The 56,516-nt window shown below is 72.2% G+C and carries 49 protein-coding genes and 1 other annotated feature (2 of these 50 only partly in view); of the genes, 16 read left to right on the top strand and 33 right to left on the bottom strand.

The window, feature by feature from the left end:
• Positions 1 to 160: the 3' portion of a DUF2218 domain-containing protein gene (locus tag ME121_RS04490; protein ID WP_012320003.1), read on the top strand. 134 nt of this gene lie to the left of the window's left edge; the window shows 160 of its 294 coding nt (coding positions 135–294); its start codon lies beyond the left edge, outside the window; it ends in the stop codon at positions 158 to 160.
• Between the two features lie 148 nt (positions 161 to 308).
• Positions 309 to 1,901: an ABC transporter substrate-binding protein gene (locus ME121_RS04485; protein WP_059408422.1), complete on the top strand. Its 1,593-nt coding sequence runs from the start codon at positions 309 to 311 to the stop codon at positions 1,899 to 1,901.
• A gap of 16 nt (positions 1,902 to 1,917) precedes the next feature.
• Here ME121_RS04485 and putA read toward each other — a convergent pair whose 3' ends face one another.
• Positions 1,918 to 5,604, bottom strand: coding sequence for a trifunctional transcriptional regulator/proline dehydrogenase/L-glutamate gamma-semialdehyde dehydrogenase (gene putA / locus ME121_RS04480; protein WP_059408421.1), 3,687 nt, complete (start codon positions 5,602 to 5,604; stop codon positions 1,918 to 1,920).
• Between the two features lie 102 nt (positions 5,605 to 5,706).
• Positions 5,707 to 6,519: a polysaccharide deacetylase family protein gene (locus tag ME121_RS04475; RefSeq protein WP_053621106.1), complete on the bottom strand. Its 813-nt coding sequence runs from the start codon at positions 6,517 to 6,519 to the stop codon at positions 5,707 to 5,709.
• A gap of 140 nt (positions 6,520 to 6,659) precedes the next feature.
• On the opposite strand from ME121_RS04475, the gene ME121_RS04470 reads away from it, so the two are divergent.
• Positions 6,660 to 7,706 carry a saccharopine dehydrogenase family protein gene (locus tag ME121_RS04470; protein WP_059408420.1) on the top strand — a complete coding sequence of 349 codons (1,047 nt, stop codon included), beginning with the start codon at positions 6,660 to 6,662 and terminating at the stop codon, positions 7,704 to 7,706.
• A 73-nt stretch (positions 7,707 to 7,779) separates the two neighbouring features.
• Here ME121_RS04470 and ME121_RS04465 read toward each other — a convergent pair whose 3' ends face one another.
• The 5 genes from ME121_RS04465 to ME121_RS04445 all read right to left on the bottom strand — a co-directional run bounded on the left by ME121_RS04465 (position 7,780) and on the right by ME121_RS04445 (position 14,199).
• Positions 7,780 to 9,303: a UxaA family hydrolase gene (locus ME121_RS04465; RefSeq protein WP_012320008.1), complete on the bottom strand. Its 1,524-nt coding sequence runs from the start codon at positions 9,301 to 9,303 to the stop codon at positions 7,780 to 7,782.
• Between the two features lie 35 nt (positions 9,304 to 9,338).
• Positions 9,339 to 10,649 (bottom strand): MFS transporter, encoded by a 1,311-nt coding sequence (locus tag ME121_RS04460; protein WP_029357806.1) that lies wholly within the window; start codon positions 10,647 to 10,649, stop codon positions 9,339 to 9,341.
• A gap of 107 nt (positions 10,650 to 10,756) precedes the next feature.
• Positions 10,757 to 11,827: a malate/lactate/ureidoglycolate dehydrogenase gene (locus ME121_RS04455; protein ID WP_059408419.1), complete on the bottom strand. Its 1,071-nt coding sequence runs from the start codon at positions 11,825 to 11,827 to the stop codon at positions 10,757 to 10,759.
• A 120-nt stretch (positions 11,828 to 11,947) separates the two neighbouring features.
• Complete coding sequence (locus tag ME121_RS04450) at positions 11,948 to 13,450, bottom strand: M81 family metallopeptidase (protein ID WP_059408418.1); 1,503 nt, start codon at positions 13,448 to 13,450, stop codon at positions 11,948 to 11,950.
• Positions 13,451 to 13,482: 32 nt separating this feature from the next.
• Positions 13,483 to 14,199 carry a DUF1194 domain-containing protein gene (locus ME121_RS04445; RefSeq protein WP_024829554.1) on the bottom strand — a complete coding sequence of 239 codons (717 nt, stop codon included), beginning with the start codon at positions 14,197 to 14,199 and terminating at the stop codon, positions 13,483 to 13,485.
• Between the two features lie 222 nt (positions 14,200 to 14,421).
• On the opposite strand from ME121_RS04445, the gene ME121_RS04440 reads away from it, so the two are divergent.
• Positions 14,422 to 14,643, top strand: coding sequence for a hypothetical protein (locus ME121_RS04440; protein WP_024829553.1), 222 nt, complete (start codon positions 14,422 to 14,424; stop codon positions 14,641 to 14,643).
• A gap of 16 nt (positions 14,644 to 14,659) precedes the next feature.
• Here the strand turns inward: ME121_RS04440 and ME121_RS04435 are convergent, their stop codons facing one another.
• The 10 genes from ME121_RS04435 to ME121_RS04390 form a co-directional block, all read right to left on the bottom strand.
• The gene (locus tag ME121_RS04435) at positions 14,660 to 15,427 is read right to left on the bottom strand and encodes a DUF1223 domain-containing protein (RefSeq protein WP_012320014.1); all 768 of its coding nucleotides are present in this window, start codon (positions 15,425 to 15,427) and stop codon (positions 14,660 to 14,662) included.
• 7 nt (positions 15,428 to 15,434) lie between these two features.
• Positions 15,435 to 16,451, bottom strand: a complete 1,017-nt coding sequence (locus ME121_RS04430; protein ID WP_059408417.1) for a lipid A biosynthesis lauroyl acyltransferase — start codon at positions 16,449 to 16,451, stop codon at positions 15,435 to 15,437.
• A 138-nt stretch (positions 16,452 to 16,589) separates the two neighbouring features.
• A complete protein-coding gene (locus tag ME121_RS04425; RefSeq protein WP_012320016.1) occupies positions 16,590 to 17,612 on the bottom strand; it encodes a zinc-binding dehydrogenase in 1,023 nt (340 codons plus the stop codon).
• Between the two features lie 11 nt (positions 17,613 to 17,623).
• Positions 17,624 to 17,941 carry an SH3 domain-containing protein gene (locus ME121_RS04420; protein ID WP_012320017.1) on the bottom strand — a complete coding sequence of 106 codons (318 nt, stop codon included), beginning with the start codon at positions 17,939 to 17,941 and terminating at the stop codon, positions 17,624 to 17,626.
• A 2-nt stretch (positions 17,942 to 17,943) separates the two neighbouring features.
• Positions 17,944 to 18,711, bottom strand: coding sequence for an SDR family NAD(P)-dependent oxidoreductase (locus ME121_RS04415; protein ID WP_059408416.1), 768 nt, complete (start codon positions 18,709 to 18,711; stop codon positions 17,944 to 17,946).
• Positions 18,708 to 19,991: a beta-ketoacyl-ACP synthase gene (locus ME121_RS04410; RefSeq protein ID WP_059408415.1), complete on the bottom strand. Its 1,284-nt coding sequence runs from the start codon at positions 19,989 to 19,991 to the stop codon at positions 18,708 to 18,710. The genes ME121_RS04415 and ME121_RS04410 overlap by 4 nt, the downstream gene beginning before the upstream one ends.
• 87 nt (positions 19,992 to 20,078) lie before the next feature.
• Complete coding sequence (locus ME121_RS04405) at positions 20,079 to 21,344, bottom strand: Zn-dependent hydrolase (protein ID WP_012320020.1); 1,266 nt, start codon at positions 21,342 to 21,344, stop codon at positions 20,079 to 20,081.
• Between the two features lie 118 nt (positions 21,345 to 21,462).
• Positions 21,463 to 21,924 (bottom strand): tellurite resistance TerB family protein, encoded by a 462-nt coding sequence (locus tag ME121_RS04400; protein WP_024829545.1) that lies wholly within the window; start codon positions 21,922 to 21,924, stop codon positions 21,463 to 21,465.
• A 230-nt stretch (positions 21,925 to 22,154) separates the two neighbouring features.
• Positions 22,155 to 23,321, bottom strand: coding sequence for a carboxylate-amine ligase (locus ME121_RS04395; RefSeq protein ID WP_059408414.1), 1,167 nt, complete (start codon positions 23,319 to 23,321; stop codon positions 22,155 to 22,157).
• 90 nt (positions 23,322 to 23,411) lie between these two features.
• Complete coding sequence (locus ME121_RS04390) at positions 23,412 to 24,929, bottom strand: CYTH and CHAD domain-containing protein (RefSeq protein ID WP_059408413.1); 1,518 nt, start codon at positions 24,927 to 24,929, stop codon at positions 23,412 to 23,414.
• 370 nt (positions 24,930 to 25,299) lie between these two features.
• On the opposite strand from ME121_RS04390, the gene selB reads away from it, so the two are divergent.
• Complete coding sequence (gene selB, locus ME121_RS04385) at positions 25,300 to 27,273, top strand: selenocysteine-specific translation elongation factor (protein ID WP_059408431.1); 1,974 nt, start codon at positions 25,300 to 25,302, stop codon at positions 27,271 to 27,273.
• Between the two features lie 106 nt (positions 27,274 to 27,379).
• On the opposite strand, the gene ME121_RS04380 is transcribed toward selB, so the two are convergent.
• The 3 genes from ME121_RS04380 to ME121_RS04370 all read right to left on the bottom strand — a co-directional run bounded on the left by ME121_RS04380 (position 27,380) and on the right by ME121_RS04370 (position 29,271).
• Entirely contained in the window at positions 27,380 to 27,679 is a 300-nt protein-coding gene (locus ME121_RS04380) for a hypothetical protein (protein ID WP_089231285.1), read from the bottom strand.
• Between the two features lie 94 nt (positions 27,680 to 27,773).
• Positions 27,774 to 28,052 (bottom strand): MSMEG_0570 family nitrogen starvation response protein, encoded by a 279-nt coding sequence (locus tag ME121_RS04375; RefSeq protein WP_024829540.1) that lies wholly within the window; start codon positions 28,050 to 28,052, stop codon positions 27,774 to 27,776.
• Positions 28,045 to 29,271, bottom strand: a complete 1,227-nt coding sequence (locus ME121_RS04370) for an MSMEG_0565 family glycosyltransferase (RefSeq protein WP_029357796.1) — start codon at positions 29,269 to 29,271, stop codon at positions 28,045 to 28,047. Before ME121_RS04370 ends, ME121_RS04375 begins: the two co-directional genes overlap by 8 nt.
• A 332-nt stretch (positions 29,272 to 29,603) precedes the next feature.
• Here ME121_RS04370 and ME121_RS04365 point away from each other — a divergent pair, with 332 nt between their 5' ends.
• The 7 genes from ME121_RS04365 to ME121_RS04335 all read left to right on the top strand — a co-directional run bounded on the left by ME121_RS04365 (position 29,604) and on the right by ME121_RS04335 (position 39,264).
• Positions 29,604 to 30,413 carry an SGNH/GDSL hydrolase family protein gene (locus tag ME121_RS04365; RefSeq protein WP_012320028.1) on the top strand — a complete coding sequence of 270 codons (810 nt, stop codon included), beginning with the start codon at positions 29,604 to 29,606 and terminating at the stop codon, positions 30,411 to 30,413.
• 124 nt (positions 30,414 to 30,537) lie between these two features.
• Positions 30,538 to 31,065, top strand: a complete 528-nt coding sequence (hslV, locus tag ME121_RS04360) for an ATP-dependent protease subunit HslV (RefSeq protein ID WP_024829538.1) — start codon at positions 30,538 to 30,540, stop codon at positions 31,063 to 31,065.
• A gap of 479 nt (positions 31,066 to 31,544) precedes the next feature.
• A complete protein-coding gene (locus ME121_RS04355; protein WP_012320030.1) occupies positions 31,545 to 33,233 on the top strand; it encodes a methyl-accepting chemotaxis protein in 1,689 nt (562 codons plus the stop codon).
• Positions 33,234 to 33,387: 154 nt separating this feature from the next.
• Positions 33,388 to 35,058 carry a methyl-accepting chemotaxis protein gene (locus ME121_RS04350; RefSeq protein WP_024829536.1) on the top strand — a complete coding sequence of 557 codons (1,671 nt, stop codon included), beginning with the start codon at positions 33,388 to 33,390 and terminating at the stop codon, positions 35,056 to 35,058.
• Between the two features lie 132 nt (positions 35,059 to 35,190).
• Positions 35,191 to 35,246 (top strand) — a sequence feature (sul1 is cis-regulatory element that is thought to sense ions involved in sulfur or methionine metabolism; They are found in Alphaproteobacteria).
• Positions 35,247 to 35,306: 60 nt separating this feature from the next.
• On the top strand, positions 35,307 to 36,803 hold the full coding sequence (locus ME121_RS04345; protein WP_059408412.1) for a SulP family inorganic anion transporter: 1,497 nt from the start codon (positions 35,307 to 35,309) through the stop codon (positions 36,801 to 36,803).
• A 100-nt stretch (positions 36,804 to 36,903) separates the two neighbouring features.
• Positions 36,904 to 38,217 carry an ATP-dependent protease ATPase subunit HslU gene (hslU, locus tag ME121_RS04340; protein WP_012320033.1) on the top strand — a complete coding sequence of 438 codons (1,314 nt, stop codon included), beginning with the start codon at positions 36,904 to 36,906 and terminating at the stop codon, positions 38,215 to 38,217.
• A gap of 159 nt (positions 38,218 to 38,376) precedes the next feature.
• Positions 38,377 to 39,264, top strand: coding sequence for an EamA family transporter (locus ME121_RS04335; RefSeq protein ID WP_043074021.1), 888 nt, complete (start codon positions 38,377 to 38,379; stop codon positions 39,262 to 39,264).
• A 10-nt stretch (positions 39,265 to 39,274) separates the two neighbouring features.
• Here the strand turns inward: ME121_RS04335 and ME121_RS04330 are convergent, their stop codons facing one another.
• The 4 genes from ME121_RS04330 to ME121_RS04315 form a co-directional block, all read right to left on the bottom strand.
• Entirely contained in the window at positions 39,275 to 39,676 is a 402-nt protein-coding gene (locus tag ME121_RS04330; protein ID WP_010682249.1) for a PTS sugar transporter subunit IIA, read from the bottom strand.
• Positions 39,677 to 39,850: 174 nt separating this feature from the next.
• Entirely contained in the window at positions 39,851 to 40,291 is a 441-nt protein-coding gene (locus ME121_RS04325) for an HPr kinase/phosphorylase (protein ID WP_024829533.1), read from the bottom strand.
• The gene (locus ME121_RS04320; protein ID WP_085985354.1) at positions 40,291 to 42,045 is read right to left on the bottom strand and encodes a stimulus-sensing domain-containing protein; all 1,755 of its coding nucleotides are present in this window, start codon (positions 42,043 to 42,045) and stop codon (positions 40,291 to 40,293) included. Before ME121_RS04320 ends, ME121_RS04325 begins: the two co-directional genes overlap by 1 nt.
• 68 nt (positions 42,046 to 42,113) lie before the next feature.
• Complete coding sequence (locus tag ME121_RS04315; RefSeq protein WP_012320037.1) at positions 42,114 to 42,824, bottom strand: response regulator transcription factor; 711 nt, start codon at positions 42,822 to 42,824, stop codon at positions 42,114 to 42,116.
• A 316-nt stretch (positions 42,825 to 43,140) separates the two neighbouring features.
• Between ME121_RS04315 and ME121_RS04310 the strand changes: the two genes are divergently transcribed.
• The 3 genes from ME121_RS04310 (at position 43,141) to lepA (ending at position 46,300) form a co-directional block, all read left to right on the top strand.
• Positions 43,141 to 43,926, top strand: a complete 786-nt coding sequence (locus ME121_RS04310; protein ID WP_059408411.1) for a HugZ family pyridoxamine 5'-phosphate oxidase — start codon at positions 43,141 to 43,143, stop codon at positions 43,924 to 43,926.
• 61 nt (positions 43,927 to 43,987) lie between these two features.
• Positions 43,988 to 44,188: a hypothetical protein gene (locus tag ME121_RS04305; RefSeq protein ID WP_010682254.1), complete on the top strand. Its 201-nt coding sequence runs from the start codon at positions 43,988 to 43,990 to the stop codon at positions 44,186 to 44,188.
• 309 nt (positions 44,189 to 44,497) lie between these two features.
• Complete coding sequence (lepA, locus tag ME121_RS04300) at positions 44,498 to 46,300, top strand: translation elongation factor 4 (RefSeq protein WP_012320039.1); 1,803 nt, start codon at positions 44,498 to 44,500, stop codon at positions 46,298 to 46,300.
• Between the two features lie 104 nt (positions 46,301 to 46,404).
• Here lepA and ME121_RS04295 read toward each other — a convergent pair whose 3' ends face one another.
• From ME121_RS04295 to ME121_RS04285, 3 genes are all read right to left on the bottom strand, one after another.
• Entirely contained in the window at positions 46,405 to 46,722 is a 318-nt protein-coding gene (locus ME121_RS04295) for a c-type cytochrome (RefSeq protein ID WP_029357791.1), read from the bottom strand.
• A 150-nt stretch (positions 46,723 to 46,872) separates the two neighbouring features.
• Positions 46,873 to 48,156 carry a PQQ-dependent sugar dehydrogenase gene (locus tag ME121_RS04290; protein WP_012320041.1) on the bottom strand — a complete coding sequence of 428 codons (1,284 nt, stop codon included), beginning with the start codon at positions 48,154 to 48,156 and terminating at the stop codon, positions 46,873 to 46,875.
• Positions 48,157 to 48,269: 113 nt separating this feature from the next.
• Positions 48,270 to 49,772, bottom strand: coding sequence for an NAD(P)/FAD-dependent oxidoreductase (locus ME121_RS04285; protein WP_024829530.1), 1,503 nt, complete (start codon positions 49,770 to 49,772; stop codon positions 48,270 to 48,272).
• A gap of 205 nt (positions 49,773 to 49,977) precedes the next feature.
• Here ME121_RS04285 and ME121_RS04280 point away from each other — a divergent pair, with 205 nt between their 5' ends.
• Positions 49,978 to 51,762, top strand: coding sequence for a hypothetical protein (locus ME121_RS04280; protein ID WP_059408410.1), 1,785 nt, complete (start codon positions 49,978 to 49,980; stop codon positions 51,760 to 51,762).
• A 3-nt stretch (positions 51,763 to 51,765) separates the two neighbouring features.
• On the opposite strand, the gene ME121_RS04275 is transcribed toward ME121_RS04280, so the two are convergent.
• The 6 genes from ME121_RS04275 to trpE all read right to left on the bottom strand — a co-directional run.
• Positions 51,766 to 52,995 carry a molybdopterin molybdotransferase MoeA gene (locus ME121_RS04275; RefSeq protein WP_059408409.1) on the bottom strand — a complete coding sequence of 410 codons (1,230 nt, stop codon included), beginning with the start codon at positions 52,993 to 52,995 and terminating at the stop codon, positions 51,766 to 51,768.
• Positions 52,992 to 53,483: a cyclic pyranopterin monophosphate synthase MoaC gene (moaC, locus tag ME121_RS04270; RefSeq protein WP_024829527.1), complete on the bottom strand. Its 492-nt coding sequence runs from the start codon at positions 53,481 to 53,483 to the stop codon at positions 52,992 to 52,994. The genes ME121_RS04275 and moaC overlap by 4 nt, the downstream gene beginning before the upstream one ends.
• 3 nt (positions 53,484 to 53,486) lie before the next feature.
• Positions 53,487 to 54,374, bottom strand: a complete 888-nt coding sequence (gene trpC / locus ME121_RS04265; protein WP_059408408.1) for an indole-3-glycerol phosphate synthase TrpC — start codon at positions 54,372 to 54,374, stop codon at positions 53,487 to 53,489.
• On the bottom strand, positions 54,371 to 55,408 hold the full coding sequence (gene trpD / locus ME121_RS04260; RefSeq protein ID WP_059408407.1) for an anthranilate phosphoribosyltransferase: 1,038 nt from the start codon (positions 55,406 to 55,408) through the stop codon (positions 54,371 to 54,373). The genes trpC and trpD overlap by 4 nt, the downstream gene beginning before the upstream one ends.
• A gap of 34 nt (positions 55,409 to 55,442) precedes the next feature.
• Positions 55,443 to 56,057, bottom strand: coding sequence for an anthranilate synthase component II (locus tag ME121_RS04255; RefSeq protein ID WP_059408406.1), 615 nt, complete (start codon positions 56,055 to 56,057; stop codon positions 55,443 to 55,445).
• Positions 56,058 to 56,151: 94 nt separating this feature from the next.
• Positions 56,152 to 56,516: the end of an anthranilate synthase component I gene (gene trpE, locus ME121_RS04250; protein WP_029357785.1), read on the bottom strand. The gene runs 1,156 nt beyond the window's last position; only the last 365 of its 1,521 coding nucleotides appear in the window; its start codon lies beyond the right edge, outside the window; the stop codon is at positions 56,152 to 56,154.

Below are 56,516 nucleotides of genomic sequence, written 5' to 3'. Positions count from 1 at the left end.
CGTCTGCACCTTCGATGCCGAGCCCGACGCCCTGGTGATGCGCATCGACAGCTCCGACCCGGTCAACCTTACCCGGCTGGAGAACGTCGTGGCCGACCACCTCGCCCGCTTCGCCTTCCGCGAGAGCCTCGGCGACATCCGCTGGTCGCGCGCCGCCTGAGGGACCGCGCGGCGCGATCACGCCGACCCGTCCGGACGCCGGCCCGGGCGGGCTGCCCGATCCCGCCCGAAGCGCGGCAGTGGCGCACCACTTGCACGCGAACCCGGCTTGCGGCCAGATCGGGCGCCGCCGCGACCGGGATCGATTGATGAAGCGACGCACCCTGCTGACAGGCGCCGGAGCCCTGATGGCCGGCGCCCTCGCCAAGCCGGCACTGGTCCGCGCGGCCTCGGCGACGACCCTGCGGTTCGTGCCCTACGCGGACTTGGCGCTTCTCGACCCGATCATCACCACCAACTACGTCACGCGCACCCACGCGCTGATGATCTTCGACACCCTCTACAGCCTCGACACCGCCTACCGCGCCCAACCGCAGATGGTGGCGGGGCACGAGGTCGCGTCCGACGGCCTCACGTGGCGCCTGACCCTGCGGGACGGCCTGCGCTTCCACGACGGGACGCCGGTCCTCGGCCGCGACGTCGTGGCGAGCCTGAAGCGCTGGGCGCAGCGCGATGCCTACGGCGGGGCCCTGTTCGCGACCGTGGATGAACTCACGGCGCCCACCGACACGGTCGTGCAGTTCCGCCTGAAGCGGCCCTTCCCGCTCCTGCCGGACGCCCTGGCCAAACCGACTTCCTACGTCCCGGTGATCATGCCGGAGCGCCTGAGCGCGACACCCGCGACGCAGCCGGTGCCGGAGATGGTCGGCAGCGGCCCGTTCCGCTTCGCCGCCGACGAGCGGGTCCCGGGTTCGCTCAACGTCTACCGCCGGTTCGAGGCCTATCGACCGCGCGCCGACGGCACGCCGAGCTTCACGGCCGGACCGCGGATCGCGCATTTCGACCGCGTCGAGTGGCGCACGATCCCCGACGGCGCGACCGCGGCCGGCGCCCTGCGCTCGGGCGAGATCGACTGGTGGGAGCAGCCGCTCGTCGACCTCGTGCCGGACCTGAGCCGCCAGCCCGCCGTGCGCTTGGATCTGGTGGAGACCGCCGGGCTGATCGGCCAGATCCGCCTCAACCATACCCTGCCGCCCTTCGACAATCCCGCGATCAGCCGGGCGCTCCTCGCGGCCGTCGACCAGACCGAGATGATGGACGCCGTCGCCGGCAGCGACCCGGCGATCCGGCGCGGGCCCGTCGGCATCTTCACGTCCGGCGGACCGATGGCGTCGTCGGCCGGCATGGAGGCGCTGACCGGCCCCCGCGACCTCGCCGCCGCGAAACGGGCTCTGGCGGCGGCGGGCTACAAGGGCGAGCGCGTCGTGCTGCTCTCCGGGACCGACGTGCCGCGGATCAACGCGATCTGCGAGGTGATGGCCGATGCCTGCCGGAAGATCGGGATGAACCTCGACGTCGTCGCCACCGACTGGGGGACGGTCAACCAGCGTATCCTGAACGCCAAGCCCCTGGACCAGGGGGGCTGGTCGATGTTCGGCATCTTCTCCGGCGGGCTCGACCACCTCTCGCCGGCCTACCATCTGGCCGCCCGCGGGAACGGCCGGGCCGGCGTGCCGAGCTGGCTGACGGACGCGCCCCTGGAGGAGCTGCGCGGCGCGTGGTTCGACGCGCCGGACCTTGACGCCCAGAAGGCCCTGGCGGCGCGGATCCAGGCGCGGGCGCTGGAGGTCGGCGCCTACCTGCCCTGCGGCCAGTATTTCCAGCCGACCGCCTACCGGCGGGACCTCGAAGGCATGCTGACCGGGCTGCCGCTGTTCTGGAATCTGCGCCGGTCGGCCTGACCGGGCAGTTGCGGGCTCACCCGACGCTCATCAGGCTGGCATTCCCGCCGGCCGCCGCGGTGTTAATCGTGGTGGTGACCTCCTCCACCAGACCGGCCGGATCGTAGAGGTCGCCGGCCGCCAGCGCCTCCGGGCAGCGGGCCTGGATCGGTAGGATCGCGCCGTCGCGCGCCGCGACGGCCCTGTTCACGGCCCTCAGGGCAGCGGCGTCGCCCGCGAACAGAACGCCGTCGATATCGCCCGCGCGCCCGAGATCCGGGGCCCGGGCGACCCGCGCGGCGCACGTCGCCGGCAGATCGTCCAGGGCCGGCCCGCGCCCCTCCGGCCCGACGACGACCGCCGCGTTGCCGGTGCCGAGGATCGCACCGAGCTGGAGAAGGAGCGCCGTCTCGGACGCGGCGACGGCCGCGATCCGTCCCCGGGGACGCAGCGCGTACAGGTTGCGCTCCCCCACGGGACCGGCCAGAGCGGTCGCACCCCGGCCGGGATAGCGGACGGATTCGAGCCTGTCCGCGAGGTCGTGGCGGTGCCGCGACCGCAACCACGCCGTAAAGGGATGGAGCGCCCCGTCGTCGGCGGGCAACCCGTCGCGGGTGGCGGCGGGCGACCGCCGCAGCAGGCGGCCAAGGGCCAGCGGGCCGCCGGCCTTCGGGCCCGTCCCCGACAGCCCGGAGCCGCCGAAGGGCTGCACGCCGACGACCGCACCGATGATGTTGCGGTTCACGTAGCGGTTGCCGGCCCGCACGCGGCCGAGGACGTGATCGATGGTCTCGTCGATGCGGCTGTGCAGCCCGAAGGTGAGTCCGTAGCCGGTCGCGTCGATCGCCGCGAGGAGCGCGTCGAGGGCGTCGCGGCGATAGCGCAGCACGTGCAGCACCGGCCCGAACACCTCCTGCTCGACATCGGCGACGGCCCCGATCTCGATCAGGGTCGGCGGCATGAAGGTCCCGGCGTCGGCTTCGGGCGGCAGGGGGAACTGCGCCACCGGGAAGCCTCGCGCGCGCATGTGCGCCACGTGGCCGATGATCCGATCGGCGGCCTCGGCGGTGATGACCGGCCCGACGTCGACGGCGAGGCGCCGCGGATCGCCCACCCGCAACTCCCGGAGGGCGCCTTTCAGCATGTGCAGCGTCCGGTCGGCGATCTCCTCCTGCAGGCACAGGATCCGGAGCGCGGAGCAGCGCTGGCCCGCGGAATCGAAGGCCGAGGCGATCACGTCGGCCACCACCTGCTCGGCGAGCGCCGAGGAATCGACCACGAGGGCGTTCTGGCCGCCGGTCTCGGCCAGGAACGGCACCGGCTCGTCGAAGCGGTTCAGTCGCTCCGCCAGAGCGCGCTGGATGCCCTTGGCCACGGCCGTCGATCCGGTGAACATCACGCCCTGCACGCGCGGATCCTCGACCAGGGCGGCGCCGACCCTGCCGTCGCCCGGCAGGAGGTGCAGCGCCTCCGCGGGGATCCCGGCCGCGTGCAGCGCGCGGACGGCAGCCGCCGCGATCAGGGGCGTCTCCTCGGCGGGTTTCGCCAGGACCGTGTTGCCCGCCGCCAGGGCGGCCGCGACCTGACCGACGAAGATCGCCAGCGGGAAATTCCACGGCGCGATGCAGGCGACCGGGCCGAGCGGCGCGTGCGCGTTCCCGAGAGTCCGCTCGGCCTCGGCGGCGTCGTAGCGGAGGAAGTCGACCGCCTCGCGGATCTCCGCGACGGCGCTCGCGCAGGTCTTGCCTGCCTCACGCACGACGAGCCCGATCAGCGTCGGCATCTGCGCCTCGAGGGCGTCGGCGGCCCGCCGCAGGCAGGCGGCGCGCTCTGTGGCTGGCGTCGCCGCCCAGCCGGCCGCGCCCGCCTCCGCCCGCGCCACGGCGATCGCCACGGTCCCGGCCGTCGCCGGCCGGTCGTATCCCACGATGTCCCGGCGGTCGGCGGGATTGCGCACGGGTTCGTCGGCCGCCGCGGCATCCGCGCCCGACGGCACCGCCCGCCACGCGGTGCGGCCGCTCGCCGCCAACCCGTCCCACAGGCTGGCGAGGGCCGCCTCGTCGGCGAGGTCGAGCCCGGCCGCGTTCGCGCGGCCCGGGCCGTAGAGGTCCCGGGGCGCCGCGATTCGCGGATGGGGCGCGCCAAGATCCGGCTCGGCCTCGACGACGGCGACGGGGTCGGCGATCAGGTCCGCCACCGGCACGGCCTCGTCGGCGACCCGGTTGACGAAGGACGTGTTGGCCCCGTTCTCCAGGAGGCGCCGCACCAGGTAGGCGAGCAGGGTCTCGTGCGTGCCCACCGGTGCGTAGATGCGGCAGGGCCGCTGCAGATCGGCGTCGGCCATCACGGCCTCGTAGAGCGGTTCGCCCATACCGTGCAGGCACTGGAACTCGTACTGGCCGAGCCGGAAATCCGGGCCGGCCATCGCGACGATGCTCGCCAGTGTCTGGGCGTTGTGGGTGGCGAATTGCGGGAAGACCGCGTCGGGCGCGGCGAGCAGCCGCCGCGCGCAGGCGAGGTACGAGACGTCGGTGTGGACTTTCCGGGTGAAGACCGGGAAGTCCGAAAGACCGTCGACCTGCGCCCGCTTGATCTCGCTGTCCCAGTAGGCGCCCTTCACGAGCCGCACCATCAGCCGGCGCCGGCACCGCCGGGCGAGGTCGATCAGCACGTCGATGACGAAGGGGCAGCGCTTGCCGTAGGCCTGGACCACGAAGCCGAGCCCGTCCCAGCCGGCGAGTTCGGGGTCGGCGGCGAGCCGCTCAAGGATGTCGAGCGACAGGTCGAGGCGGTCGGCCTCCTCGGCGTCGATGTTGAGGCCGATGCCGTGGCCCATGGCGCGGCGGGCCAAGTCCAGCACGCGGGGATAGAGCTCGGCCAGGACCCGGTCGCGCTGCGCGCGGACGTAGCGGGGGTGGAGCGCCGACAGCTTGATCGAGATGCCGGGGCCGAGGAGCACGCCGCGGCCGGCCGATGCCGCGCCGATCGCCGCGATGGCCTCCGCGTAGGCGCGGCGGAAGCGCTCGGCGTCCTCGGCGGTCACGGCGGCCTCGCCGAGCATGTCGTACGAGTAGGTGAAGCCCTTCGCCTCGAGCGGCGCCGCGTGCCGCAGGGCCTCGGCGATGGTCCGCCCCGCCACGAACTGCTCGCCCATCATCCGCATGGCGAGGTCGACGCCTTTGCGGATCACCGGCTCGCCGCCGCGGGCGATCAGCCGGGTGAGCGCGGCGGAGAGGCCGGCCTCGTCCCGGGTCGCCGTCAGCTTGCCGGTCACGAGCAGGCCCCAGGTCGCCGCGTTGACGAAGGGCGACGGACTGTGCCCGAGATGGGCCGCCCAGTCGCCGCCCGCGATCTTGTCGCGGATCAGCGCGTCCCGCGTCGCCGCGTCGGGGATGCGCAGCAGCGCCTCGGCGAGGCACATCAGCGCCACGCCTTCCTGGCTGGACAGCGCGTATTCGTGGATCAGACCCTCGACGCCGCCGCGTCGGCCCTGCCGCCGCAGGCTCTCGACGAGGCGCCGCGCGTGCTCGGCGACGCGCCGAGCGGCATCGGGCGGCAGGCGCGCCTCGGCGAGGAGCGCCGCCACGCAATCCGCTTCGGGCCGCCGGCAGGCCGCGATCACCGCCTGCCGCAGGGGCGAGCGGTCCGCCAGGGCGGGCGCGAACAGGCCGAACGGCTCGCTGGCCCCGACGGCTGCGTCGTCGAGAACGCCGGATCCGGACATGGGCCGCCCCTCGGACACGGCCCGGTGACACCGCGCCGTCGCGGCCTCACGCTACACCGTTCAGGACACGCGTCGAGGCCTGAGACGCGCGGGGCGATCCCGTCACTTGGGGGCTCGCGCGTGCGCAGCCTCCAGCGCGACGGCCAGGAGCGGCTGGGCGCCCTCCCGGCGCAGGGCTGCTACGGGAATCACCACCGGATCGGCGCAGGCCTGGACGACGTGCGCGAGGTCGAATTGCACCGCCAGGCCGCCGGCCTTGGCATCGAGCCACGCCATCATGGCCGGCGGCTGCCCGTCGTAGGTCTCGGCGACGGCCTCGCGGCACTCCTTGTCCGCGTCGTCCGCCTTCGGATCGCCCGTCTTCAGGCGATAGCCCGCGAGATAGAGGGCGTGCAGTTTCCCGGACGCGAGCGTCACCATCTTGGTCCCGCCCGGGCCCTCCGCCAGGGCGAGCTTCCCGGTCAGGGAAGCGGGCAGCAGGGTTGTCCAATCCACCGGGGCGCCGGTGGTGAGGTCGTAGACGATCGACATCGTGTTGCTGCTCGGGTGCGCGCCGCCGCAGAACCAGCTGTCGGAGATGACGTAGCTCAGGAAGCGCGGTCCGCGCATCGGTGCCTGGACGGAGCGCTCCCAGGAGCTGTTCTTCCCGCCCTGGGCCCTGCACGCCTGCTCGGCCTTGAGCGCCCGCGCATCGAGACGCTTCAACGCCGCGTTGATCCGCCGCTCGGCCTCGTCCGCCGGCGCGGCGATCTGCGGCATGGCGGCGATGCCGGGGCGCGCGTCGGACGACGCCACCAGGGTCACGGGCCCGTCGGCGGCCCAGGCGGGCGCGGTCAGGCTCAGGAGCACGGCGCCCCAGCCGCCGACCCTGCGGCGGGCTCGGCGCCCGCGCAGCGGGAAATCACGCTGGTACATCGGGCCTCGGCTCCTGTTGGGGCGGGACGGCGAGTTTCCGGTCCCCACCGCGGGACAATCGGATCGACGCAGCCCTAGCATCCGGCGCGGCGACGCGGCGCGCGCTTTGACACAGGCCGAAGCGGTGTCAGAACCCCGGGATGACCGCGATCCTGATCTACGGCGCCACCGGCTATACCGGGCAGCTCCTGGCCGCGCACGCCGTCGCGCAGGGGCTGCGCCCGATCCTGGCGGGGCGCGATCCGGACAAGTTGCGGCCGCTGGCGGCCCGGCTGGGCCTGGAGATGCGGTCCGCGCGCCTCGACGACCGCGCAGGTCTGCGCGCGGCGCTCGCGGGCGTGGCGGCGGTGATCCACGCGGCCGGCCCGTTCTCGCGGACGGCGCGGCCGATGGTCGAGGCCTGCCTCGCGGCCGGCGCGCACTACGTCGACATCACCGGCGAGATCGCGGTACTGGAGGCTCTCGCGGCCAAGGATGCAGAGGCGAAGGCCGCCGGCATCGTCTTCCTGCCGGCGGCGGGCTTCGACGTGGTGCCGAGCGACTGCCTCGCGGCCCACGTGGCCGGGCGACTGCCCGGGGCGACGCACCTGCGCATCTCCATCGGTGGATTCGGCGGCTTCAGCCGCGGCACGGCCCGCACCATGGTGGAGGGCATCGCCTGGGGCACGCGGGTGCGCCGGGACGGGCGCATCGTCGAACTGCCGAGCCCGCCGCGGTCCACCGCCGATTTCGGCGCCGGACCGCGCCGGACCGTCGGGCTCGGCTGGGGCGACGTGTCGAGCGCCTGGTACTCGACCGGCGTCCCGAACATCGATGTCTACTTCGAGGCCTTCCCCGCCATGGCGGCGGCGGCCGGCCTGCCCGCCGGCATCCGGCGCATCATCGCGGGCGGCACCGCGCAGCGCCTGATCAACCGCGGCATCGACCGGCTGCCCGCCGGTCCCTCCGCAACGGCGCGCGAGAAGGCCCGCAGCACGTTCCTGGCGGAGGCCTGGGACGGCGCAGGGCGGGAGGCGGCGAGCCGGATGGAGACGCCCGAAGGCTACACGCTCACGGCCGCGACGGCCCTGGAGGTCGCCCGCCGCCTCGCCTCGGGCGCGGTGCCGGCGGGCTTCCACACGCCGGTGACGGCCTTCGGGCCGGACTTCATCCTGAATTTCCCGGGCGTGGTGCGAACGGACCTTTGAGATGCGGCCTGCTCGGTGATCGCCCTGACCGTCGCTGCGCTCGCAACGACGGCGGAGCGCACGCCCGGGCCCCTCACACGGTCGCGCCGATCTGCCAGGGCGCGAATTCCGACGAGCCGAAATCGAACTGCTCGCTCTTCGTCCGCTCGCCGCCGGCGACCCGCAGGATCAGGTCGAAGATCCGGCGCCCAGCCTGCTCCACGCTCTCTTCACCGTCGAGGATCGTGCCGCAATTGACGTCCATGTCCTCCTCGAGCCGCCGGTACATGGCGGAGTTGGTGGCGATTTTGATCGAGGGCGACGGCTTGCAGCCGAACACGGAGCCGCGTCCCGTGGTGAAGCAGACGAGGTTCGCCCCGCCCGCGACCTGCCCGGTCGCCGAGACCGGGTCGTAGCCGGGCGTGTCCATAAACACGAAGCCCTTGGCGGTGACGGGATCAGCGTAGCGCAGCACGTCCACGAGGTTGGTGCTGCCGGCCTTCGCCATGGCGCCGAGCGACTTCTCCAGGATCGTCGTCAGGCCGCCGGCCTTGTTGCCCGGCGACGGGTTGGCGTCGATCTCCGAGCCCTCCTTGCGGGTGTACTCCTCCCACCAGTGCATCAGGTCGACGAGCTTCTGGCCGACTTCCGGACTGACGGCGCGGCGGGTGAACAGGTGCTCGGCGCCGTAGGTCTCGGTGGTCTCCGACAGGATCACCGTGCCGCCGTTCCGCACCACGAGGTCGCTGGCGATTCCCAGAGCCGGGTTGGCCGAGACTCCGGAATAGCCGTCCGAGCCGCCGCATTGCAGGGCGACGATCAGCTCGCTCGCCGGCACCGGCTCGCGGCGGACCACGTTCGCCTCGGCCAGGATGTCCTTCACGAACGCGATGCCGGCCTCGACGGTCTTCCGTGTGCCGCCGAGGCTCTGGATGTTCATGCTGCGGATCCGGTCGCCGAGCCCCTGCTCCTCCAAGAAGGCGCCGATCTGGTTCACCTCGCAGCCGAGCCCGATCATCACGATGTGGGAGAAGTTGACGTGCCGCGCGTAGCCCGCGAGCGTCCGGCGCAGGAGCCGCAGCGGCTCGCCCATCGCCATGCCGCAGCCGGTCTTGTGGGTCAGCGCCACGACACCGTCGACGTTGGGATAGGGAGCGAGCGGGTCGAGGCCGAGGATCGGGTGCCGCCGGAACGCGTCGGCGATCAGGTCGGCGACGTGCGCGCTGCAATTCACCGAGGTGAGGATGCCCACGTAGTTGCGCGTCGCCACGCGCCCGTCGGGGCGGCGGATGCCCTGGAAGGTCGCGGGCGGCGTCACCAGATGGGTCGGCCTCGCGTCGACCCCGAACGCGTAGTCCCGGGCGAACTCGCCCATCCCGAGATTGTGGACGTGGACGTGGCGGCCGGCCGCGATGTCGTCCTTGGCGAAGCCGATGATCTGTCCGTACTTGGTCACCGGCTCGCCAGCGCGATGGGCCCGGACCGCGACCTTGTGGCCGGCCGGGATCCGCTCCGCCGCCGCGACGCCGTCGGCGACCGGCATTCCCGGCTCGATGGCGCCGCGGGCCACGGCGACACCATCGGCCGGCCGAAGGGTGATCACGGGGTAGGTCGACATCGGTCTCTCCTCGGATTCGATCGGGCCGCTCGCCGTCACCGCGCCGCCTCGGGGCGCAGAGCCGGGGCGCGGGCGTCGCGGACCGGCAGCGGCGCAATCTCGCCGACCACGAACAGGTAGATGAAGGCGCCCAGCAGGCAGAACCCGCCGGCCACGATCAGGGGGATCACGAACGAGCCCTGGGTGACGGTCAGCATGACGCCCGTGAAGGTCGTCGTCACGATCCCGGCGACGTTCGACGCGAAGTTCTGGATGCCGCCGATCGAGGCCACGTGGGCCGGGGTCGGCGCCACGTCGCCGGGCAGTGCCCAGATCGACGCGGCCGTGAAGGCGAGGCTGCCGTAGGCGACCGCGAAGCACAGCAGCGCCACGTAGACGTTCGGCGCGATGATCGACAGGGTGATCACCGACGACATCAGCATGCCGCCGACGAGGCAGGTCTTGCGGGCCGCCGTGAGGCTCCAGCCGCGGCGGTAGAGGGCGTCCGACGCGAAGCCGCCGAGCCAGCCCGCGGGGATCGACGCCAGGGCCGGCAGGCTGCCGAGCGTGCCGAGCTCCGCCAGCGAGAAGCCCCGCGCTTTGACCAGGTAGGTCGGGAACCACGTGATGAAGAAGTAGATCACGAAGTTCAGGCAGAAGAATCCCGCCATCATGCCCCAGACCGTGCGGTAGCGGAACAGCGACAGCCACGGCACCTGGTTCTGGGCGTCGGCGGCGTCGACGGTCTTCGGCCGCTCCTGCGCGGCCCGGAGCCGGGCGAGCTCCTCCGGCGAGACCTTCGGGTGGTTCTCGGGCTCGCGGTAGAGCCACATCCAGAACACAGCCCAGGCGAAGCCCAGCACACCGGTGACGACGAAGGATTCCCGCCAGCCCAGCGTCGCGATGACCCAGGACACCAGCGGGATCGCCAGCGCCGAGCCCACCCGCGAGCCGCTGTCGAAGATACTGCTGGCGAAGCTCCGCTCGCTGCGCGGGAACCACGAGGCCGCGACCTTGGCGAAGGACGGGTAGGCCCCGGCCTCGCCGATGCCGAGCAGCATGCGCAGGCCGAGCAGCGACAGGAAGCCCCGTCCGACCGCGGTCAGCGCCGTGCAGGCCGACCACCAGACCACCGCGACCACGAGCGAGAGCCGCGCGCCGACCCGGTCGGCCACGTAGCCGAAAGGCAGCTGCATGATCGCGTAGGTCCAGAAGAAGCCCGACAGGATCAGTCCCATGTCGGTGGCGTCGAGCCCCAGCTCCTTGGACATGGAGGGCGCGGCGACCGCCAGATTGGCGCGGTCGATGTAGTTGATGGCGTTGGCGGCCATGCAGAGGCCGATCATGAGCCAGCGCAGGCGAGGCATCGTGGGCTCCTCCCGTCTTCCGGGGATGGCGTCCCCGGTCCGTGCGGCGCCCCCGTTGGGGCCGAGGGTCGCCGCCGAGCGTGGTGTCGTGCCGGCCCTCGTCCGGCTCAGGTGCGGTAGGCGTTGCCGTCGAGGCCGTGCGGCCGGCCGGCGGCGAGCAGGGTCTCCCAGACGGGCTCCGGCAGCGGCACGCCCTCGGCGAGGCGCTCGGCGCGCATGCGCCGCTCCGGCTCGCCGGGCAGCAGGACCTCGGCGCCCGGCATCGGCTTGGCGCTCTTGAAGAAGTCGAGATAGGCCCGCGTCTCGACCGCGAGGGCATCCTCGGTGCCGAGGGCGGTCGGCGTGACGTAGATCGACAGCATGCCGTTGCAGATCCGCCGCTGCCCGGGGCCGGCCGTGCCGGAGCCGGTGAGCGCGCCGGCGAGGAGCTCGCACATCAGCGCGAGGCCGGAGCCCTTGTGCTCGCCGAAGGCCCGGATCGCCCCGGCGCCGCGCTGGTTGTCGCGCTCGACGCCCTCCAGCGGGCCGAACAGGGTCGCAGGGTCGGCGCTGAGGCGGCCGTCCGGCTCGATCAGCGCGCCCTCGGGCAGCGGCTTGCCGCCCCGGGAGGCGACGAGCACCTTGCCCTCGGCGACCAGCGACGTGGCGAAATCGAGGATGATCGGGTCGCCTTCCGGGACCGGGAAGCCGGCCGCGAAGGGGGCCGTCGAGAATCGGCGCTCCACGGATCCGAAGGGTGCCACGAGGAGGCTCCCCGCCACGTTGACGAAGTGCACCGAGACGAGCCCCGCCGCCGCCGCCCGCTCGGCCCACTCGCCGATCCGGCCGATATGCCCGGCGTGCCGCAGGGCGATGATCGCGACGCCGTTCTCCCGCGCCTTGGCGATCCCGAGATCGGTGGCGAAGGGGCCGGCCGTCTGCCCGAACCCGTAATGCGCGTCCACGAGGGCGAAGTTCGGCGCGTCGGTGACGATCTCGGGCGTGCGGCCGGCCTCGACCTCGCCCGCGCGCAGCCACTCGACGTAGCGGGTGACACGGACGACGCCGTGACTGTCGTGGCCGGTGAGGTTCGCCGCCACCAGGAAGCGGCCGATCCGCTCGGCCTCCGGCTCGGCGCAGCCCTCGCGCACGAAAATGTCCCGCACGTAGGCGGTCAGCCTGTCGGCCGGAATCCGCATCCCGTCTCTCCCTCGCCGCGCTTCACCGAGCGCGTGCGGGATGAACCTAGCGTCCTCGCACGTGCAGGGCGAGCACCGGCGGGTGACGGCGGCCGCCACCTGTCGTCCCCACGGAACCGGTCACGGCCCGGACGGGGCGGGCCCGGGCGGATCGCCGTAGGGGAAGAAGTCGGCGGCCCGCATGTGCGCGTAGGCGAGGTGATCGAGCCGCACCGTGCCGAGGAACGGTTCCGGCGGCTCCACCAGCAGGATCGTGCGGGCGTAGCCGCCGTCGTCGAAGCCGCGCCGGAAATGCACCCGCGATTTGATCGCCACGATGTCGAAATCCGCCGGCTCCAGGCCGAGACGCCACAGCTCGTCGGGCTCGACGATCTGCGCGAGCTGCGGGCTCAACACAAGGACGTTGCCGGCCCCGAACGCGACGCAGATCCACGTACCGCCGCCGCCGCTGCCGGCGACGCCCGGCTCCGGCGCCTCGACCACGCGCAGCACGGTTCCGGCGATCCGCACCGGATCGCCCGCGGACGGGTCACCGCCGCCGCCGACCGGCGCGTCGAACGGGTCGCCCGCCGCGAAGGTCCCCGCCGCCGCGATGTCGGGCGACGCCACGGTGGCGACCAGGGTGCGGGTGAGGCCCTGCCGGAGGATCTCGCGCAGCAGCCAAGTCGCCCGGCCGGACCGGTCGCTGTGGTCGGCGAGGACCACAGGGGCGGCGCCCTCCGCCACCGCCGCCCGGGCGAGCCGGACGCCGTCGGCGATCGTGTGGATCCGCGTCGCCTCGAGGAGCGCGCGCCGCCGCCGCCAAGCGAACTCTGCCACGTCCCGCGCCACCCGCTCGGCGAGGGCCGGGTCGTCATTGGTGATCGCCTGCACGGTCATCCCGGCGTCCGGGGCGTCGCCCCACGGAAAGCCGAAGTAGACGTTGACGTACACGTCCGGCTCGCGCGCCTCCCAGACGAGGGCCCGCTGCACGAGATCGGACCAGGGCGCTGCGCCGGTCCACTGCACCACGGTGGGCGAGAGGATGGGCACCTTGAAGGTCCGGTGCGCGGGCCGGAATTCGCCGCGCACGGCGCGCACCAGCATCCGGGCGGCGCGCTGCCCCTGGAGGTGGCCGTCGTAGTGCGGGAAGTACTTCACCGCGAAGGCCATGTCGGCGTGGTCGAGGAAGGCCGCATCCTCGTTGCCGTGAAGGTCGAAGGTCCCGACCAGGATCGCCCCCTCGCCCACCGCGGCGCGGACTTGCCGGGCGATGTCGGCCTCCGGCCGGGGGACGCCGCGCACCGCCATGGCGCCGTGCAGGGCGAGGTAGACGCCGTCGAACGGCCCCCGCGCCCGCAGCTCCTCCGCCATCCGCCCGAGGAAGTGCGCGTAGGCGTCGGCGGTGATCCAGCCCGAGGCGGTGCCGGTGCGCGGCCAGAGCGGCGAGGTGATCCCCACCAGCTCGACGCCGTCGTATTCCCGCGCCACCTGCACGAAGCCGCCCATGTATCCTTTGGGATCGGTGGCGAGGAGCGCGGCCCCGGCGGCCGGCGAGCCGGGATAGACGAAGTCGTCACGGGTCGTGTCGTTCGGCAGGAACGTCACGGTCTCGTGGGTGAACTGGAGGACGGCAAGGCGCATCGATGGTCGGCTCTCTGGGATCCGTGTGACGGTCAGGAGATCTCGCGCACCAGCTTGGCGACGAGCGAGCGGCCGAAAGCCGCGAAACTCTCGGCGGTCATCACGAAGGCGCCCTCTCCGCCGATGACGACGCTCCGGTAATACGCCGCGAGACCGCCCGCCGGGTTGGTGTGCTCCTTCAGGAAGGCCGGCATCCCCTCCGGCTCGGTGAGGATGACGATGCCGTTCACCGTGATGCCGGCCGCCACGGCCGCGTCGCGGGCCTCCGCGATGGGGCGCCCGGCATTGCCGGTGCCGTCGCCCGAGATGTCGATCACCCGACGGTCGGCGCGGAAGGGCGCCCGGGCCAGCAGGTCCGCGGCGAAACCGATGGCCGACCCGATGGCGGTGCGTCCGTAGAACGGCCGCGGCGCGGCGCGCAGGCGCGCCGCGAAGGCGGCAGCGTCCCGCGCCGAGGAAATCACCATCCAGTCGACCGCCACCTGCTGCTCGCCGGGCCCGGCCCAGTCGAACAGCACGACGCCGATGCGCCCGGTCGGGCCGTCGCCGATGGCGCGCAGCACGCGCGGATCACCGAAAGCCTCGGCGTAACCGCGGCGCTCGAGATCGAACCGGGCCTCGCTGATGCTGAGCGACACGTCCACCGCGAGGACGAGGAGGAGGTCGACGCTCGCATCCGCCGCGCGGGCGGGACGGCCGACCACCGACAGGGCGGCGAGCATCCCGGACAGGAACGGGCGTCGCCGCATGGCCGACCCTCGAACTCGGGCGCCCGCGCGGGACGGCGGGCAGCCACACCCATGCAACGAGCCTGCCGACCCGCCGGTTCGGACCGTCCGGCCGCACCGCGCGAAGGTTCCACCCGCGCAGCGCGGATCCGCGCCGCTTTCGGCCGCATCACACGCCGGAGCGCCCGCCCTACCTGCCGCGGATCGGGGCGCCGCCGGCGCCGCCAGCCAGAGTCAGTCGACATGCAGCGTCTTCGCCGAATCGGTCGCGCCATCGAGAACGGGATCGTCGGAGCCGTGACCGGGACGGTCGCCCTCGTCAGCCGGATGATCGACGGGCTGATCGGGCTGGTGGGTCGCCTGTCCGAGCGCCTCGACGCCAAGTTGGCGTCGCTCGCCGACGAGTCCCGGGCGCGCCACCGGCGCGAGGGCCGGCGGCAGATCGACCCGATCTCGCTAGAGTAGCGGGCGCGTACAGGCGTCAGAGCCCCGGGCCTTTGGCGGCGCCGAAGATGCGGCCCGGCTTGCCGTCGGCCGCACCCTGGAGAAGCACGACCCAGCTGTCCGCATCGGCGACGCGGGCCTGGATGTCGGGCACCTCGAAGCGGGCCGGCTGGCCCGTCCAGGGACCGAGGCGCTGCATGCCGCGGACGACGTTGACGTAGGTCGCCGTCCGGCCGCCATTCTCCCCGGCCTGGATCGCGATGGCGCGGCTGCGCAGCACGGGCACCAGCCAGACGTCGCCGCGGATCTCGGTCCTGGCCTCCGGGGCCGCCCCGACCTCCACCAGGATCCGGTCGCCCTTGGTCTCCCCGCGCACCGGCACCGGCAGCCCGCCGTGCTGGCAGGCATCGCGGATCAGGCGCTCCAGGGCCGGCCGGTCGGACCCGACGGCGAAGCCGTTGCCGTCGACCACCACCTGGGGCGTGAAGACCTGTCGGGCCCCGCGGCCCCGCGCGTAGGCGCGCTGACGCTCGGTCAGCGGACGCAGCGCCAGCGTGTCCTTCCAGCCGAGGTAGTCCCAGTAGGTCACCGGCAGGGTCAGGGCGATGACGCCGGGCTTGTGGGCGAGGTCGCGCAGGACCGGGTCGGCGGACCGGCAGGCGCCGCAGCCCTGGCTGGTGAAGAGTTCCACCACGGCGCGAACGGGCTCGGCCCGCGCCGGTATCGCGGCCAGCGTCGCGCAGGCAAGCAGCGCGGCGCGGAGCGCGCGGCGGTCGCGGGTCGGGGCGCGGTGCCGGGGCGTCATCGATCCATCAGACCGTCTGCGAAGCCGAAGGTGAAATCACGTTGGCTTGAGAGGCCTCTACCTTCGGTTGAAGTGGCGCCGGCGCAACTCTCGGCTTGGGCAGCATATCGGGCCGCCAGCGACGATGCATCCACAGCCACTGGCCCGGATTCTCCCGCACCCAGCCCTCGACGACGGCCGTCATCGCCTGCATCGCGCCGGCGACGTCAACGGTCCCGTCGGCGGCCCTGGGCAGGTCGAGGGGCGGCGTCAGGTCGAGGCGGAAGCGGCCCTCCGGCAGGCGCACGACGCGCACGCCGTGCACCGGGCAGTCATAGTGGCGGGCGAGCTTGGCCAGCAGCGGGTTGGCGAGGCACGGCCGGCCGAGAAATTCCACCACGACACCGCGTGTGAAGTGCTGGTCGATCAGCTGGCCGAGGTGGCCGCCGGTCTCGACCACGTCGCGCATGGCGAACACGGCACCCGGCGTGGAGGCGGCAAGGCCGCCCATCGTCCGGCGGCGGACCTCCTGGACGAGGCGCGCGGCCGCGGGATTGTTCGGCGGCCGGAATACCGCGGTGGCATCGAGGCCGAACTTGGCCGCGCAGATCGCCGGCAATTCCCAGTTCGCCAAGTGCGCCGAGAAGATCAGTCCCGGCCGGCCGTCGTCGCGCAGGGCGTAGAAGTGCTCGATCCCCGTGACCTCGGTTCGCAACGCGCCGGTGGCGGCGGGATCGTAATCGAACAGGGTGTCGAGGTGGGCGTACTCGGCCCCCGTCCGCCCGAGATTGTCCCAGGCCTCCAGGGCGATCCGCGTCCGCTCCGCCTCCGGCATGTCGGGGAAGGCCGCCCTGAGGTTCGCCATCGCGGTGCGGTGCGCCGGCAGGAGCGGGCCGAGGGTGCGCAGCAGCGCGGCGCCGAACGCCGTGGACCGCTCCGGCCCGAGCACGCGCGCCAGCAGTACCAGGGCGCGGATCACCGGAATCATCGCGAAGCCCGCGAGACGCGGGTACGACCGTTTGAGCAGGAGGGCGAGACGCAGCACGATCGATTCCAGGGATACGGTACGGGCGGCCCCCCAGCGACCCGTACGGCGACGTTTACGCCAAGTCTGTCGCGGCGCGAAATGCAGATCGCCGCCTACGGTCCGGTGTCGCGCCGTGCCGGTGTGCCGTGGCCGGCGCTACAGGCTGACGAGGATCTTGCCGAAGACCCGGCGCGATTCGAGTCGCTCCAGCCCCTGCGCGAAGTCCGCCAGCGGGTACACGGTATCGACAACCGGTCGAATACCCGCGTCCATCTTGGCGAGGGCCTGACCGATATTCGCGAGCGAGCAGCCGAACGAGCCGGTGATGCGGTACTGCTGCTGGAACAGCTGCATCAGGTTCATCGTCGCCGAGACGCCCGAGGTCGATCCGCAGGTCACGAGGCGACCGCCGCGCTTCAGGCAGAGCAGGGAGCCGTTCCAGGTGTCGGCGCCGACGTGCTCGAACACCACGTCGACGCCCTTGCGCTTCGTCAGCCGGCGGACCTCGCCCTCGAAACGCTCGGTGCGGTAGTTGATGACGTGGTCGGCGCCGAGTTCTGCCGCCTTACGGCCCTTCTCGTCGTCGCCGACCGTCGTGTAGACCGTGCAGCCGATCGCCTTGGCCATGCGGATCGCCGCGGTGCCGATTCCCGAGCCGCCGGCATGGACCAGGACGCTCTCGCCGGGCTCCAGGCGGGCGTTGTCGAACAGCATGTGCTGGACCGTGCCGAAGGCGATGCCCGCGCAGGCGGCGTCGGTGTCGCTGACGCCGTCCGGCACCTTCACGACGAGGCGGGCCGGCATGGTCACGAGCTCCCGGGCGAAGCCGTCGAGATGGAAGCCCATCACGCCGGACACGTCCTCGCAGAGGTTGTCGCGCCCCTCGCGGCAGGCCTTGCACCGGCCGCAGGTCATGGCGCCGTAGGGCACGACCCGGTCGCCCGCGACGAGGCCGGTGACGCCCGCCCCGACCGACTCGACGGTCCCGGCCGCCTCCGCGCCGACGATCAGCGGCATCTTCCGCTTGGCGAAGGCCATGCCGCGGAAGCCCCAGACGTCGATGAAGTTGAGGCCGACCGCGCGGATGCGGATCCGGACCTCGTCGGCCCCGGGCGCGGGCGGCGGCTCGATCTCGGTGAGGCGCAGGTCGCGGTCGCCGAACAGCTGGAGGGCTCGCATCGTGTCTCTCGTCACTCCGGCGCCAGATAGCGCCGCCGCGCCCACCCCAGGGCGCGTCCGGCCTTCACCCGGCACCACGTGGTGCGGCTCGGCGTGTCGTTGGTGCAGCCGAAGACCAGGGCGCGGGTCCGGATCTCGCCGACCTGCTCGGCGGACGGGTCCGGCTCGGCGCGGACGCTGAGCGGCTCGCCCGGCGGCAGGCCGGAGACCCGGTAGACCTGCGGCTCCGCCCGGGCGTGGCCCGGGGCCAGGAGAGCCGCGCCGCAGAGGGCGGCGGTGAGGGCGAGGCTGGCGCGCATCGTCAGGGTCGTCCGGTTCGGCGGCGCCACCGTCAGGTCCGGTGGACACCCATCATGGCGGTCAGGCCGCCATCGACGGGCAGCACGGTGCCGGTGATGTAGGATGCCCCCTCGCCCATCAGGAAGGCCGCCAGCGCCGCGACATCCTCGGGCCGGCCGAAGCGGCCGATCGGAATCTGGCGCTCCATGCCGTCCCGGTAGGCGGCGTAGCGCTCCATCATGGCGGTGTCGACGAAGCCCGGGGCGATCACGTTGACGGTCACGCCGCGCTTGGCCGTCTCCATCGCCAGGGTCCGACAATACGCGATGAGCGCGCCCTTGGTCGCCGCGTAGGCGGCGTTGCCGGCATTGGCCCGCAGGGCGGCGACGGACCCGATCGCCACGATGCGGCCCGCGCGCGCGCGGGTCATCTCCCGCACCAGCGCCTTGGCGAGGCGCGTCAGCGAGAAGAAATTGACCTGCATGGCGGCCTCGGCCCGCTCCTGATCGAGCATCGCCGCGAGGGCGTCGCAGGACTGGCCGGCATTGTGGACGAGGCCGTAATAGCCCGTCGCCTCGGCGGCCTCGCAGAACAGCTCCAGCCCCGCCCGGTCGGCGAGGTCGACGGCATGGGCCGCGAACGGCCGGTCCGGGTAGGTCACCCGAAGCTCGGCCAGCAGCACCTGCGCGGTCTCGGCCGAGGCGCGGTAGGTGAAGTCGACGCCGAGACCGGCACCCGCCAGGGCGCGGACGATCGCGGCGCCGATCCCGGACGCGCCGCCGGTCACGAGGACCCGGCGCGGTGTGACGGCGACGCTCACGCGGGCTCCGCGCCGAGGACCAGGCAGGTGTTCTGGCCGCCGAAGCCGAACGAGTTCGACAGCACGGTCCGCACCGGCAGGTCGCGGGCAGTCTCCACGATGTCGAGGGCGATGGTCGGGTCCGGCACCCGGTGGTTGATGGTCGGCGGGATGCGGCCGTGGCGGATCGTCAGCAGCGAGACCGCCGCCTCGATGGCGCCAGCCGCCGTCAGGGTGTGGCCGATCATCGACTTGTTGGAGGTGACCGGCAGGGCGGCAGCGCGGTCGCCGAACACCGCCGCGAGGCCCAGGGCCTCCATCTTGTCGTTCTCCGGCGTCGACGTGCCGTGCGCGTTCACCGTGTCGACCGCCTCGGCCGCCACGCCGGCATCGTCCAGACTCGCCCGGATCGCCGCGATGATCGGGGCGCCGTCGGGGCTGGAGCGGGTGCGGTGGAAGCCGTCGCCCTTCTCGCCGCAGCCGAGGACGTAGCCGAGGATCTCGGCGCCCCGGGCGACGGCGGCCTCGGCGTCCTCGAGCACGAGGGCGGCCGCGCCCTCGCCCATGACGAACCCGTCCCGGTCCTTCGAGAACGGCTTCGAGGCGGTCGCGGGGTCGTCGTTGCGGGTCGAGAGCGCGGAGAGCAGCGAGAAGCGGATCAGCGATTCCGGGTTCACCGAGCCGTCCGTGCCGATGCAGAGCGCCGCCGCGGTCTCGCCGCGCCGGATCGCCTCGACGCCGAGCTGGATCGCCGTGGCCCCCGACGAGCAGGCGGTCGAGAGCGAGATCGGGGAGCCCTTCGTGCCGAAGCGGTCGGCGATGCGGTCGGCGACCGTGCCGAAGATGAACAGGTCGTGCCAGGGATCGAAGCGGCGCGTCGCCGCCGCCCGCAGGAGACCGGCGTAGTCGACCGGACCGTCGCCGCCCGCGGCCTCGGCCAGGGCCTGGCGCTGGGGCCACTCCATCTCGACCGGTGGGACCGCGATGAACAGGGCGCCCGGGAAATCGCCCCTGGCGCCGATCCCGGCCTGCGCCACCGCCTCCTCGGCGGCGACGGCGGCGAACCGCTCGGACAGGAGCGGCGCGACGAGGGGGTCGGTGTCGAGGAAGTCCACCGTCCCGGCGATGCGCGTGCGCAGGTTGTCGGTCGGGAACCGCGCGATGGCGTGGATACCCGACCGGCCCTCGGTCATGGCCGCCCAGGTGTCGGCCTGTCCCTGACCGAGGGAGGAGACGACGCCGAGGCCGGTGACCGCGACGAGCGGCCGGCCCCTGGCGTCGCGGTAGGATCGCGCGCTCATGGAGCGGTCCTTACGGGATTTTCCGCCGCGGTACACCTCCGCGCGGGTGGTGCCGCGCGCGGGGCACCGCCGTGACGGCAGGGCGGCTCAGGCGCCCGGCGCGTTGGCGAGGCGGAGCACGGTCTGCAGCAGCACGTCGGCGCCGGCCGCGCAGTCGCCTTGCGTGGCGGATTCCGACTCGTTGTGGCTCACCCCGTCCTTGCACGGCACGAAGATCATCGCGGCCGGAACCTTCGCGGCGAGGTTGCAGGCGTCGTGGCCGGCGCCCGAGATGATCCGGCGGCGCGGATGCCCCAGGCTCTCGGCGGACGCGTCGATTGCCGCCACGACGGCGGGGTCGAACGGCACCGGCTCCTTCCGCCAGATCCGGGTCAGCGCGATCTCCAGGTGGCGCCGCGCCGCGATCTCGGCCGCCGCCTCACCGAGCGCCGCCTCCATCGCGTCCAGGGTCTCGGAACGCGGGTCGCGCACGTCCACCGTGAAGGCGACCCGGCCCGGCACGACGTTCCGGGAGGGCGCCAGGATCGCGGCCTCGCCGATCGTCGCCACCGCGGAGGGCGCGTGGCCCAGCGCGATCCGCTCAGCGGCCAGGGCGAATTCCGAGAGCGCGAGCAGCGCGTCGCGGCGGCGCGGCATCGGCGTCGTCCCGGCGTGGCTCTCGAAGCCGGTGATCACGCCGTCGAACCACATGATACCCTGGCCGCCCTCGACCACGCCGATGGTCTTGCCCTCGGCCTCCAGGATCGGACCCTGCTCGATGTGCAGCTCGACGAAGGCGCCGATCTCCCGGGTGCCCACGGCCTCGACGCCGCGATAGCCGATGGCGTCGAGGGCCTCCGCCACGGTGGTGCCGGCGGCGTCGCGCTTGGCCAGGATCTCGTCCGTGGTGAAGTCGCCCGCGTAGGCCGCCGAGGCCATCATGGCGGGGGCGAAGCGCGAGCCCTCCTCGTTGGTCCAGTTGACCACGAGGAGCGGCGCCTCGGTCTCGATCCCGGCATCGTTCAGGCTGCGCATCACCTCCAGCCCCGCCAGGACGCCCAGGACGCCGTCGAACTTGCCGCCGGTCGGCTGGGTGTCGAGGTGCGAGCCGAAGGCGATCGGCTTCCGGCTCATGTCCCGGCCCGGCCGCAGGGCGTACTGCGTGCCCAGGGCGTCGACCGACACGGTCAGCCCGGCCGCCTCGCAGGCCTCCCGGAACCAGTCGCGGACCTGGCCGTCCTCGGCCGAGAGCGTCAGGCGGTTGATGCCGCCGGCCGGCGTGCCGCCGAATTCCGCGGTCTCCAGGATCGTCGCCCAGAGGCGCGCACCGTTGGCGCGCAGGTTGTGGGTCTTGCTGAGGCTCATCTCGGCCATGCCGGTTCCTTTCACGGCGGGTCGCCGTGCGACGCAAACGTTATGGGGCGCCAGCCCCTTGGCAGCGCTCCCACCTCACAATTCCCGCGGCGAGCAACCGCGATGCCAACCGACCCGGTCAGGCCGGCGGTCGCCGCACCGGGTTGGCGCGCAGCAGAGCGATCGCGTCGACCCGGAGGGCGACGGCGATCTCGCCGAGGGCGCCCGCCTCGATGTTGCTGATCCCGTCCTGGTCGGCGACGTCCGCGGCGATCAGGAAGACGTTCTCGCGCTGGTTCGCGGGTCGCTCGGCGACCGCCGCGACGTGGCGCAGGTTCTCGGCCCGGCCGAGCCGGGTGCGGGCCCGGGCGATGCCCTCGTAGAGCTCCGTCTCCAGCATCAGCGCGTCGTAACCCTTCATCAGGACCGGGTCGGCCTTCAGGCCGTGCAGGGCCGCGTCGAATTCCGGGCCCGCGACCTCGCCGTCGGCCACGATGACGTTGGCGGCGGCCGAGACCGCCGCGAGCATCAGCGCCTTGTCACCGGCATAGGCCGTCACGGTACGGCCGACATGGCCGAAGAGGTCGCGCAGGAGGCTCATTCCGGAGGTTCGGCCGCGGAGTCGGGGTAGCTGCTGGGACGCGAGGGATAGCAGAGGACGACACGGAGGGAACCCGTCGCCGCGCGACCGGCCATATACGCGGGCGAAACCAGCGGCCAGACATCCTTCGGCAACATGGCCATGCGACTCGTGTGGGCGACCGCGTCCTCGAGCGCGGCCGACGGACCGCGGCCTCGACGATCCCCCCTCAGCCGAGTCCGCGCCCGTCGTCACGCCGCCGGAGCGATGTTCGGGTGCCCCCCAGGCCCGGACTTCGAGCCGGCGGCGGTCTCCGCCGCGAGATGATCGACCACTGCCGACAGCGCCGCGCGCTCCCGCGCGCCCGACCGGCGCGCGGCCGCGAAGACGGCCATCTGCCGGTCGGCGCTCGTCCCCTCCGCGACGATCCGCGACGCGTGCGCGCAGGCCGCGCCGCAGCCCAGGGCATCGGCATCCTCGGCGATGTCGGCGAGCAGGGCCTCGACCGCTGCGGCGACCGGCACGGCCCGGACCCGCGCCTCGTCGATGAGCGTCGCGCGGACGCCGTCACACTCGGCTCGCCAGAGATTCTCCAGGACGAAGCCGCGAGAGGCCGCGGTCAGGCCGGCATTGAGCCGCCTGTCCCCGACGACCCGGCGAACGAGGCAGCGGAACAGCGCGGCGATGCAGAGCGCGTCGTCGAGGCGCGCGCAGCTGTCGGCGATTCGCAGCTCCAGCGTCGGGTACTTCACGGACGCGCGCACGTGCCACCAGAGATAGCTGGCATCCGCGATGGCACCCGAGCGGGTCATCACGTCGACGTAGCGGGCGTAGTCGTCGGCATCGGCGAACAGCTCGGGCACGCCGGTGCGCGGCAGCTCGGCGTAGGCGCGCATCCGGTAGCCGGCGAGACCGGTCTGCTGCCCCTGCCAGAATGGTGACCCGGTCGAGAGCGCGAGCAGCACCGGCAGGTAGGGCAGCAGCCGGTTGATCAGCCCGATCCGTGCCGCGGGATCCGGCACCTCCACGTGGACGTGGAGGCCGCAGACGAGGTTGCGCCGGCCGAGCATCCGGAGGTCGGCCATGATGCCGTGATAGCGCGCCTTGTCGGTGGGCCGCTGGTCGCGCCACCGGGCGGTCGGATGCGTGCCCGCCGCGAAGGTCAGGATGCCCCGCTCGCCGCCGATCTCCGCTAGGCTCGCGCGCAGGCCCGCGAGATGCGCCCGCGCCTCCGCGAGGTCGGCGGTCGGCGGCGAGGCCACCTCCACCTGGCACTGGAGCTGCTCGCGCTCGGCATCGTCGAGGCGGGCCCGCACGGCGGCGTGGAAGGCGCGGAGGCCGGCGCGCGGTGTGCCGCGCGTGCGGGCATCGGCCAGGAAGAACTCCTCCTCGATGCCGAACCTGTAGGCGTGGGCCATCCGCGCTCCCTGCCCCGGACGGGCCGATCGTTGTCCGGCGAACGCCGCCGCACCGGCCGGGTTCCGGCCGGACCGGCGGCGCGAAAAGCCTCAGCGCCAGAAGGGCTTGACGTCGAGGAGCTCGGACCGCGCGTCCGCGGCCGCGTCCAGCAATTTCTGTGCCCCAGGATCGTCCGGACCCGGCATCGGCGGCCCCGACAGGCTCTCGGTCATCGTCCGGGCCGTCTCCAGATCGTTGAGCGCGCCGAGATGGTCCTGCAGGTCGGAGAGCGCGGCACCGAACTTCTCCTGCCGGCGGACAGCCTTCTTCTTCCGGTAGAGACCGGCGAAGAACTCCGCGCCGTATCGGAGCTTCTTGGCGGCGATCCGCGCCCGGTGCCGCGTGTGCGGATCGAGGTGCCGGAGGCCTCGGCCGCGCTTCTTCAGGCGCGCCCGCGCCTTGTCGAGGACCTGCGCGGCGAAGTGCCGTCCGTCGACGGCCGCGTCCGGCCCGGCTGCCCACGACCCCGCCTCGACCCAGCCGGCGAAGTCGATGATGAGCGCGCGCCACTGCGGGTTCTCCAGGGTCGCCGACACCGCGTCGTACGCGGTGGCGCGCTCCGCCTCCGCGCGAGCGCGCAACGCGTCGAGGCCGGGCTCGTCGGGGCGCTGCTCCGCGATGTCCGGCAGCGTGTCGCTCAGGAACACGTCGAGGTTGCGCGCGTGGCCGAAGGGCTCGGTGACGCGCTTGATCTCGTCATTGAAGGCCGCGGCCCGGGGATCGGTCTCCAGCATGGGTCCGAAGAGCGACAGCGCCGAGCGCAGGCGGCGCAGGGCGACGCGGATCTGGTGGAGCGCCTCGGGCGGCCGTCCCCCCTCCAGGAACGCGGTCTCATTGAGGCGCATGTGGCGCAGGCAGGCGCGTGCCACCCGGCGGAAGACCTCCCCGGCGCTCGCGCCCTCGGGCAGCTCCACCGGCTCGGCCTTCACGACGCCCGGCCCTTTCCCGTCGAGAAGCGCGTAGCCGACCGCGCTCTTGGCCTTCACGCCCAGGCGCAGCGGTACGGTCTCGGCCAGCTCCCGCGCCAGCGCGAACAGGTCTGCCGGCTCGCCGGACTGGAGTTCCAGCTCGAGTTCGCAGAGCGGCGCGTCGCCGGACGCGGTCTCGACCCTGCCCTCGTCGAGGGTGACGAGCACGCGAGACTCGCCCTGGATGACCGGAATCTCCCGACGCATCACGACGGTGGCGAACAGTCGCTCCAGCGGCGCGTCGGCCGCGCGCAGGACCGGCTCGGCGGCCGTGTCGGCCCAGGCCGCTGGCTCCGGCGTCTCGCCGGCGATCTCGGTCTCCCACTCGGCCCGATCGAACAGGCCGACGCCGCCGCTCCCGGCCTTCACGGTCTGGATGTGGCGGCCCCCCTTCCCGCGGACGCGCAGGGTCAGACCGGCCTCGCGGAGGGCGCGGTCGGGCGTGTCGTAGTAGGTCGTGACCAGGAGTTCGGGCTCGGTCGCCGACGCGTCCGTCAGCCGGGGATGGGACGCGAGCGCCGTCAGGTCCGGGCCGGCGCAGTCGAGCTTCAGCTCGACCTCGCGGGGCTCCTCCCCGGCGTTGCTATCGGTATCGCTCATACGCTCCTCTTCGTCGCCTGCCACCGCTAACGAGGCAGGGATGGGCTCCGGTTGCATCGGCTCCCATATCGCGCCGCGCGACACCGGCATCGGGGCGTGACCGTCCGACGCACCTGACTCAGCAAAGGGGGCCGCGTTCCCGTCGTCAAGCTGCGACGCCGCTGCTCCGCGCTGCAGATGGATGCTGCGCTGCGTTAAAATCGCGCTTTCCCAGAACGGCACGGCGTGGCAAGACAAATTGTCCACAATCGATCTGCCACGCAGCCCCGGCCCCGACCGCCCGGCGGCACACGGCGCCACGACGCGCCGGCGCGGCGGATTTCCCATCCGAGCGAGCGGTGCGCCCCTTGTGGACGGCGGCACCGTGGAGATGATCCGGTCGGTGGCTGCTTTGAAGACACTCCTCGTCGGCGTGATCGGGCACGTCGATCACGGCAAGACGGCGCTCGTCCGCGCGCTCACCGGCGTCGAGACCGACCGGCTCAAGGAGGAACGCGCCCGCGGCGTGTCCATCGTGCCGGGCTTCGCGCTGCTGACCTCCGGACAGGGCGAGATCGACCTCGTCGACCTGCCGGGCCACGAGCGGTTCGTCCGCGCCATGATCTCCGGCGCGACCGGGATGCGGGCCGTCCTGCTGGCGGTCGACGCCCACGAGGGCATCAAGCCGCAGACGGTCGAGCATCTCGAGATCGCGTCCCTGATCGGCGTGCGCCGCGGCGTGCTGGCGCTGACCAAGGCGGACCTCGCGACGCCCGAGACCGTAGCGGCCCGCGCCGCCGAGATCGCCGCCGCGGCCGCCCGGGCCGGGATCGAGGCCGGACCGGTCATCGCGACCTCGACCGTGACGGGCGACGGCCTGCCGGAGCTCGCGGCCGCCCTCTCGGCGCTTCTGGCCGAGACGGAGCCCGGCCGCGACGACGGCTTCCCCTACCTGCCGGTGGACCGGGTCTTCTCCCGGCCGGGTTTCGGCACCGTCGTGACCGGGACGCTGCGGCGCGGGCCGCTCGCGGTCGGCGACACCGTCGAGATTGCCCCCGGCGGCCGCACCGCGACCGTGCGCGGCCTGCAGATCCACGGGCGCGCGGTGGAGCGTGCCGAGCCGGGGCGGCGCACGGCGGTCGCCCTGCGCGGGATCGACCTCGACCAGATCGCCCGCGGGCAGGCGCTGTCGCTGCCGGGCCAGCTCGCGCCGAGCCCGTGGCTCGACGTGGCGATCACCGCGGCCGCGAGCCTGTCGGACGCGCTGGCGGGCGGCACGGCCTGTCGCCTGCTGTTCGGGACCACCGAGGTCGAGGCGCGGCTGCGGCTGCTCGACCGCGACGCCCTGGAGCCCGGGGCCAGCACCCGGGCGCAGCTCCATCTCGGCGAGCCGGTGGCGGTGCCGGCGCGGGAGCCGTTCGTGCTGCGGCTCGATTCGCCCTCCGTCACGGTGGCGGGCGGTCGGATCCTCGATCCGGCGAGCCGCCGCCGGCGGCGCCACGATCCCCGGGTCATGGCCGACCTGGCCGCCCTGGCGGCGGGCGGTCCCGCCGCCGCGATCACGGTCCGCCTCGGGCAGCTCGGCGCGGCCGGAGCGCCGCTCATCGACCTCGCCCGGATCGCCGGTGTGGCGCCGGACTGGGCCCGGCAGGTGCTCTCCGAAGGCGGCGCCCGGGCGATCGGCGACCGCTTCGTCGGGGCCGCGGCCTTCGAGGCGCTGCGTACCGGCACGCTGGCCGCCCTGGCGCACCACCACCGCGACTACCCGATGGAGCACGGCATCGCCCTCGAGCGCCTGTCCCGCGCCCTGGCGCTGCCCGAGGCGGTGACCGGCGCCGTCCTGCGCGACCTCGCGGCCGCCGGCGCAGTCGCCCAGGCGGCAGCCCTGTGGCGACGGGCCGAATTCGACCCCGCCCGCAACGAGAGCGAGGCCGCCCGCCGGCTGGAGCAGGTCTTCCGCCGCGCCGGCCTCAATCCGCCCGACGAGGCCGAGGCCATCGGCCGTGACGTGCGCCGCCGCGAGGCATTGACCTACCTCGTGGGGGCCGGCACGGTGATCCGCGCCGTCGACCGGGTCCAGCGCCGCGCCGTGCTGTTCCACCGGGAGGCGGTGGACAGCGCCAAGGCCCGCCTGATCGACGCCTTCCCGACGGCGCGGACGGCCGAGACCGGCTTCCTGGCCCGGGAGGCCGGCGCGACCCTCGGGATCTCGCGCAAGTTCTCAATCCCGTTGCTCGAGCATCTCGACGCCACGGGGTTCACCCGCCGGGCCGGAGATCGCCGGGTCATCGTCGCCCTCGAGACCGGGCGCGCGGGCCCGGACGCGGGCCGACGCGGCGCCCAGGACGGCGCGTCCCATTCGTGACAGGGCCGGGAATCACCGCACCGCGGCACACTCGCACCCGAGGCGCCCTTGAGCCGGTGTCTCCTCCACAGGGGAAAGGGGCGCGCCAGCGCGCTCAGCGCCGGCTCTAGTCATCCGCGCCGAACCAATCGCCGCGACCGGGCTCGTAGCACGTGTAGCCGATCAGGCAGTTCGGGTTGTCGCGGGTCGGCCGGAAGGCCCGCCGCGCGATCTCGGTGGGCTCGCAGAACGAGCGGTCGCGGACGAACCGGTCGTAGGTCATGCCGCCGGTCCCGAGGACGAGAGCGCCCCGGGCCTGGATGAGGCGGATCGTCTGCTGGCAGGTCATCGTCGTGCTGGACGGTCGCGTCTGAGCCGCGACCGGCGACGCGGCCAGGACCAGGGCCGCCGCAATCCGGGTCATCATCGCCTTCGCCTCCGCCATCGGTCCTGCGAACAACCCGGCGCGGCCGTCGCCCGCGCTGCGTCGGCTCGCCGCAAGGCGACGCGGCGGGCCCGGGCTAGTCCTCGAAGGCCTCGACGTGGACGGTCCCGGGCTCCTGGCGGCGGGCCCCCTCCTCGATCCGGGCGAGCTGCGCCTGCGCGCGGCCGCAGGGGAAGCCGTAGCGAGCGCGGACGCGATCGCTGGCGATGCCGAGGGCCAGACGGCTCAGGGCGACGAACTCGTCGAGGGGGTAGTCCTGCCCGACCGCGAGGTGGTCCTTGATCACCAGCGACGGCGAGTAGCAGGCCTCGCGGGTCCCGTCCGGCCACCGGATATGGAAGCGCATCTCAGGCATCGCGCGGGACCCGCAGCGTGTTCCAGGCCGCAGCCCCCGTGGCCGCCGCCATCAACGGCGCGTCCCCGGGCGCGAGTTCCGCGTAGGTCGGGAGGTGGCGCGCCGCGCAGGCGTCCCAGACATGCGCCCGGGCGACCTCGCGGCCGGCGTTGCGCAGTCGCGCCCGCCGGCTCGGGTCCAGGCTCGCCCGCATGGCGGCCGCGATGGCCTCTGTGTCCTCCGGATTCACCGACAGGGCTTCCCCCGGGGCGATGTACTCGGTGAAGGGCGGTCTTCCCGACACGATCACCGGCGTGCCGCAGGCCATGGCTTCCAGCACGCACAGGCCGTAGCCCTCCAACAGCGAGGGGAAGACCAGGGTGTCGGCGAGCCGGTAGAGGGCCGGCATGTCCGCCTGCGCCACGGCGCCGGTGCGGATCACCGGCCGGCCGGGGCCGACCTCGAGCCCCTCGCGCTCGAGGGCGGCGCAGCACCGGGCCTCGTACCCGGCATGATCGAGGGACGACGCGCCGCCGGCCACGACGAGCTGCGCGCCGGGCAAGCTCCGGCGCAGGGCCGCGAAGGCCTCGATGATCGCCAGCGCGTTCTTGCGCGCCTCGAAGCCGCCGACACCGAGGAAGACCGGGCCGCCGCCGAGGCCGAGGCGGCGACGGAGCGCGTCGTCCTCCGGCCCGGGATCGGGCGTGAAGGCGGCCGCGTCCACGCCGGTCCCGACCACGTCGGCCCGCGCGCCGTACTCGGCGGCCAGCGTCGCCGCCCAGGTCCGGCTGACACAGAGCAGGCGCCCGGCATCGAGGATCGCGCGCTCCTCCCACTGCGCCAGCCGCGGATCGGTGAACGTGTCGATGCGGTGGACCGTGCGCACGAAGCCCGGGATGAGCCGGCGGCGGGTCAGGGTCGCGAGCGCGTTCCCGCTGACGCGGCATTGGGCATGGAAGACGTCGAAGTCGCAGGCGGCGGGGGTCGAGAAATGCGCGAGGTAATCGGCGATCCGGGCGCCGACCAGCGCCGCGTCGGACCCCGCGGCCGGCTTGGCCGCGACCGAGATTACCGGACACTGCGCCGCGCGGAAGAAGCCGCCGCCGGTCGGATCGGGCGCGTGGACGACCGCCTCGTGCCCCAGCCTGCCCAGGGCCTCCCCGAGCGCCAGAGCGTGGACCACGCCGCCGCGCGGGTCGGTCGAGTGCGTGAGGATCGCGATGCGCAAGCAATCGACCATGGGACGGCGCGTGGAGCCCGCGGCCGGTCGGGGGACGCGCCGCGTCGCCCGACCGCGCGCTCCGCCGCCCTCTCGGAGACGCGTTTCGAAGCGTTCGCATGGTTCATGCCGAGTCGGCCGGGAGGCGCTCGAAAGCGCGGTCGCCGCGACTGGCGGCGCCGATGGGCCGGTCGATGTTGCCGGGAAACCTCGCGCAAGCCCCCCGCTCCCAACTAACGCCTAATTTTGTGTTACGAATTCAGTGTGTTTTCAAACTCTGCCTGGAACCGCTCTTTTCAGGGCCCTGTGTCAGATTGTATCTACCGCTCACGAGAGCCGGAGCCGTCGGTCCCGTGTCCAAGTCGCTGAACACTGTCTTTCCCGCCCGCAGGATGCTGCGCCGCCTCGGCTTGTTGGGCGCCCTCTTGGTTCTGCCGACCGCGGTGCTCGCCTACGCGGACCTGCTCCCCGAATCCCTGGATATGCTGGGCTTCGACCTGGGCGACAGCCCGGACCTGCCGCACGTCGCCCGCCAGATTGCCATCGGCGCCCCGCTCAAGATCGTGGCCTTCGGATCATCCTCGACGGAGGGCGTGGGTGCCTCGAGCCCGGCCAACGCCTACCCGGCCCGCCTCCAGATCGACCTCCGCAAGAAGCTGCACGGGCTGGACGTCGCGGTCATCAATCGCGGCATCGGCGGCGAGCACGTCGACGACATGCTGGCGCGGCTCGACCGCGACGTCATCGCGGCCGAGCCCCAGCTCGTCATCTGGCAGACCGGCAGCAACGACCCTCTGCGCGGTGTCTCGCTGGAGCATTTCCGCGAGGCCACCGTGTCGGCGATCCGCCGGATCCGGGATGCCGGCATCGACGTGGTGCTGATGGAGCCGCAATGGTGCCCGAAGCTCGAATCCACGCCGGGCGCCTCCCGCTTCCGCGACGCCGTGCGCAGCATCGGCGACGAGCTCGACGTGCCGGTGATCCGGCGGGCCGACCTGATGCACGGCTGGGTCCGCGAGGGTAAGCTGACGACCAAGCAGCTCTTCGCCGCCGACGGCCTGCACATGGCCGATCGCGGCTACGCACTCTTGGCCGAGGCCGCCGCGCAGTCGATCCTGCAGGATGCCGGCCCGCTGCGCAGCGCCCAGGCGGTCGCCGAGTAGGCGCCCGGGTCCCGGACCGGCTGGACTCGGCCGGCGAAGCTCCCCATCTCGGCGCGATCGAGAGCGGAGCCGAATCTTGAGCCAGGACGCATTCAGGTACGACGACCGGGGCGCCGTCCCCCAGATGCACGCGACCACCATCCTGATGGTCCGCAAGGGCGGTCGCGTCGTCATCGGCGGCGACGGTCAGGTCAGCCTCGGCCAGACCATCGTGAAGGGGAACGCCCGCAAGGTCCGGCGCCTCGCCAAGGGCGCGGTGATCGGCGGCTTCGCCGGCGCCACCGCGGACGCCTTCACGCTGTTCGAGCGCCTCGAAGCGAAGCTGGAGCAGTACCCCGGCCAGCTGACCCGGGCCTGCGTGGAACTGACCAAGGACTGGCGGACGGACCGCTACCTACGTCGCCTCGAGGCGATGATGCTCGTCGCCGACCGCGAAGTCAGCCTGCTCCTGTCGGGTTCCGGCGACGTGCTGGAGCCCGAGAGCGGCGTCATGGCCATCGGCTCCGGCGGCAATTACGCCCTAGCGGCCGCCAGGGCGCTGGAGGAGGGCGACCTCGACGCCGAGGCGATCGTCCGGCGGGCCATGGCGATCGCCGCCGAGATCTGCGTCTATACCAACGGCAACCTCGTCATCGAGGCGCTGGACGCCTGAGACCGGGCTCCGCGGGGCCGGGTCGCGCCGGCCCGACCGTCCTCGCCGCGGCGTCGCGCGCGCAAGGCGTTCCTCGCCGCGCCCGCCTGCCGTCGCTGGCGCTCGAAGCTCAGCAGCACAGCACGGCGCGTGTCCGGCTGACGGCAGCGCACCACAGCTTCCGCGCGAGCTGCACCGCGCGCGAATACGGTCCTGCACCGATTTTCGGGTCTGCCGCCACCCGTCTGTACCGGTAATGCGACCGTAGCGCCGACGAAGACCTTTACCGGTCAACACTCATCTGAGGTTGTAACCGCCGACGACAGAATAACGCCGGGCGCGCACAGAAATTTGATCGCGGGTGGCGCGCTCTCAACACCTTTCGTCAGAGCTGTCTACGGCGTTAATGCACAAAGTAAGACAAAATTTACATCGTATAAATTATTACTGACCGCAGGGAACGAGAACCGAATTCCCGAATGGGACCCTGAGGACTGACTATGCGCTCGATCAATGACGTCCGGATCGTAACGAAACTGACTGCCGCTTTCGGCACCTTGGCGGCGGTCACGGTCGGGATCAGCGTCATCGGATACACTCATCTTTCTTCGATCGAGCGCGTCAATCATCTGACGGAGCACTCGTATCAGGTCATCTCGGCCCTCGACGGCCTCACGCAGGCGATGGTCAATCAGGAGACCGGACTGCGCGGGTACCTGATCGCGGGCGACCCGAAATTTCTGGAGCCGCTCCACGCCGGCCAGAAGTCCTTCAAGGTTTCCCTCGAGAGCGCCAGGTCGCTCACCGCGGACAATGCCGCCCAGCAGGCGCGCCTGGAGGCCGTGCGCGGCTCGGCGGAGACGTGGTCGAAGGACATCGCCGCGAAGGAGATCGCCCTCGTCGAGGCCGGAAACCTCGACAAGGCCCGGCAGATCGAGGCGAGCGGCGCCGGCAAGGCGTCCATGGACGCCCTGCGCGCCAAGATCGGCGAGGCCGAGAAGGCCGAACGCGACCTCCTGACGGCCCGGAGCGACGAGCAGGCGCGCTCCTTCGGCGCCGCCTACCTCGCGAGCCTCCTCGGCAGCCTCGCCAGCGTCGTCATCGCGGTGCTGCTGGCCTTCCTCGTCTTCGCGATGCTGACCCGGCCCCTCGGCCGTCTCGTGGCGGTGCTGCAGCGTATGGCCCGGGGCGAGATCGAGGCCGAGATCGAGGAGGCCGCCCGCGGCGACGAGATCGGCGCCGTCGGGCGCGCCGTGGACGGCATCAAGGCGATGGTCGCCAAGAAGGCCGCCGAGGAGGCCGAGATGAAGCGCGTCGCCGACGCGGCCGCCGCGGCCGAGCGGCGCCGGACCATGATCGAGCTCGCCGACGGCTTCGACCGGGCGGTCGGCGGGATCGTCGGCATGGTCTCATCCTCGGCCACCGAGCTGCAGGCGACCGCCCGGACCATGTCGGCGACGGCGTCCCAGACGTCGAGCCAGTCGAACACGGTGGCGGCAGCCGCCGAGGAAGCCGCCTCGAACGTCAACACCGTCGCGGCCGCGGCCGAGGAGCTCGGCTCGTCGGTGCAGGAGATCGGCCGGCAGGTGGACGGTTCGGCGCTCCTGGCGCAGCGGGCCGTCTCCGATGCCGATCAGACCGGCGCCCTCGTCCAAGAGCTGAGCAATTCCGTGTCGCGGATCGGCGACGTGGTCGGGTTGATCTCCAACATCGCCGGCCAGACCAACCTGCTGGCGCTCAACGCCACCATCGAGGCGGCCCGGGCCGGGGCCGCCGGCAAGGGCTTCGCGGTGGTCGCCTCCGAGGTCAAGGCGCTGGCCGAGCAGACCGCCAAGGCGACGCACGAGATCGCCGGCCAGATCGCTCAGATCCAGGCCTCGACCGGGCAGGCGGTCACGTCGATCGCCGGCATCACCGACCGGATCCGCGAGATCAGCGGCGTGGCGACCTCGATCGCCGCCGCGGTCGAGCAGCAGGGTGCGGCGACCCAGGAGATCGTCCGCAACGTCTCCCAGGCGGCGATCGGCGCCGGCGAGGTGACGAGCAACATCTCCGGCGTCGCCGGCGCCGCCGATGAGACCGGCGTCGCCGCCGGCCAGGTCCTCGACGCGGCCTCCGAGCTGTCGCGGCAATCCGAACACCTGACCGCCGAGGTCAGCCGCTTCCTCGACACCGTCCGGGCGGCCTGACCGGGTTCGGCGCGGCACGCGCCGCGCCGGCCCCGTGCGTCACGGGCGCTCCAGTATCGAGCCAGGACAAATAATTCCGGATCGTCTCAGTTTACTACGTCTTGACGAATAACCTGCATTTTGACGCCAATCGCGCCTCGACGGTTGGATAGCAATGAAAATCGGCGGAAAACTCCTGAGCTTCGTCGGCGCCTGCAGCCTGACGACGCTGGTCGTGGCGGGGGTCAGCGTCGCGACGCTGAAGAGCTTCGAGCGCTCGCTGGCGAGCGTCGAGAGCGCCTCGGTCCGGGCGCTCGACGCGGCCAACTTCAACCGCCTCGCCGCCGAAGTCACCATGGACTCGCGCGGCGTCTACGCCTCCGCCGACCGGGCGGAGGCCGCCAAGTACACCGCCGGGATCCGCAAAGGTCTCGCCGAGATGGATGCGCTGCGGGCCGACTGGGCGCCGCGGGTGACCGAGGCCGAGCGGCCGCTCTTCGAGACCATGGTGCGCAACGCCGACGCGTTCCGCGCCCTCCGGAGCGCCCTCGCGGAGGCGGGCGACACGACCGGCCCCAAGGCGGCCGCCGAGCTCGGGTTCAACGACGCCAACCGGGCGAACCGCAAGGCCTTCCAGGCGAGCATCGACGCCCTGGTGAAACAGGGCCGGGCCGAGATGACGGCGATCAAGGCCGACACCCAGGCGCTGTTCGAGGCGCGCACGCTGCTGCTCCTCGGCCTCGCCCTGGTCGGGACCGTGATCTGCTGCGCCCTCGGACTGCTCATCGGCCAGCGACAGATCGCCCGGCCGCTGCGGGCGGTCTCGGACGCGATCCAGCGCCTCTCGCGCGGCGATCTCACCCTGCCCGCCGTCAAGCCGGGACGCGACGAGATCGGCGCGATCTGGACGAGCATGCAGGTCTTCAGTGACACGATGCGGGAGGCCGAGACCCTGCGGCACGAGCACGAGCGGATGCAGGCCGATACGGCGACGCGCAAGCGCTCCGAGATGGCCGGGCTGGCCGAGCGCTTCCAGGGCAGCATCGGCGGCCTGGTCGAGCACCTCGCCGGTGCCGCGGCCGGGCTGGAGCGCGCCGCCGCGACCATGGCGGGCAACGCCGAGCACGCCGGCACGCAGTCGCAGTCGGTCACGCGCGCGGCCGAGACCACGGCCCACAACGTCGAGGCCGTCGCCGCCGCCACCGAGGAGCTGGCCGCCACCGCCAGCGAGATCGGCGTCCAGGTGACCCAGACCTCGACGGCCGCCGAGAGCGCCGTCGAGGCGACGCGGCGGACCCGGGCGAGCGTCCAGGCGCTCGCCCGCAGCGCCGACGGCATCGGGCAGGTCGTCTCCCTGATCTCCACCATCGCCGGCCAGACCAACCTGCTGGCCCTCAACGCCACGATCGAGGCGGCGCGGGCCGGCGAGGCCGGGCGCGGCTTCGCGGTCGTCGCCACCGAGGTGAAGGACCTCGCGACGCAGACCGCCAAGGCCACCGAGGAGATCGCCGGGCAGATCGCCGCCATGCGGACCGCGACCCACGACGCCGTCGCGGCGATCGAGGAGATCGGCGGCACGATCGAGCAGGTCCACGGCATCGCCCTCGGTGTGGCGGCCGCCGTCGAGGAGCAGCAGCTGGCCACCCAGGAGATCGCCCGCAGCGTCTCGGAGGCCGCCAGCGGCACCCGCGCCGTCACCGACACGATGGCGCTGGTCCTGGGTGCGGCCCGGGAGACCGGCGTCAGCGCCGCGGAGGTCCTCGACGCCGCCGCCGATATCGCCCGCCGCTCGAACGGGCTCGGCGGCGAGGTGGCGGGCTTCGTGGCGCAGGTGCGCGCGGCCTGAGCGGACCGGACCGACGATTCCGCCAGGGCGGGAATGCGGAGCGGCGCCAGTGGCGACGGGGACGGCGTCGCGGGCCGTTTTCCTGAGCGTTGTTGCATTACGGTGCCCGGCCCCCTAGGGTCGGCGCATTCGCAAGGACCCGGTGAAAGCCCGGGTGGCTCTTCCGGCCGCCGATCCGCCGGACCACGCATTCGAGACGCGCCTCGACCCGCCAGCGACGCGGGGGCGCCGCTCGTGCGGATTCATCGATGTCGACACCCGTGACCCGAAACGCCGGATATGTCCGGTCGTGGACCTCCAACCTGCGCGGCGACGCCCTGTCGGGGATCGTCGTCGCCCTGGCGCTGATCCCCGAGGCCATCGGCTTCTCGGTCATCGCCGGAGTTGACCCGAAGGTCGGCCTCTACGCCTCCGTGGTCATCGCCTGCACCATCGCCTTCGCGGGCGGGCGGCCGGCGATGATCTCGGCCGCCACCGCCGCCACCGCGGTGGTGATGGTCGACCTCGTGCGCGAGCACGGTGTCCAGTACCTCTTCGCCGCGACGATCTTGATGGGCCTGATCCAGATGCTGGCCGGCTTCCTCCGGCTGGGCCGGCTGATGCGCTTCGTCTCGCAATCGGTGATGACCGGGTTCGTCAACGCGCTCGCCATCCTCATCTTCCTGGCGCAGATGCCCGAGCTCACCGGCGTGACGCCCGCGACCTACGGGCTGATCGCCCTGGGTCTGGCGATCATCTACGGGTTCCCGCGGATCACCCGCGCGATCCCCGCGCCGCTCGTCGCGATCGCGGTGCTGACGGCGATCACCGCGATGTTCCACCTCGACGTGCGCACGGTCGCCCATCTCGGCGCCCTGCCCTCCGCGCTGCCGAGCTTCGCCCTGCCGGATGTGCCCCTCAGCCTGGAGACCCTGCGAATCCTGCTGCCCTTCGCGGCCACGCTCGCGGCCGTCGGCCTGCTGGAGAGCCTGCTCACCGCGCAGATCGTCGACGACATGACCGACACCGGCAGCGACAAGAACCGCGAGTGCGTGGGTCAGGGCATCGCCAACATGGCGTCGGCGGTGTTCGGCGGCATGGGCGGCTGCGCGATGATCGGCCAGTCGGTGATCAACGTTTCCTCGGGCGCCCGCGGCCGTCTCTCGACGCTGGTCGCGGGGGCGTTCCTGCTGGTGCTCCTCGTGGCGCTGCAGGACCTGCTCGCCGTCGTGCCGGTGGCGGCTCTGACGGCCGTGATGATCATGGTCTCGATCAACACCTTCTCGTGGCGCTCCCTCCTGCGGCTGCGCACCAACCCGCTGCCCTCCTCGGCGGTGATGCTGGTGACCGTCCTGGTCGTGGTCGCCACGAAGGATCTCGCCGTCGGCGTGCTTGTCGGCGTGCTGCTCTCCGGCGTGTTCTTCGCCGGCAAGGTCGCCCGGCTCAACCGGATCACGTCGGCCCTCTCGGCCGACGGCCGCACCCGGACCTACACCATCACCGGGCAGGTGTTCTTCGCCTCGGCGGGCACGTTCTCGGAGGCGATCGACGTGCTGGAGCCGGTCGAGCGCCTCGTCATCGACGTCCACGCGGCGCATTTCTGGGACATCTCCGCCATCGGGGCCCTCGACCGGGTCGTCCTCAAGGCTCGCGCCCGTGGCCGCGACGTCGCGGTCGTCGGCCTGAACGAGGCCAGCGCGACCCTGGTCGAGCGGTTCGGCCAGCACGACAAGGGCGACGCCGCGGCGGTCCCGGCAGCGCACTGAGGCGGCGACCGGCCGACGCGCGGCCCCTTGCGCGGGACCGCGCGCGACCCCATTCCCGGCGCGGGGCCGATTTCGGGCCGGGAACAGGGATGGCAAAGCGGTGACGACGTTCTCTCCCCGCGAGATCGTGTCCGAACTCGATCGGTTCATCGTCGGGCAACACGACGCCAAGCGCGCCGTGGCGATCGCGCTGCGCAACCGCTGGCGGCGCCAGCAGCTCACAGGTCCGCTCCGCGAGGAAGTCGCGCCCAAGAACATCCTGATGATCGGGCCGACCGGGTGCGGCAAGACCGAGATCGCCCGCCGCCTCGCCCGGCTCGCCAACGCGCCGTTCCTCAAGGTCGAGGCCACCAAGTTCACCGAGGTCGGCTATGTCGGCCGCGACGTCGAGCAGATCGTCCGCGACCTCGTCGAGGTGGCGATCGGCCTGACCCGGCAGGCCAAGCGCGAGGGCGTGAAGGCCAAGGCCGAGGCCGCCGCCGAGAACCGGATCCTCGACGCGCTGGTCGGCCCGACGGCGAGCCAGGCCACCCGCGACAGCTTCCGGCGCAAGCTCCGCAACAGCGAGCTCGACGACAAGGAAGTCGAACTGGAGCTGACCTCCAGCGCCCCCGCCGGCATGCCGATGTTCGAGATCCCCGGCGTTCCGGGCGCCTCCATGGGCGCGATCAACATCGGCGACATGCTCGGCAAAGCGCTCGGCGGCCAGCGCGGGAAGCCGCGGCGGATCCTGGTGCGGGACGCCTACGCGCCGCTGATGGCCGAGGAATCCGACAAGCTCGTCGACGACGAGGCGCTGGTCCGCGAGGCGATCCGCGAGGTCGAGAATAACGGCATCGTCTTCCTCGACGAGATCGACAAGATCTGCGCCCGCGAGGGCCGCTCGTCCGGCGACGTCTCGCGCGAGGGCGTGCAGCGTGACCTGCTGCCGCTGATCGAGGGCACCACCGTGGCCACGAAGCACGGGCCGGTGAAGACGGACCACGTGCTGTTCATCGCCTCGGGCGCCTTCCACGTCTCGAAGCCGGCAGACCTCCTGCCCGAGCTGCAGGGCCGCCTCCCGATCCGGGTGGAACTGCAGCCTCTCACGGTGGACGACTTCAAGCAGATCCTGACCGCCACCGAGGCGAGCCTGCTCAAGCAGACCGTCGCGCTGATGGAGACCGAGGGCGTCACCCTGACCTTCACGGACGACGCGGTCGACGCCCTCGCGCGGGTCGCCGTGGAGGTGAATTCCTCGGTGGAGAATATCGGCGCGCGTCGGCTCCAGACGGTTCTGGAGCGGGTGATCGACGAGATCTCCTTCACCGCCACCGACCGGTCGGGCGAGACGGTGCCGATCGACGCGGCCTACGTGCGCGAGCGGGTGCAGGATCTGGCGTCGAACGCGGATCTGAGCCGCTTCATCCTGTGAGGGCAGATCGCTGCACCGTCGCGCATCGGCGGCCGGTGCGAGCCCGGCGTGGCGAGCCCCGCGCGGGGCTGGCGTGAGCCATGAGGCCCGGCGTAGGCCGCGGCGGCCGCGGCATCTGCTAAGCGAGCGCCCTGGCCCGGTCCTGAGGATGGTCGTCGCGTGTCACGGATCAGGTTCGGCCTCGGGGATACGGTGCTCTCCGTGGCGGCGCTGGTCACCGGCATGGTCTCGCTCCAGTGCGGCGCGACCTTTGCCAAGAGCCTGTTCCCGGCGGTCGGCGCGGCCGGGACCTCCGCCCTGCGGGTCGGCTTCTCCGCCCTGATCCTGATCGCGGTCTGGCGGCCGTGGCGGCGCAGCCTCCCGGCGCGCGAGGCCGGCTGGATCGCCCTCTACGGGACCGCCCTCGGGCTGATGAACCTCCTGTTCTACCTCGCCCTAGCGCGGCTGCCCCTCGGGCCGGCCGTGGCCATCGAGTTCGTCGGGCCGCTGGCGGTCGCGCTGATCGCGTCGCGGCGGCGCTCGGATTTCCTGTGGATCGGCGTGGCGATCGCCGGGCTCGCGCTGCTGCTGCCGATCGCCAACCCGGACGGCCTCGACCCGATCGGCATCGCGCTCGATCTCGGCGCCGCCCTGTGCTGGGCGCTCTACATCCTGTTCGGGCAGCGCGCCGGGCGCATCGACGGTGGGCAGGCCGTATCCCTCGGCATGCTCACGGCGGCCCTCGTCGTGGCGCCGTTCGGCGTGGCGGAGGCCGGTCCGGCCCTGCTGGCGCCCGGTCTCCTGGCCGCGGGCTTCGCGGTGGCGCTGATGTCGAGCGCCCTGCCCTACTCGCTGGAGATGGTCGCCCTGCGCCGGCTCGACCGGAAGAGCTTCGGCGTGCTGATGAGCCTGGAGCCGGCCGTGGCGGCCTGCGCGGGACTCGTGCTGCTGGGAGAGCGAATCAGCGCGGTCCAGTGGCTCGCGATCGCGCTGGTGATCGCGGCGTCGGTGGGTATCACCGTGAGCGCCCGGCGCTCCGCTCCGCCGACGGCCGTTGTGGAAGCCTGATCGCGGAGACTTACTTCCCCGCCAGGACCCGCGAGGCGACGTTGATGTATTTGCGGCCCGCTTCCTGGGCGTGGAGCACGGCGTCGCCGAGCTTCTCCTCGTCGCGGACGCTGGCCAGCTTGATCAGCATCGGCAGGTTGATCCCCGCCACGACCTCCACCGAACCGCCGTTCATGCAGGAGAGCGCGAGGTTCGACGGGGTGCCGCCGAACATGTCGGTCAGCACCACCACACCGTCCCCGGTATTCACACGACAGACCGCGGACATGATGTCCCGGCGTCGCAGTTCCATATCGTCCTCCGGCCCGATCGTGATCGTCTCGATCTGATCCTGCGGGCCGACCACGTGCTCCAGCGCGGCCTTGAACTCGGTCGCCAGGAGTCCGTGGGTGACGAGCACCATGCCAATCATCGACACGTGTTCCAACGTCCTGTGTGTGCCGCCATGTTGTGCATCGCACAGCCCCCCACAAGGCGAACGCGACTTTTTTGCCCGGACATTCCCACGATCATGCCACGGTCGCCGCGTGTGCGCCATGGGGGATACCAGTCTTGGGCGAATCGAGCCGCCTGTGCGGCTGCGAAGTCACGGCCGCGGTTTTCGCAGCGCCGCACGGACGAGGAGCGGCGCGAGGCCGGCCGCGCGGACGCCTCGGTCGAGGACGAGGCGCGGCACAGCGGCCCCCAGGATGTCGGCGTCGGCCGGCGGATCCGGCAGGCGCGACGCCGTCTCCACCAGATCGACGGCGAGGTGCAGCACCGCCTCCGGCCGTACGTCGAGCCCCAGATCGACCGCCGACAGGATCCCCTGGCCGCGGACCTCCACGCGTCCGTTGAGCGCGGGATGGGCAGCGGCCGTGACCCGCCCGTCGCGAATCGCGCAGACGACCCGATCGTCGGCCACGAAGGCCCCGTCCGGCGCGGCGGCGAGCAGGAGCGCGAGACTGGACTTGCCCGCGCCCGATGGACCGCGAATCAGGATGCCGGCCCCGCGCAGCGCGATGCAGGCGCCGTGCAGGGTGACCATCAGGCGTGGAGCTGCCGCGGCGCCGCCGGCAGGCGCACGACGAACCGGGCGCCGCGCACCGTCGGCTCGCCGTCCTCGTCGGGAGCGCCCGGCCGGTTCTCGGCGCGGATCGTGCCGCGGTGGGCCTGGACGATCTGCCGGGAGATCGACAGGCCGAGGCCCGAGTTCTGGCCGAAGCCCTGCTCCGGCCGGTCGGTGTAGAAGCGCTCGAAGATCCGCTCCAGCGCGTGCTCCGGGATGCCCGGACCCTCGTCCTCGCAGATCATCTCGACCTCGCCGCGCACCCGGCGCAGCACGACCCGGACCTTCGCGTCGGTCGGTGAGAATGACCTGGCATTGTCGAGCAGGTTGTTGACCACCTGCCCGAGCCGGCTGTCGTGGCCGATGATCGTGAACGGCGCGTCCTGCTCGGAGCCCGTCGCCTCGACGTCGAGCTGGATCAGGCAATCCTTGGGGCGCCGCCGCTCGTTGGCGACCGACACGACCGTGGTGAGCAGCCGCCGGAGATCGACCCGGCGCGCTTCGGCGCGCGCCAGCTCCGCGTCGAGGCGCGAGGCGTCGGCGATGTCGCTGATCAGGCGGTCGAGGCGCTTCACGTCGTGCTGGATGATCGCCATCAGCCGGCCGCGGGACTCGTCGTTCCGGGCGAGCGGCAGCGTCTCCACCGCGCTGCGGAGCGAGGTCAGCGGGTTCTTCAGCTCGTGGCTGACATCCGCCGCGAAGCTCTCGATGGCGTCGATCCGCCGGTAGAGGGCCTGTGTCATGTCCCGGAGGGCGCCGGACAGGTGGCCGATCTCGTCGGTGCGCTCGGTGAAGTCCGGGATCTCCTCGCGGGTCTTGATGCCCATGCGGACCTTCTCGGCGGCCTCCGCGAGGCGGCGCACCGGTCCCGCGATCGCGCCCGCCAGCAGGAACGACAGCACCACCATCACCGCCGACGCGACGAGGAACACCTGGAGCAGGCCGAACCGCTCCGAGGCGATGACACGGTCGATCGCGTCGCCCTGGGTCGAGATCAGCAGGGCGCCGCGGACCGAGCCGGCCCGGTGAATCGGCACCGCCACCGAGACGGTGGTCTCGCCGAGCTTGTTCCGGCGGACGAGGCTGCCGCGATTGCCACCGAGCGCCGCCTGGACCTCGCGCAGCGAGTGGCCGTTCACCGGCCCGGTCTCCTCGGCGGTCTCGGTCCGGCTGCGGAACAGGCCGCCGAGCTTGGACTGGATCGCCTCGAAGGCGGATTCGAGCATCCCGGGCTTGTGGGGCTTCGGCTCCAACGGGTCGGGCCGGCTGGCATCGCCGCGCTTGAACAGGGTGCGGGTGTCGAACAGGAGGCCGCCCTCCTGGTCGTAGACACGGGCGCGGTTGCCCGTCGGCGTCACGAGCCGCGACAGGAGCGGCGCAACCTTCTCGGGGTTGAGCGAGAAGGCGAGCGGCTGCGATTCCTCCTCCGCCGCCTCGCCGGCCTGCTGCTGCAGCAGCTTGTCGGGGTCGATGCGGATCGTGTCGGTGTCCACGGACGCCGAGGCGGCGATCGCCCCAGCGATGATCTCGCCCTGGATGGCGAGACTCTGGATCCGGGCCTGGATCAGGCCCTGGCGGAACTGGTTGAGGTACAGGAATCCGACGAGGAGCGCGATCAACCCGACGAGATTGAGGACGACGATGCGGCGCGTCAGGCTCGACGAGGCGCGCTGGCCGATCGCCTCCCACACGGCGCGGGGCCAGCCGAGCGGTCGGGACAGGGTCTGGGCCAGGGAGGTGCGGGGCGCGGCATCCTCGGTCTGGGTCTGAGTACGGACGGTCACGGGGCGGATCCTGGAGATCACGCCTCCTTGAATCGGTAGCCGACGCCGTAGAGCGTCTCGATCATGTCGAAGCTCTGGTCTGTGACCTTGAACTTCTTCCGCAACCGCTTGATGTGGCTGTCGATCGTCCGGTCATCGACGTAGACCTGATCGTCGTAGGCGGCATCCATGAGGGCGTTGCGGCTCTTCACGACGCCGGGGCGCTGCGCCAGGGCCTGGAGAATCAGGAACTCCGTGACCGTCAGGGTGACCGGCTCGCCCTTCCACGTGCAGGTGTGGCGCTCGGGATCCATCATCAGCGCGCCGCGCTCGAGCGACCGGGCCGCGACCTCGGCCTCGCCGCGGGGCGTGCCGCCGGGGGCCTCCTTGGCGAAGCGCCGGAGCACCGCCTTCACCCGCTCCACCAGCAGGCGCTGCGAGAACGGCTTATGGATGAAGTCGTCCGCGCCCATCTTGAGGCCGAACAGCTCGTCGATCTCCTCGTCCTTCGACGTCAGAAAGATCACGGGAAGGTCCGATTTCTGCCGCAGGCGTCGGAGAAGCTCCATCCCGTCCATGCGCGGCATCTTGATGTCGAAGATCGCGAGATCGGGCGGGGAATGGCGCAGACCGTCCAGCGCGGAGGCGCCGTCCGTGTAGGTCTGAATGCGGTAGCCTTCGGTCTCAAGCGCGATCGACACAGAGGTGAGGATGTTCCGGTCGTCGTCGACGAGGGCGATGGTCGGCATGCGCGGTCCCTGACTGAACGGGCTCAGGCGCGGTCCCGGCTCTTCGCACAGGCCGCGCCACGTCCCGGCCCCGAGGGGGCAGACAAAAACGCGAACCGGGCAGTTTGGGCGCAACCCGGCACGCGCAAAGGGACAGGTGCTTTAGTACGGCCGATCGGAAAAAGCGAGCGGCGGTCATAGCTTGGCCGTAACACCGGCGCCCATCGCTCCTCCTCCGGCCCATCTGACGCGGTCGCGGCGCCTCGCGCCGCCCCCGTTGCGCCGCTAACGTGGCGGCGAAACCGGGCGGCCGCTCGGGTGGGGGGAGGAATCGCGCATGGGCGAGACGATCGACACGGGTCCGGGTGCGGGCGGACCGGCCCGTCCGCTGCCGGCCGAGGCGGCCCCGTTCGACGCGATCGGCCTGTCGCGCACGCTCCTGCGCAGCGTCCGGTCCGGGGCGCTCGCGACCCTCGAGCCGGACGGGACGCCCTTCGCCTCCCTCGTCACGATCGCCACCGACGCGGACGGCACGCCGCTGATGCTGCTGTCGCGGCTGTCGGCCCACACCCGCAACCTGCTGGCCGACCCGCGCTGCTCGCTGCTGTTCTCGCAGGGTGGCAAGGGCGATCCCCTCGCCCATCCCCGGCTGACCGTGGTGGGCCGCGCCGTCCAGACCGTCGAGGCGCGGGCGCGGGAGCGGTTCCTGGCTCGCCACCCCAAGGCCAAGCTCTACGCCGACTTCCCGGATTTCGGCTTCTTCGCCCTGGCGCCCGAGGCCGGCCACCTCAACGGCGGCTTCGCCAAGGCCGCGACCCTGACCCGCGACCAGCTCCTCCTCGACCTCTCGGACGCGCAGGCCATCGTGGCGGGCGAGCGCGGCGCCGTCGAGCACATGAACGCCGATCACGCGGACGCGCTGGCGCTCTACGCCGTCGGCGCCGGCGGCGCGGCCGATCTGCCCTGGCGGCTCACCGGCCTGGACCCCGAGGGCATGGACCTGATGGCCGCCGACCGCACCGTGCGGGTCCCCTATCCGGAGCGCGTCACCGACATGGGTGCGCTGCGCAAAAGCCTCGTTGCCATGGCCGCGCGGGCGCGCGCGACCGGTGCGGACGCGTAAACGCGCAAGGACTTGCCGATCAGGCATGGCGAAAGGTCGCTGACCGCCCCATATCGGCCCCATGAGCGATACCCAGACAGATACCTACCCCTTCAGCCTCGACGTGGAGCCGGTCGGCGAGAGCGGCTCCCTGTTCCAGTGGAGCATCCGCAAGCACGGCAAGCTGCACCAGCGTTCGGACCGGAAGCATCCGACCGAGGCCAAGGCGCGCTCCCACGGCGAGGCCGAGATCGAGCGACTGATCCGCGACCGCGGTCGCTGAGCCAGATCGCTCCTCGGCGCCAGACACGATCGTGACCCGGGGGCCGGCCCGTTCCGGCCCCCGTTGCTTTTGTGTCGCCGCCGGGAGGACCCGCCGGCGGCGCAGGCCTGTCACCGACTCTGCCCCGGGTCCTGCCCGCGGTGCCGAATGCCGCCGCCGGTGCTTCGCGTCGGGCTGCGCGTCCGCCCGGGCGCTCAGGCCGCGCTTGGCGCCTCCCCGCCGCGCTGCTATCTCGCGCGGGAGCCGCTTTATCCGAACACGTCCCGACGTCAGACGGTGCGCGCCGGCGCGCGCCCCAACGGAATGCCGATGACAGCCCCGATCGACACCATCCGCAACTTCTCGATCGTCGCGCATATCGACCACGGCAAATCGACCTTGGCCGACCGGCTGATCCAGGCCACCGGGACCGTGGCCTTGCGGGACATGTCCGAGCAGATGCTCGACTCGATGGACATCGAGAAGGAGCGCGGCATCACCATCAAGGCGCAGACCGTGCGCCTGGAGTACAAGGCGCAGGACGGCAAGGACTACGTCCTGAACCTGATGGACACGCCCGGCCACGTGGACTTCGCCTACGAGGTCTCGCGCTCGCTCGCCGCCTGCGAGGGCTCGCTGCTGGTGGTCGACGCCTCCCAGGGTGTCGAGGCGCAGACGCTCGCCAACGTCTACCAGGCGCTCGACGCCAACCACGAGATCGTCCCGGTCCTCAACAAGGTCGATCTGCCGGCCGCCGAGCCAGACCGGGTGAAGGAGCAGATCGAGGAGGTGATCGGCCTCGACGCTTCCGACGCCGTGCCGATCTCGGCCAAGACCGGCCTCAACATCGAGGCGGTGCTGGAGGCGATCGTCACGCGCCTGCCGCCGCCGAAGGGCAACCGCGACGCGCCCCTGAAGGCGCTCCTCGTGGACAGCTGGTACGACGCCTATCTCGGCGTCGTGGTGCTGGTGCGGATCATCGACGGCACCCTCAAGAAGGGCATGACCATCCGCATGATGGGCGCCGACGCGGTCTACGGCGTCGACCGGATCGGCGTGTTCCGGCCGAAGATGGCCGACATCGATGCGCTGGGCCCGGGCGAGGTCGGCTTCTTCACCGGCTCGATCAAGGAGGTGGCCGACACCCGCGTCGGCGACACGATCACCGAGGACAAGCGCCAAACCACCGAGATGCTGCCGGGCTTCAAGGAAGTTCAGGCAGTGGTGTTCTGCGGCCTGTTCCCCGTGGACGCGGCAGAGTTCGAGAACCTGCGCTCGGCCATGGGCAAGCTCCGGCTCAACGACGCTTCGTTCTCGTACGAGATGGAGAGTTCGGCCGCGCTCGGCTTCGGCTTCCGCTGCGGCTTCCTCGGGCTCCTGCACTTGGAGATCATCCAGGAGCGGCTGGAGCGCGAATTCAACCTCGACCTGATCTCCACGGCGCCGTCGGTGGTCTACCGGCTCAAGATGCGCGACGGCGAGATCAAGGAGTTGCACAATCCGGCCGACATGCCGGACGTCATGAAGATCGAGACGGTCGAGGAGCCCTGGATCCGCGCCACGATCCTGACGCCGGACGAGTATCTCGGCGGCGTGCTCAAGCTCTGCCAAGACCGGCGCGGCGTCCAGATCGACCTCAATTACGTCGGCAAGCGCGCCATGGTCGTCTACGACCTGCCGCTGAACGAGGTGGTGTTCGACTTCTACGACCGGCTCAAGTCGATCTCGAAGGGCTACGCCTCCTTCGACTACCACGTGTCGGACTACCGCGAGGGCGACCTCGTGAAGATGTCGATCCTGGTGAATGCCGAGCCGGTGGACGCCCTCTCGATGCTGGTCCACCGCACCCGCGCCGAGTCGCGCGGCCGGGCCATGTGCGAGAAGCTGAAGGACCTGATCCCGCGCCACCTGTTCCAGATTCCCGTCCAGGCGGCGATCGGCGGCAAGATCATCGCCCGCGAGACGATCAAGGCCCTGTCGAAGGACGTCACCGCCAAGTGCTACGGCGGCGACATCTCGCGCAAGCGCAAGCTTCTCGACAAGCAGAAGGAAGGCAAGAAGAAGATGCGCCAGTTCGGGCGCGTCGAGATCCCCCAGGAGGCGTTCATCGCCGCCCTGAAGATGGACGATTGATCCGCGGCGTCGCCAGCGGAGCGAAGCGATCCAGGCTAGCGCGACGTCGGTCTGCGTGGCGCAACCGGATCGCTTCGCTCCGCTCGCAGTGACGGGGGTGCCGCCTAGCCCGGCGGCAGCACGTCGATCTGGATGCCGGAATAGTACGCCGCCAGATTGGCGATATCGGCGTCCGACAGCTCCTTCGCGACCACGTTCATGATCTCGTTCTGCCGCTTGCCGTCGCGGTACTCGGTGAGCGCCTTCACGAGGTAGGGCTCGACCTGCCCGGCGAGGTTCGGCGCCTCCGGCAGCTTCGAGAGCCCGTCCATCCCATGACAGGTCTGGCAGGCGGTCGCGCGCTTCTTGCCCGCGGTCGCGTCGCCGGCCTGCGCCGAGAGCGGAACGAGGGTGGCGGTCAGGACGAGAAGCGGACGGATCATCGGGCGAGCTCGAACTCTGAGATCAGTGAAGACTTGCCCGCTCGCGTCGGAACGGGACGCGCGCGCCCTCTCCCGAACGTGAGACAGGGCGCGTTGCGGCTTTCCGCGACCTGGCGCCTCACGAGCGGAGAGGCGCCAGGTCACAAGAGACTACTTCTCGTAGGAGATCCGGTAGATCGCCCCGGCGGAATCGTCCGAGACGAGCAGCGAGCCGTCGAGCATCACGGCCACGTCCACCGGGCGGCCGAGATACTCGCCGTCGCCGGTGAGCCACCCTTCCGCGAACGGCTTGACCGACTCGACCTTCCCGTCGGCGCCGAGCTTGGCGAACATCACCCGGGCGCCCACCGGCTCGGTGCGGTTCCACGAGCCGTGCTCGGCGATGAAGATCCCGCCCTTGTACGACGCCGGGAACTGCTTGCCGTTGTAGAAGGTCATGCCGAGATCGGCCGCGTGCGGCGGCAGCTCGGCCTGCGGAGCGACGGCGTCGGTCGGCGGGGTCTGATCCTTGTACTCGACCGTGCGGACCGAGCCGCCGCCGAACCACGGGAAGCCGAAATTCTCGCCCGCCTTGGTGGCGCGGTTCAGCTCGCCCGGCGGCTTGTCGTCACCCATGCCGTCGACCTGGTTGTCGGTGAACCACAGCGACTTGTCGGTGTTGAAGTCCATCCCGACCGAGTTGCGGATGCCGGTCGCGTAGACCTCGCGGTTCTTGCCGTCGGCGTCGATGCGGATGATGCCGCCGATACCGGTCTTCTTGTAGAGGTCCATCTTCTCGGCGGGCGGCACGTTGTAGGGCTGGCCGAGCGCGATGTAGGTCTTGCCATCCGGCCCGACCCGGCAGACCCGGGCGGTGTGGTTGAAGCTCTCCTCGGAGGCCGGGATCAGCTGGCCCTGCTTGACCAGCACGCCGGCGGCGACGTCCGGGTTCTCGTAGAAGAACTCGGCGGCCGGGAAGGCCAGGACGCGGTTCTGCTCGACCACGGTGAGCACGCCGTCCTTCGAGAAGCAGACGCCGTTCGGGATCTTGAACGTGATGCCCGGCGCGAAGGGGCGGACCTCGTCGGCGACCCGGTCCTTGTCGCGGTCGGTGACCGTGTAGATCTTGCTCTTGCGCGTCCCGACGAACAGCACCCCGGCATTGGGGCCGACCGCGATGGCGCGGGCGTCCGGTACCACGGCGTAGAGATCGATCTTGAAGCCCTCCGGCAGCTTGATCTTCGACAGGGTCTTGCGGATCGCGTCGGCGCGGCGGCCGGTCTGCGGGATCTCCGCGGCGGCCTGGGTGTCGGTGCTGTGGAAGCCCTCGAGCTTCTCGAGGTCGTCGGTCTTCGCCTTGGTCTCGGCAGGGGCGGCGCCCTGCGCCAGGACGGGGAGCACCGCCGCCGGCAGGGCCACGCCCGCGAAGAGCGCGGCGAGAAGCAGAGATCGCATCGAAAGAATCCTCCCGGCAGCCCTTGGACCAGGGCATTACCGGGAGGGAACGATAGAGGCGCGCGATGGACCGGCAAGCCGCGCCGGTGACGCGGCCGGGGCGCTGTCGCGCCTCAGGCCACCTTGCGCGGCACGAGGCGCTCGCTGCCCAGGGCGAGGTCGGCCCCCGACACGCCGGACTCGGTGTACTCGGCGTCCTCGTTCACCCGCCAGACATCGTGCCGGCGCCGGCCGCAGAGGATGTTCTCCACGGTCAGCATCGCGGTCATCATCGCGTGGTCCTGGTTGTTGTACTTGTGCATGCCGTTGCGGCCCACGAGGTGCAGGCTCGGGAAATCCCGCTCCAGCTCCCGCCGCACGGTGACGACGTGGCCGGCATACTCCTCGTCGTAGACCGGGTAGGCCTTCGGCTGGCGGACCACGCAGGCATCGACGACGTCGGCCGGGTCGATCAGGCCGATCTGCCCGATCTCGCGCTTGGCGAGCTCCACCAGCTCGGAATCGTCGGCGTTCCACAAGCCGTCGCCCTCGAAGCAGAAATACTCCAGACCCAGGCAGGTGTGGTCCGCGTCCGGCACCATCTCGGGCGACCAGGAGCGGAAGTTCTGCACGCGACCGACCTTCACCGACGGGTCGTGGATGTAGATCCAGTTGTCCGGGAAGTTCTTGTCGGACTTGGCGATGAGCGCCACCGTCAGGAAGTCGCGGTACTTCAGCGCCCGGGCGTTGAAGGTGCTGAGCGGCCGCGGGCGGATCGCGTCGACCAGCTCGCGGACCGGCGCGGACGAGACGACGTTGCGGGCGGTGAAGGTCTCGCGGCTGCCGTCCGAGCGGCGGGCCGCCACCGTCCAGATGCCGGTGCCGGCATCGTAGCTGAGGGAGTCGACGCTGCGGTCGAGCTTCAGCTGACCGCCCTGGGCGCGGATCTTGGCGGCCGCCGCCTCCCACATCATGCCGGGGCCGCGGCGCGGATAGCGGAACGACTCGATGAGCGTCTTGATGACCGGACCGCCGGCCTTCGGCGCCTTGCGCAGGCCCAGCGACCGCTTGATGCCGTCGCGGATCGCCGCACCGAGGTCGAGCCCCTTGATGCGCTGGGCCGCCCAGTCGGCCGAGATCGCGTCGCACGACATGCCCCACACCTTCTCGGTGTAGGTCTTGAAGAAGATCGAGAACAGGCGCTCGCCGAACTGGTTGCGGACCCAGGCGTGGAAGGTCTTGGGCTCCGCGACCGGCCGCAGGCGGGCGTAGAGGTAGGAGGCGACGCAGGCCGCGCTGGTGAGGACGCCCAGGTTGCGCAGCGCCTCGAAGGCCTTGAGCGGGTAGGCGTAGTACCGGCCGCGATAGTAGATCCGCGACAGGCGCGGGCGCTCGATGAAGTCGTCGGGGAGGATCTCGTCCCAGAGATCGACCACGGCCTGGGACTTCGAGAAGAACCGGTGGCCGCCGATATCGAACAGGTAGCCGTTGTGCGAGACGGTGCGCGAGATCCCGCCGACCTGCGCCGGATCGCGCTCCAGGACGGTGACGGAGCGGCCCTTCTTCGACAGCAGGTAGGCGGCGGTCAGACCCGCGGGCCCCGCGCCGATCACCAGCGTCTCGGTGTGGTGGCTCATCCCATGCTCCGGCGATTGGTGCGGCGCGCGACGCGCAGGACGCCGACCGGTCGCCAGCATGCCCGGTCGTGGTTAAGGAATCGCTGGCGCCGGCGGGGCAGACCGGCGGCCGGACCGCCCGTCCGCCTCCCTTTGACCGCGCGTTAAGCCGAATTGCGCGAGCATGCCGGCGCGGGCATCGACCGCACGTCCGGGTGATCCAACCATGCCGGCTCCGGCGCTCCCTCTCTCCCGACCGCGCGGGCGGATCGAGGCCCGCACGCTGCTGTGGGTCCTCGCCGGCCTCTGCATCGCGACGATGAACGCCCCCCACGCGGTGTGGGAGACGATCCACCACCTGCGCGTCCCGGATACCGACGACGCCATGCGCCTCGTTGAAGTCCGCGACCTGCTGGCCGGCCAGGGCTGGTACGACAACGTCCAGTACCGCTTCCTGCCTCCGGGCGGCGTGCCGGGCCACTGGTCGCGCCTCGTCGACGCGCCCATCGCCGGCCTGATCCTGGTGCTCACGCCCCTGACGGGCCCCGCGCTCGCCGAGGGCCTGACGGCCGCACTCTGGCCGATGCTGCTCTTCGGGCTCTACGGCTGGCTGCTGTATCGCGGAGTCCGGCACAGCTTCGGCAGCGAGGCCGCACTCCTGGCCGTGATCGCGGCCACGCAGACTTTCGGTGTGACGATCCAGTTCCAGGCGGGGCGGGTCGATCATCACAACCTGCAGATCCTCTCGATCCTCGGTCTCGCCTTCTGCATGATCCGCGGGGGTTTGCGACCCGGCCTGATCGGCGGGATCCTGGCGGCGGGCTCGCTGGCGATCGGCCTCGAGGGCCTGCCCTTCGTCGCGCTGGCGGCCCTCTTTCTCACGGGTGAGTGGTGCCTGCGCGGACGCTCGGCCCTGCCGTCGCTGGCGGGCTTCGGCCTGGGCCTCGGCCTGGCCGCGCCCGTGCTGTTCGCCCTCCAGACGGCCCCCTCGCAGTGGGGGGGCACCCATTGCGACGCGCTCTCGCCGCCCTGGCTCTGGCTCACCCTGGGCGGCCTCGGCCTCGTCGCCGCAGCCGCCGCCGCGGGCGAGCGCCTCGCGACCGTATCGGCACGCCTCACCCTGGCGGGAATGGCGGGGACCATCCTGCTGGCCGGGTTCGCCGCCGCCTTCCCGTCCTGCCTCGACGGCCCGTTCCCCGACATGCCGGCCCTGGTGAGGATCCACTGGCTGCTCACGGTCAACGAGATGGCGCCGTTGGCAAAGTTCGTGGCCCGCGGCCAGTGGGAAGCGCTGGTCTTCTACCCCGTGGTGTTCCTCGCGGCGCTCACGGCCACCGGGATGGCGTGGCGCGGGCCCGACCGCCGGGCCTGGTCGGTGGTCGCGCTGTTCCTGTGGCCGGGACTGATCCTCGGCATCGCGCAGTTCCGCGGATTGTACATCGTCTCCGGCTTCGTGCCGCTGGTGGCGGGGGTAATCCTCGATCGAGCGCTGGCGCGGAAAGCCCTGCCGGCCGGGGAACGGCGCTGGCCCGCCGCGCTCCTCGGGGCCGCGATGATCAGCAGCCTCTGGATGATCCCCGCGCTCCTGGCGGAGATCCTGGCGCCCGGCCTGCGCACCGCGCCCGACGCGGCCGAGACCACCGCCTGCCTCGACGACGCCGCCGTCCGCCCCCTGGCGCGCCTGCCGGAAGGCACCGTGCTCGCACCGATCTTCATGGGGCCGTCGATCCTTCTCCGGACCCCGCACAGCATCGTCGCCGCGCCCTATCACCGCGCCATTCCCGGCCTCACGGCGGCCATCGTGGGATTGGGCGGCACAGAGGCCGACCTCGACCGGGTGCTCACGGCGTTCCACGTTCGCTACCTCGTGGCCTGCCCGGCACGGCCGGCCGAGAATCTGCAGGCGGAGACGGCTTACGCCACGCGACTCGCCGAGGGCGCGGCCCGGAGCGCGCGCCTCTTGCCGCTGGACGTGCCCGGCCCGCTCAAGGCCTGGCGCGTGGTGCCCTGACGATCAGAGCAGGCGGCGATCGAGGCGGATGATCCGGCAGGGATCGCCGGCGCGCGCGGCCGGCGCGTGCGGGGCGCGGAGCAGCAGGGCCTCGGACCGGCCGAGGACGGCGAGCATCGACGAATCCTGGCGCTGCTCGGCGGTCGCGACCGGCAGCCGGCCGGGCTCGAGGGCGAGGCTCGCCCGCATGTAGTCGGCCCGCCCGTCATTCTCCGGCATGTCGCGGCCGAGCGTGGCCGGCTCGCTCCGGTCGGCGCCCGCCCGCGGATCGCCCTGGAGCGCGCGGATCGCCGGCACCACGAACAGCAGCCCGCACACGATGGACGAGACCGGATTGCCCGGCAGCCCGATCACCAGCATGTCGCCGAGACGGCCGTGCATCAGCGGCTTGCCCGGCCGGAGGGCGACCCGCCAGAAGCCGAGCTCCAACCCCTCCTTGGCGAGCGCGGCCTGTACCAGATCGTGGTCGCCCACGGAGGCTCCTCCGAGGGTGACCAGCAGGTCGGCCCGCGCCGCGCGGGCGCGACGGAACGCGTCCGCCAGGGCGTCGTGGTCGTCCCCGGCGATGCCGAGATCGACGATGTCGGCGCCCGCCTCCGCGGCGAGTGCGCCGAGCGCGAGGCTGTTCGAGGCGACGATCTGGTCCCAGCCCGGCGTCGCGCCCGGCTCCACCAGCTCGTCGCCGGTGGCGAGGATCGCGACGCGCGGCCGGCGACGGACCGGGAGCCGCGGATGACCGGCCGCCGCGGCGAGCGCGAGGCGCCGCGCGTCGAGGCTCGTGCCGGCCGGGATCAGGGTCTGGCCCGCGGTGAAGTCGAGGCCGGCCCGGCGAATGAACCGTGCCGGCTCCACGGGCTCCAGGACCCGCACCGCGCCCGCCTCGGCGGCGGCGTCCTCCTGGATGAGGATCGCGTCCGCGCCCTCCGGAACCGGCGCGCCGGTGAAGATCCGGACCGCCTCACCCGCGCCGATGCGTCCCGGGAAGCCGTGGCCGGCCGCGCTGGTGCCGATGAGCCGCAGGGTCGCCCCGACCGCCGCGGCGTCGGCGCTGCGCACGGCGTAACCGTCCATGGCCGAGGCCGGAAACGGCGGCTGGGTCCGCGAGGCGACGACGTCGGCCGCGAGCGTCCGGCCGCCGGCCCGAGCCAGCGGGACGGTCTCGGCCTCGACCGGCGCGGCGACGCTCGCGAGCACCCGGGCCAGCGCCTCCGCGACCGGGATCAGGCCGCTCATTCCGCCGGTGCCCGGTAGGCGCCCGAGCGGCCGCCGTCCTTTGCGGTCAGCCGGATCCCCTCGATCCGCATGCCGCGATCGACCGCCTTCACCATGTCGTAGACCGTCAGGCAGGCCACCGAGACGGCGGTGAGCGCCTCCATCTCGACCCCGGTCGGTCCCTGGACCCGGACCTCGGCGGCGATGCGCAGGCCCGGGAGCGCGTCGTCGGGCTCGCACTCGACCCGCACCTTCGACAGCAGGAGCGGGTGACAGAGCGGGATCAGCTCGTGGGTGCGCTTGGCCGCCATGATGCCGGCGAGCCGGGCCGTGCCGATCACGTCGCCCTTCTTGGCGTCACCCTCGCGGATCAGCGCCAGCGTCTCGGGCCTCATCACGATCTGGCCTTCCGCCCGGGCGGTCCGGTCCGTGGCGGGCTTGTCGGTGACGTCGACCATGTTGGCCGCGCCGCTGGTGTCGAGATGGGTCAGCGTCGAGCCCGGCCGCATGCCTTACGCCTTCTTCCGCGGCTTGCCGCCCGTGGCCCCCGCGTCGCCGAACAGCAGGGCGCGGGCCGCTGCCGCGACGTCCGGCTGCCGCATCAGGCTCTCGCCGACCAAGACCACGCCGAGGCCGTTGTCCCGCAGGCGCGCCACGTCGGCGTGGCCGCCGATCCCGCTCTCGGCCACGGCGATCCGGTCCGCCGGGATCCCCGGCGCCAGCCGGATCGCGGTCTCGAACGAGACCTCGAAGGTCTTGAGGTTCCGGTTGTTGATGCCGATCAGCGCCGTGCCGAGGGTGATCGCCCGCGCGAGTTCGGCCTCGTCGTGCACCTCGACCAGGACGTCCATCCCGAGGAGGTGCGCCGTCTCGACCAGGGCCTCGGCCTCGTCGTCGTCGAGGCAGGCCATGATGACGAGGATGCAGTCGGCGCCCCAGGCCCGGGCCTCGTAGACCTGATAGGGCTCGAACAGGAAGTCCTTGCGCAGCACCGGCAGCCCGCAGGCCGCGCGCGCCGCCGTCAGGTACTCGGGACGCCCCTGGAACGAGGGCTCGTCGGTCAGCACCGACAGGCAGGTGGCGCCGCCGGCCTCGTAGGCGGCGGCGAGGGTCGCCGGATCGAAATCGGCGCGGATCAGGCCCTTCGACGGCGAGGCCTTCTTCACCTCGGCGATGAGCGCCGGGCGATCCGCGGCCAGATGGGCCCGGATCGCCGCCGCGAATCCGCGCACCGGCTCCGCCTGAGCGACCTTCCGCTCCAGCTTGGCGAGCGGCACGCGCAGCTTCGCCTCGGCGATCTCGCGGCGCTTGTAGGCCTCGATGCGGGCGAGGACGTTCGGCCGCTCGGTCGGGGTCCCGGCGCCGGTCTCCGGGGTCGCCTCGTGCGTCAGCGAGCTCATCGGCCCTCCTGCCCGTTGGAGTGGTCGTTCGAGGCCCGGACGAGGCGGGCGAGCGTCGCCCGGGCGGCCCCGGAATCGACGGCATCCTGCGCCTGCGCGACGCCGTCCGCCAGGGCCTGCGCGGCCCCCGCGACCACGAGCGCCGCCCCGGCGTTGAGGACCGCGATGTCCCGATAGGCGTTCCGCGCACCCGCCAGGACGGCCTCCAGGGACCGCGCGTTGTCGGCCGGGTCGCCGCCGCGCAGCTCCTCGGGCGCGCGCAGCGCCAGCCCGAATTCGCGCGGGTCGATGGTGAAGTGGGACAACCGGCCTTCGTCGAGGGCGACGACCTGCGTCGGGCCGGTGACGGTGATCTCGTCGAGCCCATCGGATCCGTGGACGGTCCAGACCCGGCGGCTGCCGAGTTCGGCCAGGACCCGCGTCAGCGGCTCCGCGAGGGCCGCCTGGGCGACGCCGAAGAGCTGGTAGCCCACGCCGGCCGGGTTGCTCAGCGGGCCGAGCAGGTTGAAGATCGTCCGCACGGGCAGCTCGGACCGGACCGCCGCGACGTGGCGCATCGCCGGGTGGTGAGCCTGCGCGAACAGGAAGCAGAGGCCGGCCTCGTCGAGGCAGCGGGCCTGCGCGGCGGGGTCGAGCCCGAGCCGGACGCCCAGAGCCGCGAGCACGTCGGCGGCGCCGGAGCGCGAGGTCGCCGCGCGGTTCCCGTGCTTCGCCACCGGCACGCCGCAGGCGGCCACGACGATCGCCGCCAGGGTCGAGACGTTCACGCTGCCGGAATGGTCGCCGCCGGTGCCGACGACGTCGACGGCGTTCTCCGGCGCCGCGACGCGCGTCATGCGCGCCCGCATGGCCTCGGCCGCGCCGACGATCTCCTCGACGCTCTCGCCGCGCACCTTGAGGGCGGTCAGGAAGGCGCCGGCCTGGACCGGCGTGACCTCGCCCGACAGCAGGTCGTCGAAGGCGGCGCGGGCCTCGGCGCGATCGAGGGCGAGGCCCCCGGCGACCTTCGCGAGATGGGGTCTGAAGCTGTCCATGAGTTCTTACGGAGGGCCGCCCCGGCCCCCGGCGTCAATGCACGTCGGCGCGCGTCCTGTCACGCGCCGTGTTCCAGGCGGCGGCGAGATCCAGGAAGTTCTTCACGATCTCCACGCCGTGCTGCGACCGGATGCTCTCGGGGTGGAACTGGACGCCGTGGAGCGGCCGGTCGGCGTGCTCCAGGCCCATGATCAGGCCGTCGGCCTCGGCGGTGACCCGCAGGGCCGTCGGGCAGGTCGCGCGGTCGACCACCAGGGAGTGGTAGCGGGTCGCCTCGAAGCTGTCGTTGAGGCCGCGGAACAGGCCGCGCGCGCCGTGCCGGATGGTCGAGACCTTGCCGTGGAGCGGCAGGGGCGCCCGCACGACGTCACCGCCGAAGGCCTGGCCGATCGCCTGGAGGCCGAGGCACACGCCGAAGATCGGGATCTCCTCGGACAGGTCGCGGACCACGTCGAGGCAGATGCCCGCCTCCGTCGGCGTGCACGGCCCGGGCGACAGCACGATCGCGTCGGGCGCCCTGGCGCGGATATCGGCGATCGTGAGCGCGTCGTTGCGCGCGACCTCGACCGCGCCGCAGAGCGGCCCGATCAGGTGCACGAGATTCCACGTGAAGGAATCGTAGTTGTCGATGACGAGGACGTTGGGCATCGCGGCGGCACGCTCGGGCATGCAGGCGATGTGACCGCTCGCACCCGCGCGGTCAACCGTCGGCGTCGGACGGCGGCGCAGCCGCGCGTCCGCCCTACTGCCCGCGCTTGGCCTGCGCGGCGAAGCGCACCGCCTCCTCGGCGGCTCGGAACAGCGCCTTGGCCTTGTTGACGCATTCCTGCTGCTCGGAGGCCGGGTCCGAATCGTAGACGATCCCCGCCCCGGCCTGGACGTGCATCGTCCCGTCCTTCACCACCGCGGTGCGCAGGACGATGCAGGTGTCCATCTCGCCACGCGCGCCGAAATAGCCGATGCAGCCCGCGTACGGCCCGCGCTTCTCGCGCTCTAGCTCGTCGATGATCTCCATGGCCCGCACCTTCGGGGCACCCGAGACCGTGCCGGCCGGAAATCCCGCGGCCAGAGCCTCCAGGGGATCGTGGCGCGGGTCGAGGTCACCCT

Source organism: Methylobacterium sp. ME121, from assembly GCF_000974725.1.
In the GTDB taxonomy this organism is placed as follows: Bacteria; Pseudomonadota; Alphaproteobacteria; order Rhizobiales; family Beijerinckiaceae; genus Methylobacterium; species Methylobacterium radiotolerans.
This window is presented reverse-complemented; position numbering and strand designations above follow the sequence as displayed.

Excerpts from the sequence above, each read along its gene's own strand:
- ME121_RS04485 (WP_059408422.1), top strand. The coding sequence starts at position 309 with ATGAAGCGACGCACCCTGCTGACAGGCGCCGGAGCCCTGATGGCCGGC.
- putA (WP_059408421.1), bottom strand. The coding sequence starts at position 5,604 with ATGTCCGGATCCGGCGTTCTCGACGACGCAGCCGTCGGGGCCAGCGAG.
- ME121_RS04475 (WP_053621106.1), bottom strand. The coding sequence starts at position 6,519 with ATGTACCAGCGTGATTTCCCGCTGCGCGGGCGCCGAGCCCGCCGCAGG.
- ME121_RS04470 (WP_059408420.1), top strand. The coding sequence starts at position 6,660 with ATGACCGCGATCCTGATCTACGGCGCCACCGGCTATACCGGGCAGCTC.
- ME121_RS04465 (WP_012320008.1), bottom strand. The coding sequence starts at position 9,303 with ATGTCGACCTACCCCGTGATCACCCTTCGGCCGGCCGATGGTGTCGCC.
- ME121_RS04460 (WP_029357806.1), bottom strand. The coding sequence starts at position 10,649 with ATGCCTCGCCTGCGCTGGCTCATGATCGGCCTCTGCATGGCCGCCAAC.
- ME121_RS04455 (WP_059408419.1), bottom strand. The coding sequence starts at position 11,827 with ATGCGGATTCCGGCCGACAGGCTGACCGCCTACGTGCGGGACATTTTC.
- ME121_RS04450 (WP_059408418.1), bottom strand. The coding sequence starts at position 13,450 with ATGCGCCTTGCCGTCCTCCAGTTCACCCACGAGACCGTGACGTTCCTG.
- ME121_RS04445 (WP_024829554.1), bottom strand. The coding sequence starts at position 14,199 with ATGCGGCGACGCCCGTTCCTGTCCGGGATGCTCGCCGCCCTGTCGGTG.
- ME121_RS04440 (WP_024829553.1), top strand. The coding sequence starts at position 14,422 with ATGCAGCGTCTTCGCCGAATCGGTCGCGCCATCGAGAACGGGATCGTC.
- ME121_RS04435 (WP_012320014.1), bottom strand. The coding sequence starts at position 15,427 with ATGACGCCCCGGCACCGCGCCCCGACCCGCGACCGCCGCGCGCTCCGC.
- ME121_RS04425 (WP_012320016.1), bottom strand. The coding sequence starts at position 17,612 with ATGCGAGCCCTCCAGCTGTTCGGCGACCGCGACCTGCGCCTCACCGAG.
- ME121_RS04410 (WP_059408415.1), bottom strand. The coding sequence starts at position 19,991 with ATGAGCGCGCGATCCTACCGCGACGCCAGGGGCCGGCCGCTCGTCGCG.
- ME121_RS04405 (WP_012320020.1), bottom strand. The coding sequence starts at position 21,344 with ATGGCCGAGATGAGCCTCAGCAAGACCCACAACCTGCGCGCCAACGGT.
- ME121_RS04400 (WP_024829545.1), bottom strand. The coding sequence starts at position 21,924 with ATGAGCCTCCTGCGCGACCTCTTCGGCCATGTCGGCCGTACCGTGACG.
- ME121_RS04395 (WP_059408414.1), bottom strand. The coding sequence starts at position 23,321 with ATGGCCCACGCCTACAGGTTCGGCATCGAGGAGGAGTTCTTCCTGGCC.
- ME121_RS04390 (WP_059408413.1), bottom strand. The coding sequence starts at position 24,929 with ATGAGCGATACCGATAGCAACGCCGGGGAGGAGCCCCGCGAGGTCGAG.
- selB (WP_059408431.1), top strand. The coding sequence starts at position 25,300 with ATGATCCGGTCGGTGGCTGCTTTGAAGACACTCCTCGTCGGCGTGATC.
- ME121_RS04380 (WP_089231285.1), bottom strand. The coding sequence starts at position 27,679 with ATGATGACCCGGATTGCGGCGGCCCTGGTCCTGGCCGCGTCGCCGGTC.
- ME121_RS04375 (WP_024829540.1), bottom strand. The coding sequence starts at position 28,052 with ATGCCTGAGATGCGCTTCCATATCCGGTGGCCGGACGGGACCCGCGAG.
- ME121_RS04370 (WP_029357796.1), bottom strand. The coding sequence starts at position 29,271 with ATGGTCGATTGCTTGCGCATCGCGATCCTCACGCACTCGACCGACCCG.
- hslV (WP_024829538.1), top strand. The coding sequence starts at position 30,538 with ATGCACGCGACCACCATCCTGATGGTCCGCAAGGGCGGTCGCGTCGTC.
- ME121_RS04355 (WP_012320030.1), top strand. The coding sequence starts at position 31,545 with ATGCGCTCGATCAATGACGTCCGGATCGTAACGAAACTGACTGCCGCT.
- ME121_RS04350 (WP_024829536.1), top strand. The coding sequence starts at position 33,388 with ATGAAAATCGGCGGAAAACTCCTGAGCTTCGTCGGCGCCTGCAGCCTG.
- ME121_RS04345 (WP_059408412.1), top strand. The coding sequence starts at position 35,307 with ATGTCGACACCCGTGACCCGAAACGCCGGATATGTCCGGTCGTGGACC.
- ME121_RS04330 (WP_010682249.1), bottom strand. The coding sequence starts at position 39,676 with ATGATTGGCATGGTGCTCGTCACCCACGGACTCCTGGCGACCGAGTTC.
- ME121_RS04325 (WP_024829533.1), bottom strand. The coding sequence starts at position 40,291 with ATGGTCACCCTGCACGGCGCCTGCATCGCGCTGCGCGGGGCCGGCATC.
- ME121_RS04315 (WP_012320037.1), bottom strand. The coding sequence starts at position 42,824 with ATGCCGACCATCGCCCTCGTCGACGACGACCGGAACATCCTCACCTCT.
- ME121_RS04310 (WP_059408411.1), top strand. The coding sequence starts at position 43,141 with ATGGGCGAGACGATCGACACGGGTCCGGGTGCGGGCGGACCGGCCCGT.
- ME121_RS04305 (WP_010682254.1), top strand. The coding sequence starts at position 43,988 with ATGAGCGATACCCAGACAGATACCTACCCCTTCAGCCTCGACGTGGAG.
- lepA (WP_012320039.1), top strand. The coding sequence starts at position 44,498 with ATGACAGCCCCGATCGACACCATCCGCAACTTCTCGATCGTCGCGCAT.
- ME121_RS04295 (WP_029357791.1), bottom strand. The coding sequence starts at position 46,722 with ATGATCCGTCCGCTTCTCGTCCTGACCGCCACCCTCGTTCCGCTCTCG.
- ME121_RS04290 (WP_012320041.1), bottom strand. The coding sequence starts at position 48,156 with ATGCGATCTCTGCTTCTCGCCGCGCTCTTCGCGGGCGTGGCCCTGCCG.
- ME121_RS04285 (WP_024829530.1), bottom strand. The coding sequence starts at position 49,772 with ATGAGCCACCACACCGAGACGCTGGTGATCGGCGCGGGGCCCGCGGGT.
- ME121_RS04280 (WP_059408410.1), top strand. The coding sequence starts at position 49,978 with ATGCCGGCTCCGGCGCTCCCTCTCTCCCGACCGCGCGGGCGGATCGAG.
- ME121_RS04275 (WP_059408409.1), bottom strand. The coding sequence starts at position 52,995 with ATGAGCGGCCTGATCCCGGTCGCGGAGGCGCTGGCCCGGGTGCTCGCG.
- moaC (WP_024829527.1), bottom strand. The coding sequence starts at position 53,483 with ATGCGGCCGGGCTCGACGCTGACCCATCTCGACACCAGCGGCGCGGCC.
- trpC (WP_059408408.1), bottom strand. The coding sequence starts at position 54,374 with ATGAGCTCGCTGACGCACGAGGCGACCCCGGAGACCGGCGCCGGGACC.
- trpD (WP_059408407.1), bottom strand. The coding sequence starts at position 55,408 with ATGGACAGCTTCAGACCCCATCTCGCGAAGGTCGCCGGGGGCCTCGCC.
- ME121_RS04255 (WP_059408406.1), bottom strand. The coding sequence starts at position 56,057 with ATGCCCAACGTCCTCGTCATCGACAACTACGATTCCTTCACGTGGAAT.